40 protein-coding genes and 5 tRNA genes (1 of these 45 cut by a window edge) are annotated in these 57671 nt (G+C 33.7%); 21 read left to right on the top strand and 24 right to left on the bottom strand.

From position 1 onward, the window contains the following. The 5 genes from FLAPXU55_RS13615 to FLAPXU55_RS13595 form a co-directional block, all read left to right on the top strand. On the top strand, positions 1–35 hold the final stretch of the coding sequence (locus FLAPXU55_RS13615; RefSeq protein ID WP_180858329.1) for a DoxX family membrane protein. It extends 358 nt beyond the left edge of the window; 35 of the gene's 393 nt are visible here — the last part of the coding sequence; its start codon lies off the left edge, out of view; the stop codon is at positions 33–35. Positions 36–40: 5 nt separating this feature from the next. Next, on the top strand, positions 41–991 hold the full coding sequence (locus tag FLAPXU55_RS13610) for a polysaccharide deacetylase family protein (protein ID WP_180858327.1): 951 nt from the start codon (positions 41–43) through the stop codon (positions 989–991). 166 nt (positions 992–1157) lie between these two features. Continuing rightward, positions 1158–1625, top strand: coding sequence for an SRPBCC family protein (locus FLAPXU55_RS13605; protein WP_180858325.1), 468 nt, complete (start codon positions 1158–1160; stop codon positions 1623–1625). Between the two features lie 154 nt (positions 1626–1779). Beyond that, positions 1780–2148: an iron chaperone gene (locus FLAPXU55_RS13600; protein ID WP_180858323.1), complete on the top strand. Its 369-nt coding sequence runs from the start codon at positions 1780–1782 to the stop codon at positions 2146–2148. A 5-nt stretch (positions 2149–2153) separates the two neighbouring features. Beyond that, on the top strand, positions 2154–2834 hold the full coding sequence (locus FLAPXU55_RS13595) for a mutarotase (protein WP_180858321.1): 681 nt from the start codon (positions 2154–2156) through the stop codon (positions 2832–2834). Between the two features lie 78 nt (positions 2835–2912). Here FLAPXU55_RS13595 and FLAPXU55_RS13590 read toward each other — a convergent pair whose 3' ends face one another. The 3 genes from FLAPXU55_RS13590 to FLAPXU55_RS13580 form a co-directional block, all read right to left on the bottom strand. Further along, positions 2913–3275 carry a VOC family protein gene (locus FLAPXU55_RS13590; RefSeq protein ID WP_180858319.1) on the bottom strand — a complete coding sequence of 121 codons (363 nt, stop codon included), beginning with the start codon at positions 3273–3275 and terminating at the stop codon, positions 2913–2915. Between the two features lie 18 nt (positions 3276–3293). Next, positions 3294–3971 carry a DUF2625 domain-containing protein gene (locus FLAPXU55_RS13585; RefSeq protein ID WP_053471819.1) on the bottom strand — a complete coding sequence of 226 codons (678 nt, stop codon included), beginning with the start codon at positions 3969–3971 and terminating at the stop codon, positions 3294–3296. 90 nt (positions 3972–4061) lie between these two features. Further along, on the bottom strand, positions 4062–6209 hold the full coding sequence (locus tag FLAPXU55_RS13580; RefSeq protein WP_180858317.1) for a cation:proton antiporter: 2148 nt from the start codon (positions 6207–6209) through the stop codon (positions 4062–4064). Between the two features lie 318 nt (positions 6210–6527). On the opposite strand from FLAPXU55_RS13580, the gene FLAPXU55_RS13575 reads away from it, so the two are divergent. The 8 genes from FLAPXU55_RS13575 (at position 6528) to ypfJ (ending at position 18505) form a co-directional block, all read left to right on the top strand. After that, positions 6528–7955 carry an L-serine ammonia-lyase gene (locus FLAPXU55_RS13575; RefSeq protein WP_180858315.1) on the top strand — a complete coding sequence of 476 codons (1428 nt, stop codon included), beginning with the start codon at positions 6528–6530 and terminating at the stop codon, positions 7953–7955. A 178-nt stretch (positions 7956–8133) separates the two neighbouring features. Further along, a complete protein-coding gene (locus tag FLAPXU55_RS13570; protein WP_180858313.1) occupies positions 8134–9330 on the top strand; it encodes an SH3 domain-containing protein in 1197 nt (398 codons plus the stop codon). Between the two features lie 50 nt (positions 9331–9380). Next, a complete protein-coding gene (gene panB / locus FLAPXU55_RS13565; RefSeq protein ID WP_053471752.1) occupies positions 9381–10199 on the top strand; it encodes a 3-methyl-2-oxobutanoate hydroxymethyltransferase in 819 nt (272 codons plus the stop codon). A 218-nt stretch (positions 10200–10417) separates the two neighbouring features. After that, positions 10418–11107 carry an RluA family pseudouridine synthase gene (locus FLAPXU55_RS13560; protein WP_180858311.1) on the top strand — a complete coding sequence of 230 codons (690 nt, stop codon included), beginning with the start codon at positions 10418–10420 and terminating at the stop codon, positions 11105–11107. A gap of 76 nt (positions 11108–11183) precedes the next feature. Then, on the top strand, positions 11184–12512 hold the full coding sequence (locus FLAPXU55_RS13555; protein WP_180858309.1) for an aldehyde dehydrogenase: 1329 nt from the start codon (positions 11184–11186) through the stop codon (positions 12510–12512). Between the two features lie 116 nt (positions 12513–12628). Next, entirely contained in the window at positions 12629–13423 is a 795-nt protein-coding gene (locus tag FLAPXU55_RS13550) for a DUF2189 domain-containing protein (RefSeq protein ID WP_053471755.1), read from the top strand. Between the two features lie 92 nt (positions 13424–13515). After that, positions 13516–17568, top strand: coding sequence for a PAS domain S-box protein (locus tag FLAPXU55_RS13545; RefSeq protein WP_180858307.1), 4053 nt, complete (start codon positions 13516–13518; stop codon positions 17566–17568). Positions 17569–17659: 91 nt separating this feature from the next. Then, positions 17660–18505 carry a KPN_02809 family neutral zinc metallopeptidase gene (gene ypfJ, locus FLAPXU55_RS13540; RefSeq protein ID WP_180858305.1) on the top strand — a complete coding sequence of 282 codons (846 nt, stop codon included), beginning with the start codon at positions 17660–17662 and terminating at the stop codon, positions 18503–18505. A gap of 603 nt (positions 18506–19108) precedes the next feature. Here the strand turns inward: ypfJ and FLAPXU55_RS13535 are convergent. The 4 genes from FLAPXU55_RS13535 to FLAPXU55_RS13520 form a co-directional block, all read right to left on the bottom strand. Then, a tRNA-His gene (locus tag FLAPXU55_RS13535) sits at positions 19109–19182 on the bottom strand. A 66-nt stretch (positions 19183–19248) separates the two neighbouring features. Continuing rightward, positions 19249–19965 carry a bacillithiol biosynthesis deacetylase BshB1 gene (bshB1, locus tag FLAPXU55_RS13530; RefSeq protein WP_180858303.1) on the bottom strand — a complete coding sequence of 239 codons (717 nt, stop codon included), beginning with the start codon at positions 19963–19965 and terminating at the stop codon, positions 19249–19251. 88 nt (positions 19966–20053) lie between these two features. Beyond that, positions 20054–21118: a chorismate-binding protein gene (locus FLAPXU55_RS13525; RefSeq protein ID WP_180858301.1), complete on the bottom strand. Its 1065-nt coding sequence runs from the start codon at positions 21116–21118 to the stop codon at positions 20054–20056. A 5-nt stretch (positions 21119–21123) separates the two neighbouring features. After that, positions 21124–21555 carry a PaaI family thioesterase gene (locus FLAPXU55_RS13520; protein ID WP_053471822.1) on the bottom strand — a complete coding sequence of 144 codons (432 nt, stop codon included), beginning with the start codon at positions 21553–21555 and terminating at the stop codon, positions 21124–21126. A gap of 258 nt (positions 21556–21813) precedes the next feature. Here FLAPXU55_RS13520 and FLAPXU55_RS13515 point away from each other — a divergent pair, with 258 nt between their 5' ends. From FLAPXU55_RS13515 to purL, 4 genes are all read left to right on the top strand, one after another. Continuing rightward, the gene (locus FLAPXU55_RS13515) at positions 21814–23322 is read left to right on the top strand and encodes a hypothetical protein (RefSeq protein ID WP_180858299.1); all 1509 of its coding nucleotides are present in this window, start codon (positions 21814–21816) and stop codon (positions 23320–23322) included. A gap of 99 nt (positions 23323–23421) precedes the next feature. Continuing rightward, the gene (locus tag FLAPXU55_RS13510; protein WP_180858297.1) at positions 23422–24006 is read left to right on the top strand and encodes an XAC2610-related protein; all 585 of its coding nucleotides are present in this window, start codon (positions 23422–23424) and stop codon (positions 24004–24006) included. A 182-nt stretch (positions 24007–24188) separates the two neighbouring features. Further along, positions 24189–26033: an endonuclease gene (locus FLAPXU55_RS13505; RefSeq protein WP_180858295.1), complete on the top strand. Its 1845-nt coding sequence runs from the start codon at positions 24189–24191 to the stop codon at positions 26031–26033. Positions 26034–26880: 847 nt separating this feature from the next. Continuing rightward, complete coding sequence (purL, locus tag FLAPXU55_RS13500) at positions 26881–30534, top strand: phosphoribosylformylglycinamidine synthase (protein WP_180858293.1); 3654 nt, start codon at positions 26881–26883, stop codon at positions 30532–30534. Positions 30535–30800: 266 nt separating this feature from the next. On the opposite strand, the gene FLAPXU55_RS13495 is transcribed toward purL, so the two are convergent. Further along, positions 30801–31085, bottom strand: a complete 285-nt coding sequence (locus FLAPXU55_RS13495; RefSeq protein ID WP_053471761.1) for a hypothetical protein — start codon at positions 31083–31085, stop codon at positions 30801–30803. A 246-nt stretch (positions 31086–31331) separates the two neighbouring features. Here FLAPXU55_RS13495 and FLAPXU55_RS13490 point away from each other — a divergent pair, with 246 nt between their 5' ends. Then, the gene (locus tag FLAPXU55_RS13490; RefSeq protein WP_053471762.1) at positions 31332–31763 is read left to right on the top strand and encodes a hypothetical protein; all 432 of its coding nucleotides are present in this window, start codon (positions 31332–31334) and stop codon (positions 31761–31763) included. Between the two features lie 178 nt (positions 31764–31941). Continuing rightward, positions 31942–33720 carry an AMP-dependent synthetase/ligase gene (locus FLAPXU55_RS13485; protein ID WP_180858291.1) on the top strand — a complete coding sequence of 593 codons (1779 nt, stop codon included), beginning with the start codon at positions 31942–31944 and terminating at the stop codon, positions 33718–33720. A 152-nt stretch (positions 33721–33872) separates the two neighbouring features. On the opposite strand, the gene FLAPXU55_RS13480 is transcribed toward FLAPXU55_RS13485, so the two are convergent. From FLAPXU55_RS13480 to FLAPXU55_RS13440, 9 genes are all read right to left on the bottom strand, one after another. Continuing rightward, entirely contained in the window at positions 33873–34418 is a 546-nt protein-coding gene (locus tag FLAPXU55_RS13480) for a 3'-5' exonuclease (protein ID WP_180858289.1), read from the bottom strand. Between the two features lie 20 nt (positions 34419–34438). Beyond that, positions 34439–35005 (bottom strand): metallophosphoesterase family protein, encoded by a 567-nt coding sequence (locus tag FLAPXU55_RS13475; protein WP_180858287.1) that lies wholly within the window; start codon positions 35003–35005, stop codon positions 34439–34441. Positions 35006–35059: 54 nt separating this feature from the next. Further along, positions 35060–36157 carry a slipin family protein gene (locus FLAPXU55_RS13470; RefSeq protein WP_180858285.1) on the bottom strand — a complete coding sequence of 366 codons (1098 nt, stop codon included), beginning with the start codon at positions 36155–36157 and terminating at the stop codon, positions 35060–35062. Between the two features lie 815 nt (positions 36158–36972). After that, a complete protein-coding gene (locus FLAPXU55_RS13465; RefSeq protein ID WP_180858283.1) occupies positions 36973–37758 on the bottom strand; it encodes a hypothetical protein in 786 nt (261 codons plus the stop codon). A 13-nt stretch (positions 37759–37771) separates the two neighbouring features. Continuing rightward, positions 37772–38320, bottom strand: coding sequence for a 3'-5' exonuclease (locus FLAPXU55_RS13460; RefSeq protein ID WP_219637264.1), 549 nt, complete (start codon positions 38318–38320; stop codon positions 37772–37774). 185 nt (positions 38321–38505) lie between these two features. Then, positions 38506–38579: transfer RNA gene (locus FLAPXU55_RS13455), tRNA-Leu, on the bottom strand. 163 nt (positions 38580–38742) lie between these two features. Further along, positions 38743–38826 (bottom strand) — tRNA-Tyr (locus tag FLAPXU55_RS13450). Between the two features lie 298 nt (positions 38827–39124). Beyond that, positions 39125–39197 (bottom strand) — tRNA-Asp (locus FLAPXU55_RS13445). A gap of 21 nt (positions 39198–39218) precedes the next feature. Then, positions 39219–39291: transfer RNA gene (locus FLAPXU55_RS13440), tRNA-Asn, on the bottom strand. 937 nt (positions 39292–40228) lie between these two features. Between FLAPXU55_RS13440 and FLAPXU55_RS13435 the strand changes: the two genes are divergently transcribed. After that, positions 40229–40627 (top strand): helix-turn-helix domain-containing protein, encoded by a 399-nt coding sequence (locus FLAPXU55_RS13435; protein WP_180858279.1) that lies wholly within the window; start codon positions 40229–40231, stop codon positions 40625–40627. 115 nt (positions 40628–40742) lie between these two features. Here the strand turns inward: FLAPXU55_RS13435 and FLAPXU55_RS13430 are convergent, their stop codons facing one another. The 7 genes from FLAPXU55_RS13430 to FLAPXU55_RS24225 all read right to left on the bottom strand — a co-directional run bounded on the left by FLAPXU55_RS13430 (position 40743) and on the right by FLAPXU55_RS24225 (position 56341). After that, positions 40743–44552, bottom strand: coding sequence for an ATP-binding protein (locus FLAPXU55_RS13430; RefSeq protein ID WP_180858277.1), 3810 nt, complete (start codon positions 44550–44552; stop codon positions 40743–40745). A gap of 118 nt (positions 44553–44670) precedes the next feature. Beyond that, a complete protein-coding gene (locus FLAPXU55_RS13425) occupies positions 44671–45471 on the bottom strand; it encodes a TatD family hydrolase (protein ID WP_180858275.1) in 801 nt (266 codons plus the stop codon). 79 nt (positions 45472–45550) lie between these two features. Further along, a complete protein-coding gene (locus tag FLAPXU55_RS13420; RefSeq protein WP_180858273.1) occupies positions 45551–45886 on the bottom strand; it encodes a S24 family peptidase in 336 nt (111 codons plus the stop codon). Between the two features lie 297 nt (positions 45887–46183). Then, the gene (locus FLAPXU55_RS13415; protein WP_180858271.1) at positions 46184–47605 is read right to left on the bottom strand and encodes an RtcB family protein; all 1422 of its coding nucleotides are present in this window, start codon (positions 47603–47605) and stop codon (positions 46184–46186) included. Positions 47606–48644: 1039 nt separating this feature from the next. Further along, positions 48645–50171, bottom strand: a complete 1527-nt coding sequence (locus tag FLAPXU55_RS13410) for a TROVE domain-containing protein (protein WP_180858269.1) — start codon at positions 50169–50171, stop codon at positions 48645–48647. A 779-nt stretch (positions 50172–50950) separates the two neighbouring features. Next, positions 50951–51952, bottom strand: coding sequence for a PorP/SprF family type IX secretion system membrane protein (locus FLAPXU55_RS13405; protein ID WP_180858267.1), 1002 nt, complete (start codon positions 51950–51952; stop codon positions 50951–50953). Positions 51953–51967: 15 nt separating this feature from the next. Next, the gene (locus FLAPXU55_RS24225) at positions 51968–56341 is read right to left on the bottom strand and encodes a PKD domain-containing protein (protein ID WP_180858265.1); all 4374 of its coding nucleotides are present in this window, start codon (positions 56339–56341) and stop codon (positions 51968–51970) included. 275 nt (positions 56342–56616) lie between these two features. Between FLAPXU55_RS24225 and FLAPXU55_RS13395 the strand changes: the two genes are divergently transcribed. Then, complete coding sequence (locus FLAPXU55_RS13395; RefSeq protein ID WP_180858263.1) at positions 56617–57654, top strand: helix-turn-helix transcriptional regulator; 1038 nt, start codon at positions 56617–56619, stop codon at positions 57652–57654. Positions 57655–57671 lie beyond the last annotated feature (17 nt).

The following is a 57671-nucleotide window of genomic DNA, read 5'->3' as shown; positions in this document are numbered from 1 at the left end:
ATAGCTGGGCTATTGATACCTTAATTAAAAAATAAATAGTATGAGTTCTAGAAGAAATTTTATTAAACAAACGGGAATAATAGGAATGGTTGGAATGATAAATCCTATAGAAGCTTTTTCAGAAGTTTCAAAAAATGCTCCAATTTTCTCTCCGCAAAAAACAAAATGGGCAGACGGTTCAAGATTAGTGGTTTCGATTTCGATGCAATTTGAAGCCGGAGGACAACCGCAAAATGCCGAAAGTCCATTTCCTCAAAATATACAAAAAGGCTTTATTGATCTTCCTGCCGCAACCTGGTACGAATATGGATATAAAGAAGGCGTTCCTCGTATGCTGGACAATTGGGATAAACTAGGTGTAAAAGTAACGTCGCACATGGTTGGAACTGCGGTTTTAAAAAATCCTGAATTAGCCAAAGAAATTGTACAAAGAGGCCACGAAGCCGCTGCACACGGAATGAGCTGGAGCACACAATACACGATGCCTTATGACGAAGAAAAAAAGTTTATAAAAGATGGTGTCGACGCCATAAAAAAAGTTACCGGTTTTACTCCTGTTGGTTATAATGCAAACTGGTTACGCCGAGGACAAAATACGCTTGAGATTCTGCAGGAATTGGGATTCAAATATCATATTGACGATCTTAGTCGGGATGAACCTTTTATTATTCAGGTAAAAAATAAAGATTTTGCAGTTGTTCCGTATACTATTCGATGCAATGATATTGTTTTGATTGAAGGGAAAAACTTTTCGGCAGATCAATTTTTACAGCAAGCCAAAATGGAATTTGACCAATTATACGCCGAAAGCGAAACACAACGCCGACAAATGTCAATTAGTTTTCATGATCGTATTGGCGGAACTCCGCAAATGGTAAAAGCGACAAGTGACCTTATAAAATATATGCAGCAGCATCAAGGTGTGAGTTTTAAACGTAAAGACGAAATTGCAGAGATTGCGCTTCATGATAAAACTACCATCAGAGAGTAAATTGCAGATTTGGAATTTGGAATTTTTCTTCTCACACATAAAATTATAATCCACATGAGTTAAAAAGCTTGTGTGGATTTTTTTATTCCCTTTTTTGGAATTTCTTTCTTAAATTAGAAGTCCAAAAATCAACTCATTTTCATCTCTCACATTTTACTTATCAATCATGAAACCAGAAAACAACAAATTCGCAAAAGCCGAAATGCTGATTAGAAAACCTGTTTCAGAAGTTTTTCAGGCTTTTATTGATCCGGAAATTACCAGTAAATTTTGGTTTACAAAAGGTTCCGGAAAATTAGAAGAAGGTAACAAAACGGAATGGACTTGGGAAATGTATGGTTTTTCGCTTTCGGTTACGACATTAGTTTTACAGGAAAATAAAAAGATTGTTATTGAATGGGGAAATCCTGATGAAACGACTTTGGTAGAATGGATTTTTACGCCGTTAAACGAAAATGAAACTTTTGTAAGCATAACAAATTCAGGTTTAAAGGGAGATTCAGATAAAATTATCGATCAGGTTCGCAATTCTACCGAAGGTTTTACGTTAGTTTTAGCCGGAGCAAAAGCGTATCTGGAACATCAATTGCAGCTAAATTTAGTTTTAGACAGATTCCCAAAAGGATTAGCATAAAATGCGATTTTTAACGCAAAGAGCGCAAAGATTTTTCGCAAAGTTTTTAAAGTATTAGAGGCTTTGCCTTAAGAACGCCAAGCTAAAAAAACTTTGCGCCTTCGCGACTTTGCGAGATTCAAAAAAATAAACTTAAAAATAAACTTCGCTAAAAATGGAAACTAAGAAACCCGAAAATATCGACGAATACATTGGCGGATTCCCTAATGATGTTCAGGAAATTTTAGAGAAAGTTAGAATGACGATTCAGAAAGCAGCGCCCGATGCCAAAGAAAAAATCAGTTATTCGATGCCAGCTTTTGAGCAAAACGGAATTGTGGTTTATTTCGCGGCTTTTAAAAATCATATCGGATTGTATGCTTTGCCAAGCGGTCACGAAGCTTTTGCCGAAGAACTTTCTAAATATAAATCAGGAAAAGGTTCTGTTCAATTTCCTTTAAAAGAAAAAATGCCGTACGATTTAATTACTAAAATTGTAAAATTTAGAGTAAAGCAAAATCTGGAAAAAGCGAAAAAGAAATAACCAAAATGGATTTAACAGAACATTACAATCAGCTTTATAAAACTTCTTCTGAATCCATTTTAAAGCAAAATTACAGCTTAGATTCTAAAATAAATGATCCTTCAGATTCCCGATTTGGCATTACGCTTCTCCTCCGCCCCAACGAAAAAATAAAAAGCAATATTCAGCTGTTTTTAAATGAATTAAAAGCAATTGAACCTAACCAATATTATTATCCTGATTCTGATATTCATATTACAGTAATGTCGATTATTTCATGTTATGAAGGTTTTAATCTGAATAAAATTCATGTTGAGGATTATATCAAAATCATTGAAAAAAGCTTAGAAGATTTGAGCAAAATCAAAATTGAATTTCGCGGTGTTACGGCTTCAAATTCTGCAATAATGATTCAGGGATTTCCTTCGGATGAAACTTTGAATACTTTAAGAAATAAACTTCGGGAGAATTTTAGAAATTCAACTTTAGAACAAAGTATCGACAGCCGATATTCAATTGCTACAGCGCATTCTACTGTAATGCGTTTTACAGAAAAGCTTCAAAATCCTGAAAAATTAATTGAAGTTGTTGAGCAATTTCGGGATTATAATTTCGGAGAATTCACACCTGATAAACTGGAATTAGTATTTAATGATTGGTATCAGAGAGAAGAAAATACAATACTGTTGAAGGATTTTGAGTTGTGATTTTTTTGCCACTAATTACACGAATTTCCACGAATTAAAAATAAAAATTAGTGCAAATTCGTGTAATTCGTGGCAACCTTATTTTTTAAATGTTCCGAAATGCCACAATACCCCAGACGGATCATGCAGAAAACATTCACTTCCCCATTCTAAATGGCGGGTTGGTGTTAGTTTTACGCCGTATTTTTCAGTTAAGTTTAAGGCTAAAAGTTCCTTATAATAACGATCTGCGTCATCAACTTCAATAAAAATCATTGTGTTTTCAATCCAGTTTTTATCATAATAATCTTGGAGATAAAAGGCAGTTTCACCTGATTTAAAAACCGAAAAATTAGATTCTAAAACTACTTCTTCAAATCCTAAATCGTGATAAAAACTTCTCGAAACTTCAAAATCTTTAGCGCCAATAAATGGTCGGATTGATTTTATATTGTGGTTCATTTTTATTGTTTTTTGAAATTATTTATCAAACCCAAGCTGTTTTCGTAAATCTAAATTCAGACTGTATTGTTCCTGAACCGGAATTATTTTTCGTGAGTTTTTATTAATATCACTTCCTTCGGCAGTCCATAAAAATGGATAAAAATTGAACACTTCGTCGCCTTTTAATTTAGACACTTCTGTTCTCCATCCATTCCATCTGTTGCCTTCATAAAACTTATCCAAATTATTGCTAAAACAAAATCCTAAAAATTCAGAATAGGTAATATCAAGCTGTTCAAACTCCAGATTATCAGGAGAAAAATAATAAATTTTCCCAACATCAGTTCCTAATCCTCCTCCATTTAAAAAATAAAAACCTCCAATTGCATCATCGGCAATTAATAAAAAAGCAGGTGTTTCTCCAAACTCATTAAATGTTTTTCCTTTGTTCCAATCTGGCAGTGAACGATTAAATTTTGAACTTCCGGAACCTAAAATCCTAATCCACCCATCATCAATTAAAATTCCTCCAGTATTAAAAATAACTGCTCCCATTGTCGAGCGGGTTGTCACCTGAGTTTTGTACAAAGCGTCTTTTGCTTTTACAGCATCAACCGGTAAAACCTCCACTTTATTTGTTGCTGTTTTAATCCAGTCTTCTACAAGAGTCCAGCCCGGATCTGCTTTATCTATAAGTTCTTCGGCTTTTTTCATTTTGTTTTGTGCAGTCGCTGCAAAAGTTAAAAATGTCAGTACTAGTAACGGAAACTTTGGTATCATTTAATGGCTTATAATTATTTAAATCTAACCCTTCTTCAAAATACTTCCTAAACCGCGGCCAATCTGTTCAATTGCTTCCAGACTTTTGGTTAACGGCGATGCGGTAAAATCTTCGTAGGCATCCATAGAACTGATTTTACGATCGTCCTGCGGATAAACCAGAATGATATTATTATTGCTGAAGAATTTTTCGAATTTTTGCGGAAGTCTGTCAAAGATAGAATGATATGAAACAGAACCTTTTCGCGATAAGTTGAAAACAATTAAATCAGTTTCACGAATCTCATCTGAAATTGATTCAAAATCATCCCATTCCATTACACTTTTAAAACCTAATTTCGCATTCAATCGAAGATTATTAGTAATCTGCTGAATGGTTTGATGCGTTTTATATTCGGCATGAACTACAATCGGAATACTTAGTTCTTGCGACAACCTGCATATTTTTTGTAATAAAAGCTGAAATCCAATTCCTCTTTCTGAAAATGGCGGGCAAATAAATACCAGTCTCTTATCTTCAATAAATGTTTTTTGAAATCTGCTGATAAACAAACTTTTGTCAACATTGTTTATAATTGAATCTACATTTTCTCCAAAAATTTTATCTAGGAAACCTGTTTTCTTTGGCCAGCCCACAATTACAATATCCGACATTATTTCTTTAGAAGTTCTTGCAATTCCACTCGCCGGATTGTGGTCAATTCTTGCAATCGTATTTATTTTTACTTCTGATGCCGAACCTTGAATTACAAATTTATCAACTGCTTTTCGGTATTTTAAAATGTTCTTTTCAGCCTGATCGTTATTTGGAACAATAGTCAAAAGCGTAATTGGATTCGATGATTTTTTATCTTTTATTAAAAGTGCAAAATCCAGTAAACTGGCTGCTGCCGAAGTTTTTGCTAACGGAATTAAAATATGTTCGTCTAAAATTTGATCTTTATCTGTGTCTGCATGTGAAATTTCTTCTTCGCAGATCGCTATTTTTTTAGCCGCTTTTTCGGTTGCAAAAGAAGCCACAATACAAGTAATCAGAATTAAAATAATAGTTCCGTTTAAGATATTTTCATCCAGGATTTTTGCTTTAAAACCCACTAAAATTACGGCCAGAGTTGCAGCGGCGTGCGCACTGCTCAAACCAAAAATAAGCTGTCTTTCGGTTTTGCTGTATTTAAAAACAACCTGTGTAAAAAAGGCTGCGATCCATTTTCCAAAAATAGCCACAACACTCAAAGTTCCGGCAACAATTAAAGCAGTTGGCCCGCTTAAAATTACGCTGATATCAACCAGCATTCCAACAGAAATTAAGAAAAACGGAATAAATAAAGAGTTCCCTATAAATTCAATTCTGTTCATTAAAGCCGACGATTGCGGAATTAAAGGATTTAAGGCTAAACCGGCAACGAAAGCACCAATAATAGGCTCTACTCCTGCTACTTCTGCCAAAAAGGCCGCAAAGAAAACTACAGAAAGAACAAAAATATAATGGGCGTGTTTTTCACTTTCCAGTTTTTTGAAAAACCATTTGGCAATTCTCGGAATCAATAAAAACATTATGGCAGAGAAAATCGCCAATGAAACACCTAATTTGATCCAAAACGCCTGATTTAAACTTCCCTGACTGCTGCCCATAATTACGGCCAGAATGATCAAAACGGCAGTATCTGTTAAAATAGTTCCTCCAACAGTAATGGCAACTGCCTGATTTTTTGCAATTCCAAGTTTACTCACAATTGGATATGCTACTAAAGTATGTGTAGCAAACATACTAGCCGTTAAAAAACTGGCGTTGAAATCGTATTGCAGTAAATAAAAGCAAACCGGAAAGCCTATAGAAAGCGGCAGGATAAACGTAAAAAATCCGAATAATAAACTCTTATTTCGGTTCGCTTTAAACTCATTCATATCCAATTCCAGACCCGCAATAAACATAATGTACAAAAGCCCGATTGTCGAAAATAAATCGACAGCAGAGTTTTTAGCCAGAATATTAAGCCCGTGAGGCCCAATGATAACGCCCGAAATAATTAAACCGATAATTCCCGGAATATTTATTTTTTTAAGTAAAATAGGTGACAGCAGAATAATGAAAAGTATTAAAGAGAAAATCAATACTGGATTGCTGAGAGGTAATTCAAATTCGTGTAAAAAATGCTTGAAAAATTCTATCATAATATAATTTTATCTTTTTATGGTATTCTAAATTTTCGTAAAAAGACATTGGTAGAATTAAAACGAAATCATCTGACGTTTCGGTTAATTTTCAATTTTGGTAATTAAAAGAAACAGCAGATTTTGATAGTTGCATCTTTACAAAAATACCTAAAAAAGGTGAACTTTTTACGAAAACCACATATTAAGGAATTAAATTTATTTCGTTGCCGAATTAATAAAATTTAATATTTTTTTTAACAAATACGCAAGATTAACATTCAAAATTAATTCTTCATTGCATTATTCAATTATCTTTGTCTTAACAAAAATTGCACAATGGAAGAATGTATCTCTGTTTTTGATATGCTTAAAATTGGCGTTGGCCCTTCTAGCTCACATACTTTAGGTCCGTGGAGAGCCGCCGAACGTTTTTTAGAAGAGCTAAAAAATGAATCAATTTTAGATCAGGTTAAACGTGTAAAAGTCGATTTGTACGGTTCTCTTTCCTTAACTGGAAAAGGCCACGCGACTGATTTATCTGTTATGCTGGGTTTGAGTGGTCAGGATCCTGAATATATTCCAGTCGAGAATATTGCCGGAATTATTAAAACCATTGAAGATACAAACGAGATCAATCTTGCAAATGAATATAAAATTCCGTTTTATTTTCTTCAGGATATTGTTTTCAATAAAGACTTTCTTCCTTTCCATGCAAATGGATTAAAATTTACGGCTTATAAAAATGATGATTCTGAATACGAATCTACTTTTTATTCTATTGGCGGCGGTTTTGTTGTAAAAGAAGAACGTGAAAATGCCAAAATCAAAGAAGTCATAAAATGTGCTTTTCCGTTTCCGATTCAAAATGCGGTTGAGCTTTTAAATTATACCGTTTCTGAAAACAAATCGATTTCTGAGATTGTTTATGAAAATGAAAAATCAATGCGTTCTGAAGAAGTAATTCATTCCGAATTAATGCGCATTTGGAATACAATGCTGGAATGCATGTACATTGGCTGTCATACCGGAGGAATCCTTCCGGGCGGTTTGCATGTTCGCAGAAGAGCTTTTGATATGCACCAAAATTTAATTGGACTTTCCAATTATACTAATCCGCAATCATGGCTGGAAGAAATCAGAAAAACGGAGGTAAAATTTCGTCAGATTTTAAAATGGGTAAGCTGTTTTGCATTGGCCGTAAATGAAGTAAATGCTTCGTTAGGCCGCGTTGTTACAGCTCCAACAAACGGAAGTGCTGGTGTTATTCCGGCTGTTTTAATGTATTATCTGGTTATTGAAAATCATGATGCGGGCGAAAAAGAAATCAAACAATTTTTGATGGTTGCCGGAGAAATTGGAAGTATCTTTAAAAAAGGTTCTACGATTTCTGCTGCAATGGGTGGTTGTCAGGCAGAGATTGGCGTTTCGTCATCGATGGCAGCGGCGGCGCTTTGCGAATTAATGGGCGGAACTGCTGCTCAGGTTTTAATGGCGGCAGAAATTGCAATGGAACATCATCTTGGTTTAACCTGTGATCCAATTGGTGGTTTGGTTCAAATTCCGTGTATCGAAAGAAATACAATGGGCGCTATAAAAGCTATAAATGCTGCTGAATTGGCTCTTGAAACGGATTCCAAAAATGCAAAAGTTCCGTTAGACAAAGTAATTAATACGATGTGGCAAACAGCAAAAGACATGAACTCTAAATACAAAGAAACCTCTGAAGGCGGACTTGCCATTGCGGTAAACATGGCGGATTGTTAAAAATATTTGCTTGCCACAGATTAAAAGGATTAAAATGATTTTTTCACGCAGATCCTGCAGATTTAAGCAGATTTAAGCAGATTTTATTTAAAATTAAATCTTCTTATTTTTTAAAATTTGTATAAATAAAAATCTGTGAAAATCCTTTTAATCTGTGGCAAAAACTCAAAACTACTTCATGAAAAAACTCTACTTTCTAATTGCGATATGCTTTTCTTTTTTATCGCATTCACAGGAACGTTATTTTCTTAATTCAGATACCAGACTTTATATTTCAGCGAGTACTTCGGCTGATTTTTTGGGTTATTTTAAATATGGGGCAGAAGTTCGGTTATTATCAGAAAACCAAAATGGCTGGTATAAAGTTCAGGCGGATAATTTTAACGAAGGATATGTCCCCGAGAAATTTGTTGCTACAAGATTAAATGCAAAAGATATCAAAATAAAAGATCCTGAAAGTCCTATTCTCGAAGGCGGTGATGCATATTACGGCGGAAATCATTTATTTGTTTTAGTCGCAGGTTTAAAAGCCAGAGCGCTGCCGGATAAAAATTCAAAAATTAAAGAAATCCTTTTTACCGGAGATCCGGTTGCTGTAAACTATCTTCCTAAAAATCAAGAAGACTGGGTTAATATTAATGGAAATTTTGACGAAGAATATGCTAAATATACGTTGAGAAAATTCATTGGCGTAAGACCTGATTTTGAAACTTTATTGAAAGATTTTGATAAACTTGATATCAATGCAGTTTCCGAACGAAAAACGGTAAGCGAAAGACTTGTTGAACTAGCATGGAACAGTGAATATTTTAAATTAGAACCAGCTTACAAAAGATACTACGAAGTTGTTAAGCAGATAAATGATCCTAAATTACTTGCTGAAACTGAATTAAATATGGGTATAGCCAAAGGTTTAGCGAAACATAAATTATCGGAACAAATTGTTTCTTTTGTCAAAAAAGCAGAATTTAGTTTAAAAGGAACTAAAACCAAATCGTTGTATTTATCACAAAATGATTTAGTTAAAGTATTTGGCAAACCAACAAAAAAAGCAAATGTTGGTGACGAATGCGGAATTTATCTTAGTGATTTATTCTACTATTATCCAGACTTGGAAGTTTCTGTTGATGAAAAGAAAAATCAGGCAGAAATCGTAAAAGTTTTCATCAACGAAAACAACAAATTTATAATAAACCCAAATGCAGTTTTAGATAATTCAATGTCCGAAAAAGCTTTCATTGAAAAATATGGAACTTATATCGATGCTTCGATAAAATCACCACATAAATATTCTATCATAATGGAAGACAGTCAGTTTAGATTAGAATTTAAAGACGGGAAACTTTTTTCTGTCGAAATATTCTTTTATTGCTGATTCTCAAGTTATAATTATTCAATACTTTTACATCTTCAAAAAAAAATAAAATGTCAGTAGCAAAAAAAGATTATAAAAGAATCACAACAAAGTCATTGATTGAAATGAAAAGCAACGGAGAAAAAATCTCTATGCTTACCGCGTATGATTATACAATGGCTAAAATTGTTGATACCGCAGGAGTCGATGTGATTTTAGTGGGAGATTCGGCATCAAATGTTATGGCGGGTCACGAAACGACGCTGCCAATCACTTTAGACCAAATGATTTATCACGCTTCGTCTGTAGTTCGTGCTGTAGAAAGAGGTTTGGTTGTGGTTGATTTACCTTTCGGAAGTTACCAGTCTGATCCTAAAGAAGCTTTGCGTTCTGCTATCAGAATTATGAAAGAAAGCGGCGGACATGCCGTAAAACTTGAAGGCGGAAAAGAAATTAAAGAATCGATCAAAAAAATATTAAACGCAGGAATTCCGGTTATGGGACATTTGGGTTTAACACCTCAGTCTATCTATAAATTTGGAACATACAGCGTTCGTGCAAAAGAGGAAGAAGAAGCCGAAAAATTAATTGAAGATGCTAAAATGCTGGAAAAAGTTGGATGTTTTGCAGTAGTTCTGGAAAAAATCCCTGCTGATTTGGCCGAAAAAGTAGCTAAAAGTATCTCGATTCCAGTTATTGGAATTGGTGCCGGAGGCGGTGTTGACGGACAAGTTTTAGTTATTCACGATATGTTAGGAATGAACAATGAATTCAGTCCTCGTTTCTTACGTCGTTATTTAAACTTATACGAATTAATGACAAAAGCAATTGGCCAATATGCTGCTGATGTTAAGTCGAGTGATTTCCCTAATGCTGGGGAACAATATTAGTTTTTTAAGATGCTAAGTTGCTAAGGTTCTGAGACGCTAAGCTTTTTTTGGTACAAAGGTTCAAAGTGACAAAGATTCAAAGGTTTTAAAAAACACAAAAATTTAATTGCCTCCAGCTTTAGCTGGAGGTATTTTTTAAGCTTCATTGAAGGCTTTAGCCAAACTTTTCCAATCTACAATCATAAATCTAAAATCTAAAATTCCTCCATAAGTCTAATATGAAAATTCTTTCGGATAAAAATAATCTACAAATCTTGCATGAAGACAATCACATTATTGTGGTTAACAAACGCGTAGGCGATATTGTACAAGGTGATAAAACAGGTGACAAACCTTTATCTGATGTTGTAAAAGAATATATAAAAGACAAATACAATAAACCGGGCGATGTTTTTCTGGGTGTGATTCACCGTTTAGATCGTCCTACAACCGGAATTGTAGTTTTTGCAAGAACAAGTAAAGCATTGACGCGAATGAACGAATTGTTTAGCAATCGCGAAACTAAAAAAACGTATTGGGCTGTTGTCAAAAATAAACCTGTTGAAGCAGCTGCTAAATTGGTTCATTATTTAAAAAGAAACGAAAAAAACAATACTTCAAAAGCGCATTTAAAAGAAGTTCCGGACAGCAAACCAGCAAGTCTGGATTATAAAATAATCAAAGAACTTCAAAATTATACAGCTCTGGAAATCAATCTTCATACGGGGCGTCATCATCAAATTCGTGCACAATTGTCTGCCATTGGATCTCCAATAAAAGGCGATTTAAAATATGGAGCCGACAGAAGTAATCCCGACGGAGGAATTCATCTTCATGCCAGAAAACTGGTTTTTGTTCATCCTGTTTCAAAAGAAAACATTACAATCATTGCGCCAACTCCAGATGAAACGATTTGGAATGCCGTCTGATTTTTATGATTAAATTGTTAATTTTTTAAATTTTATCGATTAACTTGCATATCCTAAAAAACAAGCTGATCATAAAATGGAATTCAAAAACGACATTGGTTACAGAAAAGAAACGCTGAAAAAGTTATTATATAACATTCAAAAAAGCGAAGATTTAATTGTAAAAGCTTTGTACGATGATTTTAAAAAACCAGAATTCGAAGCTGTTGTAACCGAGACAAATTATGTTATTTCGGAATTAAAAGATACTATCAAAAATCTTAATTCCTGGGCAAAACCCAAACGTGTCTTCCCTTCCCTTCTTAATTTTCCTTCTTCAGATTATATTTATAAAGAACCTTACGGAAATGTTCTGGTAATTGCTCCATGGAATTATCCGTTTCAATTGGCTTTGTGCCCGTTGATTTCAGCCGTTGCTGCCGGAAACAGGGTTGTTTTAAAACCATCAGAACTTACGCCGCATACTTCTTCAATTATTACTAAAATTATTGAGAAAACATTTCATATAAGCCATGTAGAAGTTTTTGAAGGCGGTGTCGAAGTTTCAAACAAATTACTGGCGCAGCGCTGGGATTATATCTTTTTTACCGGAAGTGCTCCTGTTGGAAAAATCGTAGCAAAAGCCGCTGCCGAAAACCTAACTCCTGTAACACTCGAATTAGGCGGAAAGAATCCTTGCGTTATTGATGAAACTGCTAATTTAAAACTGGCGGCAAAACGAATTGTGTGGGGAAAATTTATAAATGCCGGACAAACCTGTATTGCTCCGGATTATGTTTTGATTCAAAAAAACATGAAAGTCAATTTCATCACCTTTTTAATGGAAGAAATTGTAAAAGCATACGGTAAAAAAATAGACAAATCACCAGATTTTGCCCGAATCGTAAATACCAAAAACTGGGTTCGTTTAGATCAAATGATTGAAAAAGAAAAGGTGATTTTTGGCGGAGATACAAATGCTGATAAATTGTACATTTCTCCTACTTTAATTGAAGAACCAAGTCTGGATAGTGCTGTAATGAAGGAAGAAATCTTTGGACCAATCTTACCAATTTTAATTTATGAAACCGAAGCTGACATTCATAATGTGATCAGTAAGTACGAAAAACCTCTCGCTTTTTATATTTTTAGTGAAAATAAATCATTTGCTAAAAAATTAATTGCAAATTACTCTTTTGGAGGCGGCTGCATAAACGATACAGTAGTTCATTTTTCTAATAAAAGGCTTCCTTTTGGCGGTGTTGGCCACAGCGGAATTGGAGCTTATCACGGAAAATTGAGTTTCGACATTTTTTCGCATCATAAAGCAATAGTAAAAAAAGCAAACTGGCTTGATCTGCCTATGCGTTACGCGCCATACAAAGACAAACTGGCTTCAATAAAACGAATTTTAGACTGGCTTTAAATTAGGGAAACAATTTTGTAATATTTGTAGATTTTTATTCGGAATTGATTTAAAATATTATATTTACGTCAACTAATTTATTACGACGAAGAATATAAAACAACTTTACTTTTAAAATGAAATCTACACTTGAACAAATTGAGGACATCAAAAAAGATGGCTATTCGATAGACTTTTCTACTGTTTTTACTTATGCTTTTGAAAATTACAAAAAGATAGCTTTGTATTCCGGATTGATAATTCTTGTGTTTTCAATTCTTGCTTTTATAGTAATCATGGGATTAGCCACCGTAGTTTATGGTATACAAGCTCTCTCAGAAGATTTTATTAAAAACTTCGAAAATCAAAAACTTACTTATCTTGAACAATTATTTTCAACAGTTGCTGTTGCAGTTGTAAGCGCAATATTTGCACCGCTTGGAGCCGGGTTTCTTAAAATGGCTGACTGCGCAGATAAAGATGAAGAGTTTAATGTTTCTACAATTTTTACCTATTATAAAGCACCGTACTTTTTTCAATTATTCTCTTTAGCATTTCTGTTAGCTATTGTAAGTACTGGAATTTCGTATGCTTTAGACAGTACCGGAATCATGTTTTTAGGCGGCGGAATATCAATAATGATTTCGTTTTTTACTTATTTTGCAATTCCCTTAGTGATTTTTGGAAATCTTAAAGCAATAGATGCCATTAAATCAAGTATTGTTATTGTAGGTAAAAATCCATTAATAATTTTCGCTCTGTTTGTCATAGGATTTCTTGGGTCATTAGTGGGTCTTGTTGCATGCTGCATCGGAGTAATTTTTACTGTTATTTTCAATACATCAGTAACATATGCTACTTATTATTCAATTTTTACCGAAGAAGAGCAAGCAGATTCTATTGATTCAATTGGAAGATCGGATTTTGAATAAAAACAAAGTTCTAGTAAATTTCAAAGGGCTTAACCAACTCTATTATTAGAATTTAAATTGCTATTTACTAAACCAAACATATCCCAAAATCTATGGTAGAAAACTATAGTTTTTTCAATCTATTGGTTTCAGGTATTACCTGTTCTGGTAATACTCTGAAATCAATTATGACAAACTGGTATGTTTTCAATTCAGATATTATTTTTTATAATAATCCCAAATTTATAGTTCTGGGTTTTTCCTTACTGGGCTTTTTGGGGCTTTTGGTTTATCAATTTTTTCGCATCAAAGCAAAAATTGGAAATTTCATCGAAAAAAAGAAAGAAGCAGAAACCGCAGGAAGGGAATATCAGCTTTATATTTTATTTTTTGGAATTGCAGTTATTGTAATCGAAATCATAAATGAAATTTTTAAAATCAGGCCAAAAAGTTTATTGGTCGTAAACGTTTCAATTGGTTTTTCTGTTCTTCTAGCTTATGTTATAACAGATAAAGTAAAATGGCTGAGAGATAAAATTCAGTTTATTTTTATTTTTTGCTTCTTTATTTACATTAGTTACGTTTGTTACAACATCATTTTTCTGGCAGAAGATGTTGTTCCCATAATCGTTTTTTTAATCTCCTTTTTCTTTTCTTACAACATTTTAAAACCAATTAAAGTTTACTGGTTTTTTGTGGGTCTCGTTTTTATATTTCTCTTTTCAACAGTTACTTTTCAATTAATTCCTTTAAAATCTTCTATTTTATTAATTAATTTCTGCATCCTGATTTTTATTATTAATCAGGTAAAATATGCCGTTTTACAAAATAATCGGGACAACTTCAGGTTTGCAAACGAAATTGTGCACAAAGGAAATTCACTCACAATTGCAACAGATCAAAAAGGTGAAATATTATTTTGCAGCGAAACCGTAACTTCTATTTTAGGTTATCAGCCCGAAGAAGTTATGGGGCTTAATTTCTGGAAGCTTACAAAAGGAGACGAATACAACAAAAATATTTCTATCATACATCATGAAGAAAATAAAATTTATACCCGAAAACTAAAAACTAAAAACGGAGAATACAGATACATACAATGGAAAGATAAAAAATTCTCTGAGGATTTAATTATAAGTATTGGTCAGGATGTTACCGAGCAGATTATTGTTCAGGATCAATATAAAAACTTAATTCAAACGGCGACAGATATTATTTTTGAAGTTGATGCCGACGGTTATTTTACTTTTATAAATGAATTTGCATATTCGCTTTTAGGTTATTCTGAAGATGAAATACTTCAAAAACATTATTCAAATTTCATTCATGAAAAGTACTCGATGAGTGCGGTTGATTTTTATGAGAATTTTGAGAGTAACGGAAATAAATTCCCCATAATTGAACTTCCTATTTTAAAGAAAAACGGACAGGAATTATGGATTTCGCAAAAGATCATTATTCGTAAAAACGATTTAGATCAAACCATTGGTTTTGCAGGAATTGCAAGGGATATTACCGAAATTAAAAATGCAGAAAACGAAAAAAAGAGACGTCTTGAAAAAATCGAAGCCTATAATAATTCAACTAAAAAACTATCAACGACAGACTTTAGCACTTACAATAATTTAAATACGGTTATCGATTATATTATAAAAGAAGCCTCAACTGTAAGTCAGGCAAATCGCGTAAGTTTTTGGAAATATTCCAGAGATTTGATTAGCTGCAAAAATCTATATAGTGTTGACAATCAAAATTTAAACGACAAAAACATTCTAAACAAAGAATCCTATCCAATCTATTTTGAAACCTTAAAAAACAAAGCGATTATAAATGCTCCGGACGTTTTTAATAAATTAGAAACATCTGAATTTGAAAAGCTTTATTTTACTAAAAACAAAATTAAATCAATGCTGGATGTTCCCATTTTTTTAAGCGGACAATTGGCCGGTGTTGTTTGTTTTGAAAGCACAGAGGAACAAAGAGATTGGGATAATGAGGATATCAATTATGCCAGAACTATTTCTGATGTTGTTTCGCTGGCCATTTCGATGCAGATGCGTTTGGAAACAGAACGAAGATTAGAATTTAAAAGTCAGCTTTTATCAGCACTTTCCCTTTGTACAGAGAAATTTTTGATGAGTAAATCAACAGAACAAATGTTTCAGGAAACGTATGATTTGATTGGAAAAGCTTCAAAAGCAGATCATATGTTTTATTATGAAAGAGATTTTACGACCAATACTGTTGTTCAAAAATACAAATGGTCGCGAAAAGGAATTCCGCATCAAATCACGCCTTTGCGGCATATGACCGAGGATAATTTGAAAGAAATCTTTGAAGCCGCAAAAAATAAACGAATCGTAAATACGTATACCAGAAAGCTTGAAGACAGGTTTTTTAAACAATTACTGATCAATAATGAAATAAAATCAATTCTAATCCTGCCGTTGTACATCAACGATATTTTTACCGGATTTATTGGTTTTGATGATTGTACCAAAGAACGAAAATGGTCTGAAGAGGAAATTTATATCTTTCAGGTTTTGGCCAATAACATTTCATCTGCATTAGAAAGAAACCGAAACGAAAGTAAGATTATTGAAAGCGAAGAAAAATTCAAATTAATCGCCAACAATATTCCCGGAACCGTTTATTTATCGAAGTTTGATGCATTTTCGACTAAAATTTTCCTAAACGACGAAATTCAAAACTTAACCGGATATTCTAAAGCTGAGTTTATCGAAAATAACCTTTCGTTTTTATCCCTTATTCATCATGAAGACCGCGATGAAGTTATTAATAATCAAATTGATAATCTTCAAAACGGAATTCCGCTGCATAATGTTTACCGAATTAAAAGAAAAACAGGAGAATATATTTGGGTGGAAGAATTTGGTGACGTTATTAAAAAAGGTGATGAAATTGAATTTGTGGGTGGAATTTACTTTGATATCACCAATAAAAAAGAAACCGAAGACGCGATTAAAGCCAAACAATTGGCAGAAGCCGCCAATAAATCAAAATCTGATTTTCTGGCGAATATGTCGCATGAAATTAGAACGCCTTTAAACGGAATTATAGGTTTTACGCATTTATTGATGAAAACTGAATTAGAAGAAATTCAGGAAAAATACATGACCACCATTAATCAATCGGCACACTCTCTGTTAGAAATTATCAATGACATTCTTGATTTTTCTAAAATTGAAGCCGGAAAACTGGAACTTTTTATTGATTTATATGATATTAAAAAAGTATTGGGTCAGGTTTTCGATTTAATTGTTTTTGAATCCAATCAAAAAAACCTGCAATTGGAACTCAATGTAGATCAGGATGTTCCTAAATATATCTGGACAGATATTGTTCGAATCAAACAAATTCTGATTAATCTGCTTTCTAACGCGGTAAAATTTACCAATGAAGGTTCTATCAAACTGAATGTTTCTGTTTTATCAAAATCAAAAAATAACTTTTCGACCATCCGATTTTCTGTTATTGATACGGGAATTGGAATTATGGAGAAAAATCAGAAGAAAATTTTTAAAGCCTTTTCACAGGCAGACAGCTCTACAACAAGAAAATTTGGCGGAACCGGTTTAGGTTTAACAATCTCTAATCAGCTTTTAGCCTTAATGGAAAGCCGATTACAGCTGGAAAGTAAAATTGGTGAAGGAAGTAATTTCTTTTTCGATTTAAATTTAAAAACCAGCAATCAAAGCATCAACGAAAAATACAATACAGAATTAAAAAACTTACAGGCTCTTCCTGATGAAAATTATAATGAAGCAAACAGCAAAAACATACGTTTTTTAATTGTGGAGGATAACAAAGTAAATATGCTGCTTTTAAAAACGATTGTAAAAAACCTGTATCACAATGCTTTTATTTTTGAATGCGAAAATGGTTATGAAGCTGTAAAACAATTTGAAAGTATTAATCCAACGCTTGTTTTCATGGATATTCAAATGCCAATTATGAACGGCTACGAAACAACAAAAGCCATTAGAAACACTTCTGCAGGCAAAGATATTCCGATTATTGCCGTAACTGCGGGCGCAGAAAAAGAAGAGCGCAACAAATGTATTTCTGCCGGAATGGATGATTATATTTCAAAACCAATTATGAAAGGCACTGTGGAGGAAACTTTGGTAAAATGGCTAAAATAATTAAAACTAAATCATGACAAATCACAAGTTATTCCCAAAAATTATATAAATTCGTACAAGAAAAACATAAAAAGCTTAAAATAAAAATACTATGAAGTGGCTAGGCAGAAGACAAAGTGATAATGTAGAAGACCGCAGATCAATTTCTGGGGGTAAAATCGCTGTTGGAGGCGGAGTTATTGGTATTATTATTTTGTTATTGAATGTTTTTGGCGGTGAAAACGCAAAACTCATTACACCTGTCTTAGAACAAATGCAAGGCGGACAAACCCAAACTGAAGCTGCTACACCATTAAGCAAAGCAGACGAAGAAATGGGTGATTTTGTGAGAGTTGTTTTAGCAGATAACGAAGATATCTGGGGAAAAATATTTGCCGAACACGGAATGACTTATAAAAATCCAAAATTGGTGCTTTTTAGAGGTTCTGTTCAAACTTCTTGCGGAGGCGCTTCATCAGCTTCAGGACCATTTTATTGTCCGGCAGATCAAAAGGTTTACATGGATTTAGATTTCTTTGAAGAACTAAAAACAAAATTTGGTGCTAAAGGCGGAGATTTTGCCATTGCGTATGTTATTGCCCATGAAGTTGGACATCATATTCAGACTTTATTAGGGACTTCTGCAAAAATGCATCAGGATCAGGAAGGCAAAAGCCAGGCAGAAGCCAATAAACTTTCTGTAGCCTTGGAATTACAAGCCGATTTTTATGCGGGAGTCTGGGCGCATTACAATCAGCAAAATTTAGATGAAGGTGATATTGAAGAAGCATTAAGTGCAGCAAATGCCGTTGGTGATGACGCAATACAAAGCAAAATGCAAGGACAAATTGTTCCGGATTCCTTTACCCACGGAACATCAGAACAAAGAATGTACTGGTTTAAAAAAGGTTTTAAAACCGGCGATATTAAACAAGGAACAACTTTCGAGGAAATTTAAAAACACAATAAGCCAAATATAATAACCACCAAAGCATGATTTAACCGTCATGCTTTTTTTTGTTTTTATTTTTAACCATATAAGTTATGTAAGGTCATTTTAGATTGGTTTGTGATTATTTTAATGTTATAATTATTGTAGATCATATAAAGTATCATAGCCAGCGGTTTTAACCGCTGGAACGCAACGTATTTCACATCTCAATACAGCAACGAATATCACAATACGTACCCTGAACGTCCTCGCGGTTGAAACCGCGGGCTATATTTGAAATACAATAACATTTTAGATGAAATTTAGATAAGCTGCATCAAACATAGCCAGCGGTTTTAACCGCTGGAGCGTAATGTATATCACAAACGCAATATCACACAACGCATATTATATATAATACGCATTTCTTAAACGTCCTCGCAGTTGAAACCGCGGGCTATATTTAAAATAAGAAAGATTTTGAGATACAAGAAATACTAAGCTATTCTCTTTAAACTTATTAGTTACAGCATTCAAGCCTAAATCTAAAATGACCTTACATAACTTATATGGTTCAAAACAAATAAGCACAAAAAAAGCCTTGAATTTCTTCAAGGCTTTAAATTTCTGGGTGGCTGACCGGGTTCGAACCGGCGACCCGCGGCACCACAAACCGCTACTCTAACCAGCTGAGCTACAACCACCATTTTTGCTTAGCGAGTGCAAATATATAACAAAGGTTTACTTCTACAAAGAAAAAAATGAAAAATTTACATCAAATTTTCTAAGCTATTGACTGCCAAACACCTTTCAACCGTAAAACCTTCTGCAAAATCTTTCCCAACGAGCCTTCCTAAGTCCTGCGCACGATAATTTAAGCTCTCAAAGAAGTTTTTACTTGTAATTGGCGTAGCAGGTTCTTTTGAATTTGGATCGTAAAATTGAGTTTTATATGCTGAAATTGCTTCCACTTTTTTGGCTTCAAAACCTGTAATATCGACTACAAAGTCTGGAGTAAGGTTTTTCCATTGAATATAATGGTACACCACTTTTGGTCTCCAGGCATCTTGTTTCTCTCCATCTATTGAAGTTTCGATTTTCATCAATCCCGATAAAAAACACGCATCAGAAACTAATTTGCTTCCTTTTCCGTGATCAATATGGCGATCGTCAACTGCGTTGCACAATACGATTTCAGGTTTATATTTTCGGATCATTTTAATGACTTCTAATTGATGTTTTTCATCGTTTACGAAAAATCCGTCGCGTAAACCTAGATTCTCACGAACTAAAACACCCAAAATCTTTGCTGCGGCTTTTGCCTCTTCATCTCTGGTTTCAGCAGTTCCGCGTGTACCTAATTCGCCACGCGTTAAATCTACAATACCTACTTTTTTCCCAAGGGAAACTTCTTTTAAAATTGTTCCGGCACAACCCAATTCTACATCATCCGGATGTGCGCCAAAGGCTAATATGTCTAGTTTCATTATTTTTATTTTTAGTCTCAGTTTACAGTCGCAGTATTCAGTCACAGCAAAACTGAAAACTGTGGCTGTAAACTTATTTTTTTTTAATCTATTTTTTTAAAACTCTTTTCATCGTCATTGATTTATTGACGCTTTCCTCCCATTCTTTTTCGGGAATACTTTCTCTCGTAATGCCGCATCCCATATATAAAATCGCTGTTTTATCCTGAATCTGCATGCTGCGCAAATTTACGAATAAATCAGAACTTGTTTTACTGCCCGCAAAACTGCTGTTTAATTCCCCCAGAAAACCAGTGTAAAAAGTTCTGTCGTAATTTTCATTTTCTATAATAAAAGCTTTTGCTTTTTTCTTTGGCAATCCGCAAACCGCAGGCGTTGGATGAAGCGTATCAATAACTTCTTGCAAAGTTGAATTCTCGTTTAAAACTCCCGAAATATCTGTTTTAATATGCCAGATTGATCCGGCTTTTAAACTATACGGTTCTGTAACTACAACAGAATTGGCAACTTCCCGTAAACGTTTTACAATAAAATCGGTTACATATTGCTGTTCGTCTTTTTCTTTTTGTTCCCAGCGAATTTCGGTTTCTAAATTTGCTTTTTGTGTTCCTGCCAAAGCTGTTGTTTCAAAAACATTTCCGTTTGCTTTTAGCAGTTGTTCCGGTGTTGCCCCCATCCAAAGTCCAATTTTAGGATGAAAAAAACAATAACAAAAAGTCGTAGGATATATTTGAACCAAATGTTGGAAAGTCTGAACAAAATCAAATTCAGATAAATTTACTTTTTCGCTTCGGGATAAAACTACTTTTTTGAATTCTTCGTTTTTAATTGCCTCAATTCCTTTTGAAACTAAATCTTCATATTGAATTTTAGCTTCTGCATCAAAATTCAGATCATCAATTTCAGCTGTTTCAAATCCAGTAACTTCTTTGTCAGCACTAATAATTTCCGATTCATTTTCGGGAATTAAAACAAGCTGTTTTTCATCAAAAGAAGCAAAAACGAATCCTTTTTCACTGTAATCAGTAATTTTATATAAAGTGTCATTTTGCTGTAAAAGCCCAAAAACACTTGAAGTATTAGGTTTAGAATAAATTACAAAAGGTAAATTTTGATTGTAATGTTGTTTTGTTTTTGAGAAAAAATTATTCATATTCATTATTCTGTTTTCTTCTTCTCTAAAACAATATTTGTAAGCTTACAAAGCGAAATTAAATTCCCGGCTTCATCCGTGATTTTAATTTCCCAAAGATGAAGACTTCTGCCTTTGTGAATAATTCTGGCTGTACCAAAAACTACGCCTTCGCGAATGCTTTTTAAATGATTTGCAGAGATTTCTATTCCGCGGACTTCTTGTTCTTTTGGATTAATAAAAAAGTGTGAAGCGGCACTTCCAACGCTTTCTGCCAAAGCTACAGAAGCTCCGCCGTGAAGTAGTCCCATTGGTTGGTGAACGCTTGGATTTACAGGCATTTTTGCAGTTAAAAAATCTTCTCCAGCGTCGATATATTCTATTTTTAGCGTTTCCATCAAAGTGTTTTTAGAAAACTCATTGCAGTATGCTAAAATTTGTTCTTTTGTATAATTCATTAAAATGGACTTTAAAATCGTAAAATTAAAGAAAAGATAAGATACAAATTCGAAAATCATATTCTAAAATTAAAATTCAACTTCAAACATGTAAGTTTTTTGCTATTTTTACAAAAACATTAATATTGATCTGTTGCTGAGAAGTTTTTTTCTTATGCCACAGATTTCACAGATTTTCACAGATTATTTTTTTTATGCATTGTGCAGAAAATCATTTTAATCCTTTTAATCTGTGGCAAAAAAAATAAACATATTCAAATGCGTCAATACTTTGCACTCTTTATTTTCGGAATAATTCTAGCTTTTAGTTCTTGTCGAACTGATTTTGATACCGTTGCCAGTACCGGAGATTTAAAGTTTTCAAAAGACACTGTTTATTTAGATACTGTTTTTAAAAACATTGGTTCAAGCACGTATCAGCTTAAGGTTTATAACCGAAGTAAAAACGATATTTCAATCCCGATTGTACAACTTAAAAAAGGGCTTAATTCAAAATACCGAATGACAGTTGACGGAATGAGCGGCAACAACGGAAAGATTTTTAAAGATGTTACGCTTTTAGCAAAAGACAGTCTTTATATTTTTATAGAAACAACTGCAGATATTACAGACGCTAATCCTACTGATTTTTTATACACAGATGAAATTCAGTTTGACAGCGGTGCGAATCTGCAGGAAGTGGCTTTGGTTACTTTAATTCAGGATGCTGTTTTTTTATTTCCAAAACAAAATGCCGACGGAACTAAAGAAAAAATTCAGATTGAAGGAAAAGATGTCGACGGGTTTTATCTGGACGAAAATGATCCTGAAAACGGAAATGAACTAATTTTTACCAAACAAAAACCATACGTTATTTATGGTTATGCCGGAGTTCCGGAAAATAAAACCGTAACTTTTGAAGCCGGAACAAGAGTTCATTTTCATGCTAATTCTGGTTTGTATGTTGGCGATAAAGCTACACTTCAAATTAACGGAACTGCCTCTACAACCGAAAAACTAGAAAACGAAGTTATTTTTGAAGGCGATCGCTTAGAATCTCTTTATTCTGATATTCCCGGACAATGGAAATCTGTTCTTTTTGCAAACGGAAGCACAAATCATTCGATCAATCATTTGACTTTAAAAAATGCAGTTGTTGGATTAGATTTTAAAAATCCGTTAAATACAATTGAAATTAAAAACACACAGATTTACAATTGTGTTGAGTACGGAATTTTAGCCCAAAATACTCACATCAACGGTGAAAACATCGTAATCAATTATGCCGGAATTGCAGGTTTATCTTGTGTTTACGGCGGAAATTACAGCTTTACACATTGTACCTTTAATAACAACTGGCAAAACAGTTCGCATTTTGCCGTGAACTTAAGTAATAGTTTAGCCGGAGCCTCACCGGAAACAAATCCGTTAACACAGGCGACTTTCAATAATTGTATTATTTATGGTTCCAGCACGAATGAATTCAATTTACAAAAAAATGCAAGTGCTGGTTTTGTTTATCAGTTAAATAATTGCCTGTTGAAATTTGGTACAACATCAAATTCTGATTATCAGTTTAAAACAGATACGGAACATTATAATAATATTATTGTAAACGAAAATCCAAAGTTTTATAATGTTTCTAAAAATCAGTTAAATATTGATAAAACTTCTGCCGCTTTCGCGAAAGGAAATCCGGCGTATATAATTCCATTAGATATTTTAGGAGCTACAAGAACTTCTCCGCCAGATTTGGGTGCTTATCAAAGTAAAGATTTTCCAAAGTAAAATTTTTAAACCATATAAGTGATATAAGAAATTTAAGTTGTGTGTGAATTTTGCTCGCAAAACTGCAAATCTCAAAGTTTAAAAATGCAATACTATCCAATGAAAAAAAGTCTTTTAACCATTATTTTTTTCTTATCCTGTATTTATATATTTGCTCAGAATACACAAACAATCAAGGGTGATTCTATTTATAAAAACAAAGGAATTACAATAAAACTTATAAATTTTGAAACTGAAAAAGAAGGTTATGATGATGAAAAAAATTCAATTTTAATTATCAGTCAAAAACTAAATGGTAAAAATTCAGTTTTAGTAAAAGACTCGATTTTTAGCGGTACTCAACAAGTTGAATTTAGAGACTTCAATAACGATAAAATAAAAGATATCTTAATTCAAAACATTTCTGATGTAAGAAGCAATTGGACATATAATTTATATTTATACAACTCTAAAACAAATAATTTCAAACGTGTAATTGGTTTTGAAGAAATCAAAAATCCCAGCTACAATTCAACTTATAATATTATTGAAAGCCATGTAATTTCTAGTACTAATTGGGCTGCATTTTATAAAATCAAAAACTATAAAGTTTTTGATTACCAAATTGAAATTACTGATGATGGCAGCAAAAAATCCGATAAAGAATACCGACAGGCTTTAAAAAAGATTTCAGAAAAAAAATAAAACTTCGTGCCTTAGTGTCTTCGTGTCAATAAAATCAACACGTAAGAAAATATACCTCAAAATTAAACATCACTTAACGTTTCGTATTCATAAAAGTAATAGATTTGCTACAATACTTATTTAAAATTCTAAAATTCAGAACTTTAAAAAGTATTACAACCAAACTTAAAACCCCTATTTTTATGAAAAAAAATTACTTTTTACTGTTATTGCTGTCTGTTACAATTGGCTTTGCCCAAATTCCTTCTGGTTATTACAATACCGCAACCGGAACAGGTTATACTCTAAAAACGCAATTGTATAACATTATCAAAGGTCATACTGATAATGGATATGCTGGTTTATATACCACGTATCAAACATCAGACGTTGATAATTTTTACGAAAATGACGGAACAGTATTAGACATGTATTCTGAAAATCCATCAGGAACAGATCCATACAATTACAGTACAGGAAGTACGCAGCGTTGTGGAAATTATTCTGCTGAAGGCGATTGCTACAACAGAGAACATATTATTCCACAATCGGTTTTTAATGAGCAGTCTCCAATGGTTGCCGATGCGCATTTTATAACTCCAACAGATGGAAAAGTAAACGGAATGCGTTCCAACTATCCGCACGGAACCGTAAGTTCTGCAACTTATACTTCTCAAAATGGAGGAAAATTAGGATCGAGTTCTGTATCTGGATACTCAGGAACTGTTTTTGAACCTATCAATGCTTTTAAAGGAGATATTGCCAGAATGTATTTTTATTTTGCAACTCGCTATGAAAATACTGTTGCCGGATATTCTTATGCGATGTTTGACGGTTCAAGCAATAAAGTTTTTACAACCGCTTTCTTAAATCTTCTTTTGGCATGGCACGCGCAGGATCCTGTAAGCGCGAGAGAAATTGCAAGAAACAATGCAATTTATACTCGTCAAAATAATAGAAATCCATATATTGATCATCCGGAATATGTGAATCAAATTTGGGGCGGAACTCCTTCTGGAGATACTCAGGCGCCAACTACTCCAACAAGTTTGGCTTCGACTTCAAAAACAGCAACTTCAATTTCACTTTCGTGGACAGCTTCTACAGATAATGTTGCCGTAACAGGTTATGATGTTTATGCAAATAGCGCTTACAAAACCACCGTTTCGAGTACAACTGCAACTATTACAGGTTTAACCGCTTCTACAACTTATTCTATTTATGTAAAAGCAAAAGATGCTGCCGGAAATGCTTCTGCGTCAAGCAATACCATTTCGGTTACAACCAACAGCAGCGGAACAGGAACTGCTACAGATTTGCTTTTCTCTGAATACATTGAAGGTTCTGGAAATAACAAAGCTTTAGAAATTGCAAACAACACAGGAAGTTCTGTTAGTTTGTCTGCTTACACTATAAAAAAACAAACCAATGGTGCTGGTTCATGGAGTACAGGTTTAGCTTTAAGCGGAACTTTAACAACAGGAAGTAAATTTGTAATTGTAAACAGTTCAATTTCTTCAAGCTGTTTTTCTCCAAGTTCAGCTAACATTTCAACAACGGCAACTGAATTAACTTTTAACGGAAATGATGCTGTAGGTTTATTTAAAAATGGAGTTTTAATCGATATCATCGGAACTTTTAATGGCGGAACTGCAAATTTTGCCATCGATGTTACTTTAAGAAGAAAATCAACGGTAACTTCTCCAAGCACAACATTCAATTTAAGTTCACAATGGGATTCATTTTCACAAGATACCTGTAATAATTTAGCAAGCAAAATAGCGAAACCAATTGAAGAAGGAGTGGTAGAACTTTCAGATGAAATTGTGGTTTTTCCAAATCCTTCAGATGGAATTTTCAATATTGTTTTAGACAATTCTGATTCTCCTTATTCGATAGAAATCCTTTCGTTTTCAGGTCAAAAAGTTTTCGAAAAACAAAACGCAACAGATTCTGTAATTTCAGTAAGTCATCTTTCAAGCGGAATTTATATTGCTAAAATTACAAGAGATTCAAAAACTACAATTAAAAAGATTGTAATTAACTAAATATTTTTGTTCACACAGATTTGGCGGATAAAGCAGATTAAAAATTTAATAAATATTGACACAGATTTATTAATAACTCTACCCAAAAAAAATCTGCATAATCTGCTGAATCTGCGTGAAACAAAAAAACTTTGCATACGAGAAGATGCAATGCTGTGCGCCTCTACACTGTAATAAAAAAACTTTTTTTTCACGCAGATTTGGCAGATATAACAGATTTAAAAAATCTAATAAATATTGACACAGATTTATTAATAACTCTACCCAAAAAAAATCTGCTCAATCTGCTGAATCTGCGTGAAACAAAAAAAACTTTGCGTCTTAGCGCCTTTGCGAGATTAAAACACTTCCCTTTTTTCAAGAAAACCTAACATACGAGAAGACGCACTGCTGTGCGCCTCTACTAAAACATTGACACAGATTTATTAATAACTCTACCAAAAAAAATCTACACAATCTGAATCTGCGTGAAACAAAAAAACTTTGCGTCTTAGCGACTTTGCGAGATTAAATACATTTTTTGCGAGAAAACCTCACATACAAGAAGACGCACTGCTGTGCGCCTCTACTAAAACATTGGCACAGATTTATCAATAACTCTGACAAATTAAATCTGCACAATCTGCTGAATCTGCGTGAAACAAAAAAACTTTGCGTCTTAGCGACTTTGCGAGATTAAAACACTCATTTTTGCGAGAAAATCCTACATACCAAAAGACGCACTGCTGTGCGCCTCTACACATGGTAAAAAAATACCCATCTTTTTTAAAAGAGTTTGTTATCAAATTTGTGCTTACTATTTATTTACACTAAATTTGCAGCTCAATACAACAAACTACACATCACAATGATTCATTTCTTTGAAAACCAAAGCAAAACTGTTTTTGCCGTACAAACGCAAAACGAAATTTCAGCTCAAGACATTTCAAAATTAAACTGGCTTTTTGCCGACTCGAACAAGATCGAAAAATCCGCACTGACGGGTTTTTTTGTTGGTCCCCGCGCCACTATGATCACACCTTGGAGTACAAATGCTGTAGAAATCACTCAAAATATGGGTGTTCCGGGCATTATCAGAATTGAAGAATTTCACCCGGCAACGGAAGATTTCGCTGATTTTGATCCGATGCTTTTCCAAAAATTCAATGAATTAGATCAGGAGATTTTCACTATCAACATTCAGCCGGAACCAATTCTGGAAATTGATGATATTGCAACTTACAATAAAGTAGAAGGTTTAGCTTTAAGCGAAGAAGAAGTAGAATATTTAAACAATCTTTCAACAAAACTTGGAAGAAAATTAACTGACTCTGAAATTTTCGCTTTCTCTCAAGCCAACTCAGAACACTGCCGTCACAAAATTTTCAACGGAACATTTGTTATTGACGGTGAAGAAAAAGAAACTTCTCTTTTTAAATTAATCAAAAAAACATCTCAGGAAAATCCTAACGATATTGTGTCTGCTTACAAAGACAACGTTGCTTTTGTAAAAGGACCAAAAGTGCAGCAATTTGCACCAAAATCAGCAGACAAACCTGATTTTTACGAAATAAAAGAATTTGATTCGGTTATCTCTTTAAAAGCCGAAACACACAATTTCCCAACAACAGTTGAGCCTTTTAACGGAGCTGCAACCGGTTCTGGAGGAGAAATTCGTGACCGTTTAGCCGGAGGACAAGGTTCTTTGCCATTGGCAGGAACTGCGGTTTATATGACTTCATACTCTCGTTTGAACAATGACAGAAAATGGGAAAATGCACTTGAAGAAAGAAAATGGTTGTACCAAACGCCAATGGATATTTTGATCAAAGCTTCAAACGGAGCTTCTGATTTCGGCAATAAATTTGGTCAGCCGTTAATTACAGGTTCTGTTTTAACTTTCGAACATTCAGAAAACGACCGTAAAATTGGTTACGATAAAGTAATCATGCAAGCGGGTGGAATTGGTTACGGAAAATTAGATCAATCAATTAAAAAGAAACCACAAGAAGGTGATAAAATCGTAATTCTTGGTGGAGAAAATTATAGAATCGGAATGGGTGGTGCTGCAGTTTCATCAGCAGATACTGGAGCTTTCGGTTCAGGAATTGAGTTAAATGCAATTCAGCGTTCCAATCCTGAAATGCAAAAACGTGCCGCAAACGCGATTCGTGGTTTAGTAGAAAGCGACAATAATCCAATTGTTTCTATTCACGATCATGGAGCTGGAGGACACTTAAACTGTCTTTCAGAATTGGTTGAAGAAACTGGAGGATTAATCGACTTAGACAAATTACCGGTTGGAGACCCTACTCTTTCTGCTAAAGAAATTATCGGTAACGAATCTCAGGAAAGAATGGGATTGGTTATTGGTCAAAAAGATATTGATACTTTACAAAGAATTGCTGACAGAGAGCGTTCGCCAATGTATCAGGTTGGAGATGTAACAGGAGATCACCGCTTTACTTTCCAATCACAATCAAATGGTTCAAAACCGATGGATTATGCTTTAGAAGATTTCTTCGGAAGTTCGCCTAAAACGGTTATGACTGATAAAACTATCGATAGAAAATATGCTGATGTTGCTTATGACGCAGGAGATTTCGAATCATATTTAAAAGACGTTTTACGTTTAGAAGCAGTTGCCTCAAAAGACTGGTTGACTAATAAAGTTGACCGTTGTGTTGGTGGAAAAGTAGCGAAACAGCAAAATGCAGGTCCGTTACAATTGCCTTTAAATAATGTTGGAGTTATGGCTCTGGATTATTTAGGAAAAGAAGGAATTGCAACTTCTATTGGGCACGCTCCTATCGCGGCTTTGATTGATCCGGTTGCGGGAAGTAGAAATGCTATTGCAGAATCATTATCAAACATTATTTGGGCTCCAATTAAAGATCAGTTAAAAGGAATTTCATTATCTGCAAACTGGATGTGGGCTTGTAAAAACGAAGGTGAAGACGCTCGTTTGTATGCTGCTGTTGAAGGCTGCTCAGATTTTGCAATCGAATTGGGAATCAATATTCCGACAGGAAAAGATTCACTTTCGATGAAACAAAAATATCCAAACGACGAAGTAATTGCGCCGGGAACGGTTATTATTTCGGCTGGAGGAAACTGTACAGATATTAGAAAAGTAGTGGAACCAGTTTTACAGAAAAACGGAGATTCTATTTATTATATCAATTTGTCTCAGGATGATTTCAAATTAGGAGGTTCATCTTTTGCACAAATCAGAAATACAATCGGAAACGAAACTTCTACTATAAAAGATGCTTCTTTCTTCAAAAATGCATTTAATACGATTCAGGAATTAATCGGCGAAAGCCAAATTTTAGCCGGACACGATATCGGAAGTGGTGGTTTGATCACTACTTTATTAGAATTATGTTTTGCTGATGTGAACCTTGGAGCTAAAATTGATTTCAGCGCTTTCGCGGAAAAAGATTTATTGAAAATCCTTTTCGCTGAAAACATCGGAATCGTTTTCCAAGCTAAATCTGATGCAGCGGTTGAAGCTAAATTGAAAGCTAATAATATCGAATTCTTCAAATTAGGTACAGTTCAAAGCAAAGCAAGTTTGGAATTTGGAATTTATAATTTGGATATTGCAGAGTACAGAGATGTTTGGTTTGAAACTTCTTATTTATTAGATCAAAAACAATCTAAAAACGGAAGAGCTCAGGCACGTTTTGAAAATTATAAAAATCAGGTTTTACAATATACTTTCCCTGCACACTTTACAGGCAAAAAACCAGAAATCGACAATTCTAAACCAAGACCAAAAGCGGCTATTATTCGTGAAAAAGGAAGTAATTCTGAGCGTGAAATGGCAAATGCAATGTACTTAGCTGGATTTGATGTAAAAGACGTTCACATGACCGATTTGATTTCTGGTCGTGAAACTCTTGAAGATATTCAGTTTATTGGTGCTGTTGGAGGATTCTCTAACTCAGATGTTTTAGGTTCTGCTAAAGGTTGGGCCGGAGCATTTTTATACAACGAAAAAGCAAAAACAGCTTTAGATAAATTCTTTAAAAGAGAAGATACTTTATCTGTTGGAATCTGTAACGGATGTCAGTTGTTTATGGAATTGGAAGTGATTAATCCAGAACATGAAGTTCACGGAAAAATGCTTCATAACGAAAGTAACAAACACGAAAGTATCTTTACTTCTGTAAAAGTTCAGGAAAACAATTCGGTTATGTTATCAACTTTAGCTGGAAGTACTTTAGGAGTTTGGGTTTCTCATGGAGAAGGTAAATTTAAATTACCTTATGCAGAAGACCAATACAATATTGTTTCTAAATATGCTTACGAAGGTTATCCTGCAAACCCTAACGGTTCTGATTATAACACAGCAATGATGTGTGATAAAACGGGAAGACATTTGGTTATGATGCCTCATATTGAGCGTTCGACTTTTCAATGGAACTGGGCGCATTATCCAAAAGACAGAAATGACGAGGTTTCGCCTTGGCATGAAGCTTTTGTTAATGCCAGAAAATGGATTGAGAAAAACTAAAAAATATATTTTTATTAAAGCGCCCGAATTTTATCGGGCGTTTTTTTTGCCACGAATTACACGAATTTTCACTAATTCTTTTTTTTATAGCCACAGATTAAAGGATTAAAATGATTATTTTTTTTCCATTAATGCTGGTATTTAAAAATTAATTCGTGAAAATTCGTGTAATTCGTGGCGATTTTTATATAATCTTAAAATGCTTTTTTTAGTCTTTAAATAAAATAAAAATACCCCGACGCTATCCCTAAATCGAGGCATTTTTTTTAGTCTTTAAATGCTGATGCAATTCCGGTTATGACATTGGCTGTCCCAAATGCAAATAGCCCTGAAGCGACTGCATTTTGGCCTGCAAAAAATTGATTTTCTGCAATTGCATTACTAAAGAATAAGCCGCCGGCTGCTCCCGCAACCAGTCCGATTCCAATTAATGCAATAGTCCACCAGGGTTCCGGATCCGGGGGCGGCGGAGGGCTTCTCCAAAAGCGTTTCCACCAGCCTGGATATTTGGTACCGCACCAGCCCATTGCTAAATAGAAGGCAGTTTCCATAATTATTTTGGTTGATTAGTGCCTACTCTATGTGCTTTTCGGCTTCCGCATTGAACGGGGTAAAAATAGAATAAGCCAAACCTAAATTAACAAGGTAATCTACTGTTTTTAAAAGGGGAAAAACACGGTATTTTTTAGTTAAATCAAATTCTTCTGTTTTAATCAAAATTTAAGTTATATTCGCTACATAAAAATCTGCCGCTGATTTTTATAAACGCCAAAAAACACTTTTAAACCTTCATACAAATGAAAGCCGTACATTTATTACTTATTACGTTATTTTTTGCTGCCTCAAAATCATACTCACAAGCTGAAGTAAATGTAATCACCCATAATTCAAAAGAGCGTTATATTACAACCACTATTGGTTATCCTGTTCAGGGAACTTATGCTCCTATTGGCCTAAAACAGCCAATTACAGTTTTAAATCCTGATGGAACAGGTACTATTCAGGCCGAAGATTTAAGCAAGCAAAAAATCAATTGGGGAATTGAATGTAATGAAGATGGAACTCCAATTTTTAAAGAAGGTTTCAACAGTAAGTCCTACACATTTTGGTACAGACCCGTTGAAGGTAACGAATGGTTCTATTCTCAATTCTCGATTCATTTTGTTAAGAAAAAAATGTTCTTAATGGGTGAAAGAGTAAAAGAATACGAAGATTATAACGTACAATAGTCTTTTAAAACATCCTCGCAAATTAAATTTTTCTTGGTTTTTGGGAATATTCGCTATAAAAAAGAAAACGTTTTCGTAAATTTTTAATAGTGTCTATAAATTTTCCCATAAAATTCCATAAAATAAAAAATCGTACCTTATTTTTATTTAATTTGCAGTAAAATTCAATATATTAAACATGGTTTCAATCACACGACTTTTTGATTTTCCCTATTATCAACAAGAAACTTATAACCTTCCGGTTGCACTTGCAACTAAAAAAAACGGAGTCTGGGAAAAAACATCCAGCGCAGAATATATTGCAAAAGCTAATGCCGTTTCGAGAGCATTATTGCGTATGGGCGTTCAAAAAGACGATAAAATTGCCTTAATTACTTCAAATAACAGAACTGAGTGGAATGTAATGGATATTGGTATTTTGCAGACTGGTGCGCAAAATGTTCCTATTTATCCAACAATTGCTGAGGAAGATTACGAATATATTTTAAACCATAGCGGCAGTATTTATTGCTTTGTTTCTGATGATGAAGTATATCAAAAAGTACAAGCCATTAGAGCTAACGTTCCTACTTTAAAAGAAGTTTATTCTTTTAATGAAATTCCGGGCTGTAAACACTGGTCTGATTTATTATTAGCCGGAGAAGACGACAGCAACCAAAGTGAAGTTGAAGCCAGAAAAGACAGCATCAAAACAGATGATTTAGCTACTATTATTTATACATCCGGAACTACAGGAAGACCAAAAGGCGTTATGCTTTCGCACAACAATATTGTTTCTAACGTTTTAGACAGTGCGCCAAGAATTCCGTTTGATCCGGGAAAAAGTTCGGCTTTGAGCTTCTTGCCAATCTGCCATATTTTTGAGAGAATGATTTTATACATTTATCAATATTATGGTGTTTCGGTTTATTTTGGAGAATCGATTGATAAAATCAGTGATAACTTAAAAGAAGTTCGTCCGACAGTTATTACGGCTGTTCCGAGGCTTTTAGAGAAAGTTTACGATAAAATTTATGCAAAAGGAACTGAATTAACCGGCATCAAGAAAAAATTGTTTTTCTGGGCTATTGATTTAGGTTTAAAATACGAACCATACGGAGCAAACGGCTTTTGGTATGAGTTTCAATTAAAAATTGCCCGTAAACTTATTTTCAGCAAATGGAAAGAAGGTTTGGGCGGAAATTTAGATTTAATGGTTTCCGGAAGTGCTGCTTTACAGCCGCGTTTAACTAGAGTTTTTGCTGCTGCAGAAATTCCGGTTATGGAAGGTTACGGATTATCTGAAACTTCTCCGGTAATTGCCGTTAACGACCAAAGAAACAAAGGTTTTAAAATTGGAACTGTTGGAAAACCAATCCGTAATATTGAAGTAAAAATTGCACAAGACGGAGAAATTCTTTGTAAAGGGCCAAACGTAATGTTAGGTTACTTTAAAGATCCTGAAAAAACAGCCGAAGCTTTACAAGACGGATATTTCCACACGGGAGATATTGGCGAAATTGACAGCGAAGGTTTCTTAAAAATTACCGATCGTAAAAAAGAAATGTTCAAAACATCAGGAGGTAAATATATTGCACCGCAAATGATCGAAAATGCCATGAAACAATCTCGTTTTATTGAGCAGATTATGGTTATTGGTGAAGGCGAAAAAATGCCGGCAGCCTTTATTCAGCCAAACTTTGAGTTTGTAAAAGAATGGGCAAAAATCCATAAAATTACTGTAGGAAGTACAGATAAAGAAATCAGCGAAAATCCAGATGTTATCAAACGTATTGATGAAGAAGTAGAAGGCATCAACAAGAAATTTGGGCACTGGGAACAAATCAAACGTTTTGAGCTTACTCCGGATGTTTGGTCTATTGATGGCGGACAGCTTACTCCTACTCTAAAATTAAAACGTAAAATCATTAAAGAAATCTATAAAGATCTTTACTCTAAAATCTATAATCACAATTAATCAAAATAATTTAACCAAAGAAAAAGGCTGTCTTAATAAAGACAGCCTTTTTTAATATCTAAAAAAACAAAAACTGCAAACAATATATATTTGCAGTTTCTTTGCACAGTTATCTGCTATCCTTTAGATAACTGTTCTTAACAAATTAAATTCTAATTTTTAAGGCACCAATGCAAAATCTTAGCGATGTTTTTGGCATCGTCAATTCCGCGGTGATGTGTTCCTTCAAGCGGAATATTCAGCATCTGTAAAGCTCCATTCATTCCGGTTGACCTTTGCAGACCAAACTTTTCGGCAAAATGTTCTTTTACGTTGATATGCTCGTCTCCCATAGGGTATGAAATACCAAACGATTTACATTGTTTTTTAAGCATATTCAAGTCGTACTGACCGTAACTTGCCCATGTATATAAATCGGGATTATATTCGTCGATTAACTCGTTAATGGCATCTTCAAAACTTACTCCGTTTTTGTCCAGTAAATCCTGAGTTATAGTCGTTAATTCGGTACAAAACGGACTCACATGCGAACGCTGTGGTTTTATCAAAATACCTTTGTTCTTGGTAATTTGTCCGGTTTCTGAATCTAAAACGGCTAATCCGATTTCGATAATTTCATTTTGCTGGCCTTGCGGGACCGCGCCCTGCCAACATGTGGCTTCTAAATCAATGATAATAATTTTATCTGTAGTTTTCATTTCTTTAATTTTTAAATATTTTATAATTCTCTATCTCCAAAAGGAGCTTTCCAATCTTTCTTCATAATGATTGCTTTTACTTCATCATAAGAAAGTGGTGCATAATTGTGGCAGTCTACGCCAACATCAAAAGAGCGTGATGTTTCATCGTCAAACAAATGACCGTGAGAGTGGCCGTATAAATGCCATGTTCCTCTAAATGAACTTCTCCACACTTTCATGGCGTAGTGAAACAAGATTATTTTCTGTCTTCCGTTTGGTGCATCTGCATCTTCAATACTTAATTCATAATAATCTTTAATCCACTCAAATCGCTTTTTATAACTTAAAGCCGATTTATCGTGATTGCCTTGTACCAGAAAAATTGAACCGTTTAACTGGTCTAAAATTTCTTTTGTTTGTTCTGGTCTTGCCAAAGAAATATCACCTAAGTGATAAACAATATCTCTCTGACTCACCTTTTCATTCCATCGTTTAATGAGCTCCGAATCCATTTCTTCTACTGTAGCAAATGGACGCTCGCTAAACTTAATTATGTTTGTATGACCAAAATGATGGTCAGACGTAAAAAATATTTTTTGATTCATTTTAATTTTAATTTTTAAACTAAAACCACCAGCGTTCCCGTTGATGGTTTTTCTTTATTTCACGAAGATTTCCTTCAATTGACCAATTACGTTTCCGCTTCCTGAAATTGTGATTTCTCCAATTTTATCGGCGATTTTTTCAACGTATTCCATCTCTTTCAATTTCCACAACATTTCGTTTTCTTCCATCAGCTTTGCTGTGTTCAATAAACTTCTTGTTGAAGCGGTTTCTTCTCTTCGCATAATACTGTTGGCCTGTGCTTTTTTCTCAGCAACCAAAACCTGATTCATGATCTCTTTCATATCTCCAGGCAGGATTACGTCACGAATTCCGGCATCAGAAATCGTTAAACCTAAATCTTCTATTTTAGTTGTTACTTCTGCTAAAATAGCTTCGGCAATGGTATCTTTTTTAGCCAATAATTCGTCTAAGGTCAATCCGCCCACAAAAGCTCTTAAAGCTAACTGCATGGCAACATACAATTGTTTTTCAAAGTCTTTATTGTCAACTAAAGCTTTCATGATATTCACAACTTGGTATCTCACAAAAAAGTTGATTCTTAATCCTGCTTTATCTTTAGTCAATAATTCTTGCCCTGAAATTTCAACTTGCTGCTGTCTCACATCAATTGTTTTAACTTCGATTGTAATCGAGTTATTCCAAAAGTAATGTGTTCCGGATTTTAATTCTTTAACGAAAGTTCCATTCACAAACAACAAAGCTTTGTCGTTACTTGCTACAATAAATTTTCTAACAAAGTATTTCAATTGATTATGTTCCAATAAGTTTACCGGAATATTCTCTGTGATTTCAATTTTAGAAAGATCTGCTTTTTTGAATTCGTTTTTCACAATTCCTTTCCAGAAAGGATGTCTTCCCGGAGTCAGCGTTCCTTTGAAATTTCCGTTTACGAAATGTAAAACAATCTCATTATCGGCAACCTCAACAACTTCAAGCATTGAAGCCAAAACTTCATTTTGCAATAAAATGTTCAATTCAAAAGGAGCATGAAAAATGGCATTCATATCATAGATCATCACATTTTTGTCTCCAAAAATCCAGTGCAAACCTTCTTCTAATACTTTAATTAATTTTCTGTTTTCAAAAAGCAAACCCACTTGGTATGCTTCGATTTTGATTCTTTTTATCATGTTGTTTTTTGTTTCAAGTTTTTCTTGTTTCAAGTTTCAGGTTATGAAACAGTCGAAAATCTTTGTTTATTTTTTTGCCACAGATTTCTCAGATTAGAATGATTCTCTTTATTCTATTCTTTATCTTCTATTATCACTTTCTAAATAAAAAAACCTCTTTGCCTTTCTCCTCCGAAAAAAACGGATGAAGAGTTTGTTATTTGTTTACCCGAATTGTTTTCGATTGTATTTTGCAGCGACGATCCCCAAATCATCTTAACAATCAAATCGAGAAGAAAACAAGTATTTCAAAAAACATTGCTTTTCGCACTGGCTTTATCATGAGTGTGAAATTTCAGGTTCAAAAACCTTAGTTTCACTGACAAAGACAAATCAGTTTTTTTTCTGGTCATCTTTTTAAGAGTGATGGTCTCTGTAAAGACAGATTTTCAGTCTGTTGTTGACTTACCGCTCGTCCAACTACCCCATCGGGAGTAGTGCAGGATTCGAACCTGCGTTGACTTCTATTGCTCTACCGAACTGAGCTATCGCATTGCTGCGAATGGGAGTCGAACCCATGACACATAGATCTTGGTGGGATAGTTTTTTGGAAAACCATCCAAAACCTCCAAACCAAGCTGCATAGAAAAACATAATTCGCTTTCGCGGAAAGTTCCCTACAATGGTGCTATACAGAAACACGCAACTGGGCTTGTTTGATATTTTTAATCAAAGCCAAAACTTTGATGTATTTCATTTTATAAAAGAACTTGTTTTAATTCCTGAACAAATATTCAAATTGCACTGCGCAGTAATTTTGCGCAGTGCAAAAATCTTTAGTTAATCCATTCTATTACAGTCGATAAATAGACTTGTCTTACCTCTTCAAATCGGGTTATATTGGGAATATGATTGACTTCTAATAAATATTTAGTACCGTCTTTTGCAACGATGTAATCATTTCCTATCATGTCCATTTGCAAAACATTCTTGATGTAAAGCGTATCTTCTAACAAATCCTGATCGACAGGCATAAAATTGGCATTATCAGGATGAATAGATTTTAACCAATCGTCACCTTCTAGTTTTATTTGCCAATACGTTTCACCAATCATCATAATACGAACAGCATCGCCTTCAAAATAAGGTTCAATGGTTGCGGTAAATTCGCTTTCCCATTCTCCTGTAAAACGATATTTGTTTTCACCGCAATGCCAGTTTCCCCATTTTGCAATGGTATCTCCGGTTGTGTTAACAGAAGCGCCTGCACTTATAAATCCGCGTGGGGCACTGAATCTTGAAAGAGACAGTGCTTTTACCAGACAAGGAATTTTAAAACGACAGTCGAGCATTGCTGAAGCCTTTGGATAACAATCTCCATTCCAGATCGCAAGACCCGTAATGAAATCAAAATCATTGTCGTAAATTCCGTAATAGACGACTTTATCTACAGGTAACATTCCAACTCCAATCGATTTTTCCATATACAAAACCTCATCCTTAACCACAATTTTTGGTATAGACTGATGCCAGATAATATGTCCTGAATACTGGGCTTTTATAATATCATATTCTTCCTGTTCAATTCCAACAAGAGCTATTCGGTTGTATTTTTGTTTCATCGTTTTTAATTTTTTATTTCTTTAAAACTTTATACAGCAATTTGGCTGCATTGTAAGCATCATCCGCTCCATTATGATTCTCTCCTTCAAAAGATTCTCCTATTAACTCTAGCTCTTTCAATAATCCTTTAGGTTTCTCCTGAAGGTAAACTAAATTAAAAAGTGTCTTTATATTCAAATAGTCATTTCTAAATGGGTTTTCAATTGCTTTTGATTTACATTCTTGTTCTAATATTTCTTTATCAAAATCGCCATAACCGGCAAATGTTCTATACTTTGCCGAATATTTGGAATTAATTTTCTTCAATGCTTTCTCAAGTGAAGTTCCTTCTATCTGTAGTTTTTCATTTGTAATTCCAGTTAATTGGTGACAAAAAGAAGAAACTTGAGAAACTTCTGGTTTGATATAAAAACTTTGTTTATCTTCAATTTTTCCCGACGATAATATTAACTTGCATACTCCTATCTCGATAATTTCTCTCTGATTTAAGAGTGTTTCCTCCTTAGATTCCCAGCAAGTTGCTTCAATATCAATCACTATAATTTTATCATATAACACCATGATTTCTAAATTCTTAATTATTACTTTTAAATAAATACACAATTTCCCGATTACTCGCCAGCTCTTTTTACAATACTTTATCATCTTTCGCAAAGTCGCAGAGTCGCAAAGTTTTTACTTTAAGTAAATCTGCTCAATCTGCGTGAAACAAAAAACTTTGCGTCTTTGCGCCTTTGTGGCTATAGTACAGGAAGAGAGACTCGAACTCTCAAAAAACTGATTCTAAGTCAGCCGCGTCTACCAATTGCGCCATTCCTGCATTTTTTTCTGCCGCTAAGGCACGAAGACACAAAGGTTATTTCTTTGCGACTTTGCGACTTTGCGAGATAATTGCTCGCCAGTTCTTTTTACAATACTTTGTCAATCTCTCGCAAAGTCGCAGAGTCGCAAAGTTTTTACTTTAAGTACATCTGCTCAATTTGTGGAAATAGTAAGATTCGAACCTACTCAGTCAAAAGACAACGGTTTTACAGACCGACCTAACTCTCCAACTTTAGCGTATTTCCATTTGTCTGGTCCCGATAGCTATCGGGAGAACCTGCGAACTCCCGCGTCCAAAGCGGGTAAACAACCACCGTTATCTTCCCAGATTTTTTTTATTTTGCCACGAAGACACTAAGACACAAAGCTTATTTTTCTTAGCGTCTTGGCGACTTTGCGAGAAAATTGCTCGCCAGCTCTTTTTACAATACTTTGTCAATCTCTCGCAAAGTCGCAGAGTCACAAATTTTTTACTTTAAGTAAATCTGCTTAATCTGCGTCAAACAAAAACCTTTGCGCCTTAGTGCCTTTGCGGCAAACTCGCGGCTCATACGGGAGTCGAACCCGTTTCTCCCGAGAGACAGTCGGGAAGGTTAGCCAGTAACCCCAATGAGCCAGTTCCTTCTAGAGAACAATGCGATTTCGGAAGGAATCGAACCTTCAACCTATTGATTAACAGTCAAGCGCTCTGCCAATTGAGCTACGAAATCATAATTTTTGGGCATAAAAAAAGCACCCGGTTAAAGGTGCTTTATAAATTCAATATGATATAACTATCCTATTGCCTGTATTGATGCACCTGTGTTGTTAAACATCCAAGATCGAATCTCGGGTCTAGCAGTTGTGTGTTATATATGTTGTTATGTAAAGCCATTTTATATGTTGTATTATATTTTGAAATTGTTGTTGCTATTTGAATTTCTGCTTTCAGATTTTCTTCGGCAAAGATAAAGTCGAAAAAATCAATTATCCAAATCATTTTTAAAATTATTTTATTGATTATCAAATAGTTATACCTAAAATTAAAACATAGAAATCCTTGTCCGCATACTGGTGCAGATTCCTTTTTGTATCAAATGACTGTCTCTCATCAGATTACTTTTCAAGATTATATTTCAATATTTAGATTATGCATTAAACATTTGGTCAATTATTTTTTTAATTATTTTTAGTTATGGTTTCTTTTTTATCATTTTTCTTGTCATTCTCGCCAATTTTTTTGTCACACTGAGCGAAGTCGAAGTGCTTTTTAACCGAAATCGAAATGCTTAAAAACAAAAAAAGCGTCCCGAAATAAGGACGCTTTTATATTTTATGTTGAGTTGAACTCTAAAATTTACATTTCAATTTCATAAAAATACATGATACATCCTGATATTTTAGCCGGAAGATTTCCTGCTAAGTGATCAAAATATTGTCTTACTGAAAGTATCATCTGTATTTTTTGTTTTTTTATTACGGGTGCAAATGTAGACGTTTTTTCTATTTATATAATTCTCTTGTTAATTTTAAAAATGTTTTTTTAACTAAAGTAAGAAAAAGAGTATTTTTACTCTTTCAAAAAAGCAACAAAATTGTATTTTATCAAATCGATCTTGTATTTTACGGACAGTTATTTTTGTCAAAAATTTTAAATATCTTTGAATTATGAGCACAGAAACCAGACCCAGAAATATTGGCCGAAATATCAGCCGAATAAGAGAGCTTCGCGGAATGAAACAAGGAGCACTTGCGGATGCTATTGGCACAAGCCAGCAGACTATTTCCAGCATTGAAACCAGCGAAACTGTTGATTTCGAAAAATTGGTGCAAATTGCAAAAGCACTTGGCGTGACGGTAGAAGCTATTGAAAATTTTACAGAAGAATCTGTTTTTAATTTCTTTAATAACTTTTATGATAATAGTGCTAATAATGGTAATCTAAATAATTCTAATAATCATTGTACTTTCAATCCTCTTGATAAAGTTGTGGAACTTTATGAGCGTTTGGTTCAGGCTGAAAAAGATAAAGTTGAGTATTTAGAAAAATTAATGAAATTGAAATAATATTCTTGACCAACGAATTTCTTATATATATAAAATGCGTAAAGAGATTTACACATTTTATATATAATAAATTTTATTGTCACTTTAATGAGAAAGACTTTTTTATTGAATTTAATTAATTTATCCAATTAGTTATTTTTTCTTCTTTAAAATATTTAGATTTTAAAATCTTTTGTTTCTTCTCTCCTACTTTCTCAATGTTATTTGGAATCGAAAGCAGTCTGTTTTTAATATCTTCTTCTATTTTATCACTTTTTGCTACTAAATTTTTAATTATCAAATATGAAGCAAAAAATCTAAAACTTTTGACATCATCTATTATTTCGTGCAAATATTCAATTCCTCTATTCTCAATTACTAACATTGCATCTATATCAGGTTTCAACAGCTTATACAAATCTTGAAAAAGAAAATTTTTGTCAAAAATTTCAAAAATATCATGCTTATCAGAAGTTTTCTGTAAAACTTCAATTTCATCTGAAATAATTTTCGTGAAAATTTCAAACTCATTTCTTTGTTTATATGCAAAAACTAAAGTTTTCATCATTTCAATAGTTCCACTCACATAAATTGCGCTTTTTGAAATATTATAAATTACTAAATAAGTTAAATAATTAATATTCTTGGAATTCAAACATATTTTGCGCCATAATAAAAAATTTTCAGATCTATTAGCCCAGATGTTATGACCTATAAAATCTTTTATGCACAAAGCAAAATATGGTTCAACTTCAAAATACATGATATAATTAATCATTTTCTTCCAAAAATCTGAAAGATAACTTGGCCTTAAAAATTCAAGCTCATAAGGCTGTGCATAAATAATTTTCAAACAATCTTGAACTAATTCTTCAGGCAATAATTCAAGTACTTTTTTTGGTTTTAATGAATAAAGATTAATATCACCTACTATTTTAACTTCAATTTCTTTTGGTATTTCATACTTCGCAAGTAACATTGCCTTAATCCATCTTAAATCAATTCTATTTGAATCTACTATAGATAAAACTATTTTTTTTTCGCTAATATCTAAATCGTTCCAAAAAGTTATAATTAATTTTAAATTGTATAAACTGAAAATTGAATTAGTATTTGATAAAATTCTTTCTATTAGATTTTTTCTTATCTTAAAATTACCTTTAGTGAATTTAATTAATTCATCACTAATTCCCATTTCATAATCAGATAGCTCTACATTATTTTTAATTCTAACTTCTATTCTATCTAACCAAGTTTCAAATACTTTTATTCCGTTATTAAGAGTTAAATATTTCATTGCTGTTTCCATAGTCACACCATATCTTCCATAATTTAGAAAAATATTTGGTGGCAAACTATTTGAAAAAACAGGGAAAATTTCTGCCCAAACATTCCATAACTCAATAGTTTCTGCCTTAGAGAAAAGTTTCCAATCAATACACTCTCCTGCATAATCAATTGAAAAAGTAGTCATTAAATTATTTGCTCTTATTGCAATTTCTTGTCTGCAAAATAGTTTTTTAAGATGTTCAAAAATTATTGTTTTTATTTGATCTGATTGTTTATTCCAACTTAAAAAACTTCCCCATATACCATAAAAAGAAACAGTGGCATGATTGTCATTAAAAATTTTTTTGATTAGATAAATTTCCTCTTCGCTTATTTTTGACAAAAAGAATAGTTTCGCAACTTGTTTTCTTATAAAAACCTCCTCATGTGTTAGAAGTGAGTTTATTATATTATGATTAAACTTAGTATAAACTTTACTAATACTTACAATCTTATGATAATTAATATAGCGCCAAATATCAAATAAATTTACATGGTGATTATTTAATATTTTATTCTCAATTTCTTCTATTTCACTTGGCGATATATTATCTATAAACAAATTTCTTAAATCATCATCTCCTTTACTTAGGAAAGGTATCTCATTATTAAGCCATTTTATTGAACTTGAATCAGTGTTTCCTCTATTAACAATATTGATAATTTTATCCTTCTGATCTTCATTATCAATATCTTCAATTATGTTAATAAGATTAATTGAAGAATAGTCTTCAACCGCAGGAAAAATTGATCTATTTGATAAAAACATTAAATCCTTAATATCGTCTTTAAAATTTGAATGTACTGTACGATAAATCCATGTTAATAATTTACAAGCAATTAACGTAGTTACTGGACTTATACAAATTATCGTTTTTTTTAAATATCCAATATTTTCTTTTTGCTCTTGACTACTTTTTCTAAAGAACAATTTTTTTCCAGCTTCAAAATAATTAGGATGAGAAAAAAAATATTGATTATTTTCCAACTTTATGAATCCTCTTTCTTCAAAATAAGAAATACTTGACTTAAAACCTTTTTTTAACTTATTTGTTTCTAAATATTTTGGAAATTTACTTTTACTTTTTTTAAATTGGAAAACTTTAGATTCTTTAAAAACAGAATATCCATTTTCATCATCAGATAAAATATATTTAAAGTCTTCGACATTTATTCCAATACTATTACTACAGCATATCGACATAACTGCAAGAATTTTTGATTCTTTGTTATTTTCTTTTAATACATCATTTGCAATATCTGTAGAATTATGTCGAGCTATACTGATTAATTCAGATATGCTTTTTGATTTTAATTTATTTAAATCATATCGCGAAAGATAATCTAATTGTCCAACTTGAATTTTATGTTCAGTTTCTCTTAAAATATATTCACCAACAATATTTTTTATTTCATTATTGACATTTTGCGCATTTGAAAATTTTTCCCAAAAATCTAATATTAGTTTATTATCATCTTCGGTTAAGTCTAACACATTTTCAATAATATTGCAACTATTAAATGCTTCCTCCAAAATTTCTATTCTACTAGTAAGGATTATTTTATGGTTTAATGGTAAACATTTGACAAGATTAATGATTTTGTTTTTAATATCATTGGATTCTTTCTTGGGCTTTATATGTCCGAATGGATCTTCAAAAATCAAAATCTTATCTTCTATTTTATTTTGATTGAAAAAATTTTCAACTTGAAAAAAATCAGTTGAAATTGGTGCTGAAGTATATCCTTGATCTATTAACTCATTGGCAACTTTTTTCGCTAATTCTGTTTTGCCACATTGTGAAATTCCTGTTAATAATAATAAATTTGATTTTTTTAAAATATCTATCGCCTGCGCTTCTTCTTTTCTAATAATATTATTTTCAGATAGAGAATATCTATTTGTCTTTAATTTTAAAATTAAATTTTTAAAAAGTGGAATAATATCTTCTTTTAAATCCCTACCTTGTTTTACAACTTCCAATAGTTTCAGATACAAATTTTCTGAAAGTGATTGTGGTATCGAGAATTTTTTATTTAAACATTTTAAAACCTCATTATCAATCTTTTCTTCTTCTATTTGTTCCCAAATCAAAGTATTGTTTATCAATATTTCAATATCTGATTTGTTTAAATTATTTGAAATATCACTACAGAGTGATTTTCTTTTTATGTCTAATTGAGTTTGTTTAAATTTTACAGCTTTTAATTCCTTTTGAAATTTTAAAATAACTTCTTTTGAAATGCTATTCTCATTGGAATCAATTAATGGAAACAGTTTCAAAAATATTATTGCCTCATCACTGCACCGAGAACGGGTAATGAATAAACATTTTGACTTTTTATCTTTAACTCTCAATAATAAATTATTAGTACTACTTCTTTCTTGGAAATGTGATAGCCATTCAATAATTTTTGGAAAACCAATACTATTTCTTTCTCTTTTAATCTGTATCTCTAAATAATTTTTATTTTCATCTAAAAAAGTAATATCCTCACTTCCTATTTTCTCAACATAAAGCTGTGATTTAAAATCATTAGAATGTAAAAGTGCAAATAATACAGTTACTTTATACTGATATTCATAACCTTTAACACCTTCAGTAGCTACACTCATTTTATTAATTTAAAAAAGATTTGTTGTAAATAATTACTCAGACTAATTAACAAATAAAAAACCACAAATTCACAAAAAAATTTGTAAATCTGTGGTCTATAAATAATTTGTTTTTTTGTTAAATCCCAAAAAAACTTTTAGCATTCCTAGTCGTTTCATCCGCCACTTTATCTAAAGTAATTCCTTTAAACTGAGCAATTGTTCCGGCAACAAAAGGCAGAAAAGCAGGTTCACATCTTCGTTCGTGGTATTTCTTTAAAAGACTGTTCGGAACATTTTTTGGAAGCATAAACGGCGCATCGGTTTCGATCATCATTCGATCAAGCGGAACATATTGAATGACTTCTTTTAAATGACTGAAACGTTTGGTATCAGAAATCGCTCCGGTAAAACCAAGATAAAATCCGTTATCGAGATAGATTTTGGCTTCGGGCAGCGTTCCCGTAAAACAATGCACAACGGCTTTTGGCAATTGCGGTAAATAGTCTTTGGTGATATTGATAAAACTATTAAAAGCCGCTCTTTCATGCAAAAACAAAGGTTTCTGAACTTCGATTGCCAATTCTAATTGGGCTTTATAACATTGTTCCTGTTTGTTTCTGGGCGAAAAATCACGGTCAAAGTCGAGTCCGCATTCACCAACAGAAACTACTTGTTTCTGCTTTAATAAATTCCGCAGTTTCGAAATGCTTTTTTCGTCAAAACTCTTCGCATCATGCGGGTGAATTCCGGCCGTCGAATATAATATTCCCGGATATTGTTTTGCGATTTCTAATGAAGCTTCGCTGTTTCGTATGCTTGTTCCGGTCAGGATCATTTGCGAAACGTCGACGTCGAGCGCGTCTTGTACAACATCGTCTATGTCGTTTTGGAATTGTTTATTGGTTAGGTTGATTCCTATGTCTATGTATGTTTTCATTTTTTTTATTTTTTTGCCACTAAGGCACTAAGACACAAAGTTTTTTATTTTTAAGGTGATTAAAATTGGAATTTGGAATTTAATCTTTGTCCATTTTCATATAAATCACCTCATTCTTAAACTCGCCCTGAATTACTTTTCCGTAAATGATTTTTGTCCAGCCATTTTCGAATCCGTGATTGTTGGCGATTAGAAAACCTTTGTTTGTGTCGGTTTTAATGATTTTATGGGCGTCGATGTATCTGCCTTTTACTTTGCAGAATACGATATCGCCTATTTGGTAATTTTCGCTTTTTATAAATGTTAAGAGACTTCCGCTTTTTAATATGGGCCGCATTGAGTCTCCAAATGCTTTCATTTTTCCATTGCCGACTGTTTCTAATTCTGTTTTCAGTCGTTCGTATTTGTTATTCATATTTTTATTTTTGCCACGAAGGCTCTAAGACGCAAAGTTTCTTTTTGATCTTTGGTTTGTTTTTAATCTCGCAAAGTCGCAGAGTCGCAAAGTTTTTTACACAAAGTTTGTCATTTCGACGTAAGGAGAAATCTCCGCAAGAAACTCTACAAAGATTAGACTCAAGTTGCGGAGCTACTCGTGGAGATTTCTCCTTACGTCGAAATAACATAAAATGAGGATACGTTGTGTTAGACGCACTGCTGTGCGCCTCTACACTGAAAACTGCCACTGAGACTGATCACTAAAAACTGAACACTAGTCTTCTCTACTTCCATCATCGGCCATTCTCACTAATTTTGGGGTAAATTTGGCGACAACGTCGACTAAATCTTGCTGCGCTTCCATTACCTGATTGATATCTTTATAGGCCATTGGTGCTTCGTCAAGTCCTGCACCAATAAGCGTAACGCCATGATCTTTCAGGATGGATTTCATCTCGGTTGGTGTGATGTTTTTTATGGCCTGAGTTCTGCTCATTTGTCTTCCTGCTCCGTGTGAAGCAGAATTTATGGCGTTCTCCTCGCCTTTTCCTCTTACCAAAAATCCTGGTGCGGTCATACTCCCCGGAATGATTCCCATAACGCCTTTTCCGGCTGGGGTTGCTCCTTTTCTATGTACGATTACTTCTTCGCCGTTCCAGATTTCTTTCCAGGCAAAATTATGGTGGTTTTCGACTTTGGCTAAAATTGCAGCGCCTAAAGCTTTTTCCATTTTATTATGGATAATTTCATGACAAGCCGAAGCGTAATCTCCTGCAAGATTCATCGCAAGCCAATATTCTTGTCCTAATTGTGAGTTCATATCTAAATAAGCTAAGTTCCTGGCTATTTCTGGAAGTTTGCATTCGTCTTTCGCAATTTTAGTATAATGTCCAGCAATTGTTGCACCCATTCCGCGTGAACCTGAATGCGTTAACAAAGCGACGTATTTTCCTTTTGGAATATTCAAAACGGCATCGTCTTTTGCAAATTCCATGATTCCGAATTCGACAAAGTGATTTCCTCCACCTGAAGATCCTAATTGTGACCAGGCTTTATCTTTTAAATTCTTCACAAACGGATTCATATTAAATGTATCGTTCTCCAAAACCGCATGATCTGATTTGTATTGTCCGTGAAATCCGTGACCTGCTCCAAAAATAGAATTCGCAATTAATTCTTTTTTGAATTTGGCTTCATTTTCAAAGTAAAAATCTTCCGGAATATCGTAAACTGACAATGCCATTCTACATCCAATATCAACGCCAACACCATACGGAATAATGGCATTTTTGGTGGCTAAAACTCCGCCAATTGGTAATCCGTAACCTTGATGCGCGTCTGGCATTAATGCTCCGGCAACTGTAACGGGAAGTTTCATTGCTACTTCCATTTGTTTTCTGGCTCCGTCTTCGATATGATCTAATCCGTACGCAGAATAAGCATTTGGATTTTCATTTAAAGCAATGAAATCTTCCGGTTTTTCATTTGCTTTTTCGATTAAAGCAACGGCTAGTTTGCTGAAGATTTTATCGTCTATATAGTTTTCCGGAGTTTCTAATACGTTTTTAAAATTTGTGATCATTTCGTCACGCGTAAAACCGTTTCTTTTGCTGTTTATTTTTAATGCGATTCCGATTATTTTTCCTTCTGGGAATCCTAATTCTAATATATCTGTACCGTTTATTTGTGTATTCATTTGTTTTGTTTTTTTGATAGTACAAAGGTTGTTTTGTACTGCGCAGTTATTTTGCGTAGCTATTTTAATTCTAAATTTTTTGCTCAGCGAAGACATATTTCTCGCAAAGTCGCAAGGGCGCAAAGTTTTATTTTAAGTGATTAACACACAGTTTGTCATTTCGAGGAACGAGAAATCTCCACGAGAAGCTCTACAAAGATTGGACTCTCGTTACGGAGTTACTTGCGCAGATTTCTCGTTCCTCGAAATGACAAACCTTGTGTTTAATTTTATTTAGTTGATGTTTTTTTCTACATCCATTTTAATTAATAATTTTAAAAGAGGCAACATTTAGGAATGGTTTAATTTTCTTTTTGGACGAAGGAACCATTTCCTGACGACACTCTTTTTTTAAGAGCAATATTGTATAAGTGATAATTTAGGACTCGAACCTAATAAATCAACCAACGAAGTAGCACTTTATACACGGCATCTTATTTTTTGAAAAAGTAATAATTGATGAGAGTATTTTGAACCCTATACGAAGTAACTCTCACACACGACATTTTTCATTTTTTAAAAGAAGTAAAAAGCAATAAGAGAATTGGGCGGGGCTTTGTCTGTGCCAGAGTCGAACTGGATAGCCTTGCTGATTTTACAACTTCGCTATTCCTCCCCTAAATTGGAGACGAAGTAACTCTTATTTACGACATTCTTTTTATTTTATCGGGTTATGAGCGACAAGAGACTATTTATGCGTGTTTCCACTTACACCATCAGATTACCTGAACAGGATTCGAACCTGTAACACAATTCCCTCGAAGTAACTCTTGTCTACGACACCAATGTTTTTTTCAAAACAAGACAACATTCAAAAAGAAATTTCTGCTCTAACCAGCTGAGCTACATCTCTAATTTTTAAAATAGAGTTGATGGGAATTGAACCCACGACACGAAGTAATTCTTTTTTACGGTACTTGTTTTTATTTTCAATGAACTTATTTCTTTTACAAATATTCAAATCATACTGCGCAATTATTTTGCGCAGCAGATTCTTTTTTTACAATTCTATTCGATTGATGTAATTCAACGCACTATTTTTATCTTCTAAAGCATTCAAAACATCAAATACTTTATCTGACCAGCCGGCTATTAAATATACATCGTTTTTTTCGATGTTTATTGGTGACTGACCGTAACCAGCCAAATCAAACAAATATAATTTTGCGTTTGGTGCGATAGTTTTGTATCGGTTCCAGGAATTTGCAAATGAGTCTTTTGTGTATGTATTATTCCACATTTGAACATCTGTAAACAACATTACTTTATCTACAATTTCTTTTCGGCTGATTAAATCTTCTACAACCAAATGACCGTTTGTAGCATAACCTACTTCACCTTCGCGTTTGTAATATTCGTTAACGTTGGCCAATATGCTTCGTTTTGGCATGTTGATTATTTTCCAACGGTCACCAAACATACCGCTTACTACATTTTGGCAGCGACTTTGCATCAACATACCTAACATCAAACCGATATCGTAAAGCATTACTTTACTTTTTGGTGAGATTGCTTTTTGCATTGAACCCGAAACGTCGCAGGCAATTACAACCGATGTATTAACATCAAAACCTTTTATGTTTTGTGAACTCGCCATAACAGCATCTTCTAAAGCATCTAAAACCATTGAAGTGTATTTGAAATTCAAATCTTTCACTTCACGATACGCTGCTAAAAATCGGAATGGCAATTGTTTTGAGTTGGCGACTGCTTTTTCGTTAGAAAGGTAATCGCATACTTTCAACATATGAGAACCTGAAACATTTGCTTCTAAGATATTTCGTAAGTTACGTAACAAAGCCATGTAACCTATTTTACCGCTATCGATTAATTCCTCCCATTTTTGTTTGAATGCTTTTTGTTTTTCAATGTGGTTGTAAAATTTTACTTGACCTAATTGCGACAATTCTGTTTCCCATGTATATGGCGTTTGCAATGTGTTGTTTACCAATTTATCAAAGATTGCTTGCTGTGCTTTATCTTTTGCTTTTGGATGTACCAAAAACAAGGCATCTTTTAATTTAACAACGCCATCACGATTGTATTTTGCGAATTGGTATTCGTCAAATTTGTTGAACGAAACGGCTAAACCTTTTTGTATTTGTTTTGATAAACGGTTTAATTTCTTAACACCATTTCGTTCGTTTGCCATTTGGTAATAAGCCAATAATTCTGTTATTTCGTCTGCACGTTGTATAACGTGTGTGATCATTTTACTGATTAATGAATCGCCAGAATATATTTTGGCTAATTCTACTACCAAAACTAATGGTACAGAACGCATATGCATTTCGTTACGGGCATAAACAGCCAATTTTGCTACAAATACCGGATTGCTTTTTTTGATTAGGCTTTGTATTCTTTGTAAACGAGTTGTATCTTTTTCATAAAATGAAGCGTTTAAACTTGTTGTTACAACTGCTGCGTACAATTCGTATTCTGATGTTAAAGAAAAAGCTGGTGCATTTTCATGATTAACTATATTGCTTTTATTGTTTTTCTCTTTTGCTAAAAAATTGAATTTCATAATTTCTGGTTTTTAAAATTAGACAATGGTTATTGTTTTATTTCCTGAGCAAAGATTTCAGAACTACTGCGCAATTATTTTGCGCAGTAAAAAAGAAATTTTAAATCTTAATAAAAAGATTATGATTTTAGAGGAATTGTATACGTTAAAATACTGTACATAAAGGTGTTCTGTAGAGACGCACAGCAGTGCGTCTACGCAAAGTAATTCGACATCAATATGACGTAATAATTAAACCCGACAGGTTTTAAAAACCTGTCGGGTTTGCTGTATGTGTTTAACGTTGTGGATCATCGTTGCGGAGACGCACTGCTGTGCGCCTCTACGATATGTTTGTGTGGAATATTAGAACGGAATAAAATTATTGTTTAATATTTAGAAAAGTATAGAAACGTACGCAGTCGGATTCGAGGTACGGAAAAAATAATTCACAAAGATATTCCGTAGAGACGCACAGCAGTGCGTCTACACAGAGTAATTCGACATCAATATGACGTAATGATTAAACCCGACAGGTTTTAAAAACCTGTCGGGTTTGTTTTATTTTTAACGTTGTGGATCATCGTTGCGGAGACGCACTGCTGTGCGTCTCTACAGTATATTTGTGCGGAATATCTAGATAGAAAATTGAAATCATTTTATAATTATTAAAAACGATTTTTTTTGTTATCTCAGATGCGTGAGGGATTGAGGCGGTATCCTTTTGTGAAGAGAAACGGAACAAAAGATATAGCCGAAAGCCCGACCCGAAGGGACACGCCCAAATTATTATTCTTATATTATTTCCCTGAATAGTTAGGACAACCGAAACATTTTCTGCTTAAATCAAACTGATAGGTTAACGAAAGTTCGTAGATTCCGCCTGTTTTCCCAATTTTGGTTGTGTTTAAATCGTATGAAAGTCCAAATCTTAAATGCTCATATTGCAAGCCTGTGAAAAGGTTTACAGACGTTAACAAATCTCCGTTGATTCCGTTTTTTGCGGGATTTGTTACGGCTGTTGCGCCAAAGAATATTTTTTCGAATAATATCGAAGCTCCTAAATCAAGTCGGTTGTATCGGCCTTGCTGCATGTAGTTTGAGGTTACAAAAAACTTGGTTTCATACGGAAGCAATAATACATCGATATAATCTATTACAAGGAATTCGTAACCTGCGCTTAAGGAGAAAAAGGTGTTTAATGGCACATTTCCTTCTGAACTAAAGGCAATATTCGGTTTATTAAGATGTTTCATCGAAAGGCCAACCCAAGCATTGTCGTTATTGAAAACCATTCCGGCAGAAACATCAAAAAATGTCATTTTTCTGTTTAACAATGTCGGATCCATTGTGCTTGAATTGATAACACCTGTTCGGATATTAATTTGATCTTCGAGCAATAAATTTTGAAATCCAAATGATTTAAGTCCGAAACCAGCTTCGACAGCAGGTCTAAAATACCAGTCGTCGTTTAGTCTTACTTTATAGGCATAATTTGCATTTATCTGCGAATAGTTATAGCTGGTCAGGTTTTCTCTTTGGTTTAAAAAACTGATTCCTAAACCGCTGTTTAATTTATCACTCCAGGTATTTACAAATGCATAATCAGTATCAATCCTTAAATCTAAATCCGGCCATTGTTCACGGTGAATTATACCTGCATAAGTGGTTTCCATAAATCCTGTAAATCCCGGGTTTAGGGTTTCCGGAATTAGAAAATATTGTGTAAAAACAGGATCTTGCGCTTTTGCCTGAGAATAGAAGCAACATGTAATAATTATAATAAATAGTTTTAATCTCATTGGTTATTCTGTTGCTTATTTAATTAGTGTAAATGCTCCTTTTTCTACTACAGTATGGTGATAAAAGGTATTTAAGGTTATTTTATAATAGTAGTTTCCGTTTTCGGCATCTATGTCTTTTACTTTTCCATTCCAGCCTCTGATATTTGTTCCGGTTTCTGAATAAATAACAGCGCCCCAAGTGTCATAAACGTCTAAGGTAATGTCTGATAAACCAAGGAATACCGGCGCAAACGTATCGTTCATTCCGTCATTATTTGGTGTAAAGGCATTTGGCATAATTAAGCTGTATCCTTTTTCTACTTTTAAAGTTGTAGTATATGTATATTGACAGCCAAACGGATAGGTTACGGTTTGCTTTATAGTATACGTTCCTTCTTTAGTATAGATATGTTTTGGATTTTCTTCGTCTGAGAAATTTCCATCTCCGAAATCCCAGGAAATTAAAGTGAAAGTTCCAGTCGCTAAATTGGTAAATGTGATAGGATCGTAAATTGAATACAAATCGTACATGTCTTTTCCGTAAGAACCTGTCGAGAAGTTCGCAATACCTAAAACTGGCGTATCTACATTATATGAAACATCAGCAGAACAGCCAAAACTGTCTTTTACTGTAAAGATTACCAAACCGTTATTGTCGGTATTCATAATTTCACCATTGGCTCCAGAAACTACTCCATCTGACCAGCTCAATGTATAAGGCGGAATTCCTCCTTTTACATGACCTACAAATGTTTGTTTTACATGTTTGGTATCGCAATTAAAGTCTGTTAAGACTTCGATTGATGGTGTAAGCTGTTCGAAACGGGTAATTTTAAACGATGCCGATTTATTACAGCCATTTGCATCGGTTACTTTTACGGTATAGTTATTTGGTATTAAATTTTCTAAATCTTCAGTAGTTGCACCATTTGACCATTCGTATGTAAATGGCGGCGTTCCGCCTGTTACTACCAGATTGATTGAACCTGTATTGGCATTAAGGCAGTCTAGTGGATTTTTAACATCGGCATTTAATTCTAAAAGCAAAGGATTATCAATGATCCATGAACCTTTAATGATACAGTTTTTACCATCTGTAATGGTTACCGAATATGTTCCTGGTCCTAAATTATTTCTTTCGATTCCGGCTGTTGCATCATCATCCCAAACTAATTTTACCGGCGCTTTTCCGCCTACAAGATTTAAACGGATATGAGCGTCTTTTTCGCCATAACAAGATATTTTTTTAATATCTGGATCAATTTTAAAAATTGGCGCGTTGTCAATTACTATTGTAAAATCTTTAGGACAGCCAACAGCATCTGTGATAGAAATAATATAGGTTCCTGCTGATAAATTATTCTGTACAAGTCCGGTTCCTAAATTGCTCCATTTAATAATGTACGGATCTCCGGTTGCAAATGGAACTCCGCCAGTTATCTTGTTAATCGTTATCGAAGCATCGGCATAATCATAACAAGCAATTTCGGTTTTGGTATATTCTAATTTTATTTCATCGTTTTGAAGTAAAATGACATCAAGATCATCTGTACAACCCGAATTATCTGAAACGGTTAGATGGTAATTTCCGGCTGGAACATTTCTTAGGTTTTGAGAATAACTCGTATATCCGTTTGGACCTGTCCAAAAATAGCTGTAGCTGTAAACACCCGGAGAAGTTTCTGTTACTCTTCCTCCTACAGTTTTCACATCAATTTCTCCTGTTGAATAGCCATAGCATAAAACATCTACTTTGCTTACAAAACTAAGTTCTAATAATGGCGGTTCTTCGATCTTGTAATTTCCATGTAGAATACCACAGTTATTTTTTTCTGTAATGGTTACATCATAAACTCCCGGCTCCAGATTACTCAGGTTTCCGGAATTTGCAGTAAAAGGATTTCCATCTTTTGTCCATACATAGGTATAAGGTAAATTTCCGCCAGATACATTTACATTAATTCTTCCGTCATTAAGACCAAAACAGGTTATATCTTGTTTGTATTCTCCTAAAATTTGGAATTTACCAGGTTCACCCACATAATACGATCGTGAAAACGGACAATTTCCATTATCTCCTACCGTTAAATTATAATAACCCGGTTTTAAGTTCGAAATATTTTGGTTTGAACTCGTGTATCCGTCAGGTCCTGTCCATGTATACGTATAAGGTGCGCCTGTTGTAAACGGAATTCCTCCCGCAACGGTTATGTTTATTGCACCATCGTTAGCTCCAAAACAAGTTCCCTGTTTTATAATTTCTGTTACATTTATCAATGGATCGACTGTTACTGTAATCGTAAAATCTGGTCCCGGACAAAGTTTAGAAATTGGAGAAACGGTATAAACAACTGTTGCACGATTATTAGTAAGATTAGTTAAAGTCTGACTAATACTTGTTCTTGGTGTTGTTTCTGCAAATGCACCGCTTATTGCTCCCGCAGGAGTAACTACCGGATTCGACCAAACAAAAGTTGTTCCGGCTGGTACATTATCTGTAGTTCCGTTGCTGACTGGTGTGATCTGAAATGAATTGCCACTGCAAATTACTGCCGTTTTAGGTGTTATTACAGGCGAAAGAACCATATCTACAGAAAAATTTCTTGATACACTTGTTGTTCCACAGCTATTTGTAACACTAAAAGTAGCGGTATAATTTCCAGTTTTGGTATAATTAATAGAACCCGGATTTAATGATGTAGATGTTGAAGGTGTTCCTCCCGGAAAACTCCATAAATAAGTAATCTCTGAACTTGGTGAACAAGTTTCTACCACAGTACCTACTGGTTTGATAGTGGCTGATTTACAGAAATCAGAAATAGGATCTAACTTGATTACTGGTTTCTTTTTTACATCAATATATCTTGTAGTATATTGATAAACACCACAAGAGTTTAGTGTTCTTAACCTTAGTTCATATGTTCCCGGAATACTGAAATTAATAACTGGATTTCTAACATACTGACCATTTACAAAATAAGATTGTCCCTGCCCTTTTCCACAAAATCCTTCATAATAACTCAAAACTTCCCAATAGTAACTTTCTGCACCACAGCCTAAACTTGTATCTGTTGTATTCGTTATCTGAACATTTTCTGAAGCACAAGCTGTTGCATAAGTAAAACTTGGTACTAATACAGGCTCTACACAAATAGTCTGTGTGGTTGATCTTCCAATTCCGCAGGGAGTTTGAGCAGATAATTTTATGGTATAAGTACCCGGCTGAGTATAGACGTGAGAAGGACTTACTTCTCTGGAAACAGGTGTTCCGTCTCCAAAATCCCAAGTGTATACATTATAAGTGCTGCAATCATTTGTATAACCTGCCTGAGTTGTATTATGAAATTGAGTATATGTATTGGCACATGCTATACTTTGTACGTTGAAACTTATTACAGGAACATCTAAAATAATAATTGGTCCGGCTGTTAAATAAGTGCTTCCGCAAGAAGTTGTTATGGTTAATGTAACAGTATTTCCTGACGGACAATTAAATCGTGTGAACGTATGGGGAATAGGGAAATTTTGTGACGCCTGCGGATTTAAACTGTTATAATATGGAGAACTTTCTAATTGTGCCTGTGTATAACTTTGGAACGTTCCATCGCCATAATTTACCTGATAATTAGTATCGGATGGGTTAAGTCCCCAAGATCCAATCGCAAAATCCATTGGCGATACAGGCGTACACAAGTTTGTAGTGTTACCCGGTGCGATAAGTGCCCCAATTGGGTTATTAGAATTTTTTACAACATAGGTAATCGAATTATTGCAACTACTAGTTCCCATTCCAGTAATTACCATGTTGAACGAACCTAATTTTTTATATTCATGTTTTTTAGGAAAAACAACATTAGTTTCTGTACTGCCGTCTCCCCAATCTACATTGTAAGATGTGACACAAGAAGCAGAAGCTGAGCTGTTTCCAACATTTATAGTATATTTTGGATTCGAGTTATTATCACCACATCTTTCAAAAGGTTTTGCAGATGTTGGAGCACTTAAATCAACGAATTTTAAATCTGGTTTTTGCTTTACCGAAACAGTTTTGGTAACCGAATTTATTTCGCCATTAGCATCTGTAACAGTAAGTTTTACAGTAAAATTTTGAGACCCGCAGCCAAGTGCTGTAAAAGCATGGTTCGGGTTATTTATTGCTGCTGAAGTACCGTCTCCAAAATCCCATTTATAAGTAAAAGGTGCCGCGCCGGTAACTACTGCATTGAATGTCACAGGAGTACCTGAACAGGCATTGTTATTGGTAAAATTAAAATCAACAGTTGGAGGAACAGTAAGATTATAACAATCCTTAAGGGCTAAATTACTTCTGTCATTTGTATTAAAGGCAAATAATGAAGTAGTAATAAAAAAAACACAATATATGTGCAGCGAGTAAAGTTTCCCCATGTGGTATTGTTAAAATTTGAGCGGTAAAAGTAGACGATTTTATTTAACAAAAAAATAGTAGAAATACTCATTTTGAATAAGTTTTAAAACTACTACGCAAAGCTGTTGCGTATTACAATAAAATCAGTATTTTTATCTGTAAATAAATATAAACTATGTTTTATTTATGCCACCGATTTAAGAGATTTCAGCAGATTTTTTTAATCCTTTTAATCCTTTTAATCTGTGGCATAAAATAAAAATTAACGCTTTTGCGACCAAAACCCATATAATATATGTCACAAAATAAAAACGCCTTAATTCGGTACAAAACGATTGACAAATGTTTGCAGAATAAATACCGGCAATGGACTTTAGAAGATTTAATCGAATGCTGCTCTGAAGCTTTATTTGAATATGAAGGTCGGGAAAATCCTATAAGCAAACGAACTATTCAAATGGACATTCAATTGATGCGAAGTGAAAAGCTGGGTTACAATGCGCCAATTGTTGTTTACGATAAAAAGTATTATAAATATGAAGACGAAGATTTCACGATAACTGATATTCCATTGACGGAAACAGATATGAATGTTTTGACTGAAACGGTTTCGATGTTAAAACAATTTAAAGATTTCTCTTTATTTAATGATGTATCTGATATTTTACAGCGTTTGGAAGATAAAATCTACGCCGAAAAATCACATACAAAACCCGTAATTTATTTGGATAAAAATGAGAATCTAAAAGGTTTACATTATTTAGATGAAATTTATCAGGCGATTATAAAGAAAATGGTTCTTATAATTACTTACAAATCTTTTAAATCGAGAGAAGAAACTAAATTTCATTTTCATCCTTTTATATTAAAGGAATTCAACAACCGCTGGTTTTTAATCGGAAAGAAAAAAGCATCACAGCCAATTACAAATTTAGCTTTGGACAGAATTATTTCTATTGATTACGATTTTAATCTTCCTTATTTAGAAGAAGATTTTGATGCAGATAATTATTATAGGGATGTAATTGGAGTTACAGTCAATTCAGGATTAAAAGCAAGGAGAATTGAATTGTGGGTCGATGCTTCGAATGCCCCGTACGTCATCACAAAACCTTTGCATACTTCTCAGCGTGTTATTAAAGAAAATGAAGATGGAAGTATTATCGTGCATTTGTTTGTAATACCAAATTATGAAATGGAAAGGCTTTTTCTGGGTTTTGGAAGCTGTGTTGAAATTTTAAGACCCGAAGGACTCAGAAATCGTATAAAAAAGATTTTTCAGGATTCAATTTCAAGATACGAGCCTGAAAATTCTATTGAATTAAATTCATAATTTTTTGAAGAATGAAG

It is taken from the genome of Flavobacterium panici, assembly GCF_903819335.1.
GTDB classification, from domain to species: Bacteria; Bacteroidota; Bacteroidia; order Flavobacteriales; family Flavobacteriaceae; genus Flavobacterium; species Flavobacterium panici.
This window is presented reverse-complemented; position numbering and strand designations above follow the sequence as displayed.

Excerpts from the sequence above, each read along its gene's own strand:
- FLAPXU55_RS13610 (WP_180858327.1), top strand. The coding sequence starts at position 41 with ATGAGTTCTAGAAGAAATTTTATTAAACAAACGGGAATAATAGGAATG.
- FLAPXU55_RS13605 (WP_180858325.1), top strand. The coding sequence starts at position 1,158 with ATGAAACCAGAAAACAACAAATTCGCAAAAGCCGAAATGCTGATTAGA.
- FLAPXU55_RS13600 (WP_180858323.1), top strand. The coding sequence starts at position 1,780 with ATGGAAACTAAGAAACCCGAAAATATCGACGAATACATTGGCGGATTC.
- FLAPXU55_RS13595 (WP_180858321.1), top strand. The coding sequence starts at position 2,154 with ATGGATTTAACAGAACATTACAATCAGCTTTATAAAACTTCTTCTGAA.
- FLAPXU55_RS13590 (WP_180858319.1), bottom strand. The coding sequence starts at position 3,275 with ATGAACCACAATATAAAATCAATCCGACCATTTATTGGCGCTAAAGAT.
- FLAPXU55_RS13585 (WP_053471819.1), bottom strand. The coding sequence starts at position 3,971 with ATGAAAAAAGCCGAAGAACTTATAGATAAAGCAGATCCGGGCTGGACT.
- FLAPXU55_RS13580 (WP_180858317.1), bottom strand. The coding sequence starts at position 6,209 with ATGATAGAATTTTTCAAGCATTTTTTACACGAATTTGAATTACCTCTC.
- FLAPXU55_RS13575 (WP_180858315.1), top strand. The coding sequence starts at position 6,528 with ATGGAAGAATGTATCTCTGTTTTTGATATGCTTAAAATTGGCGTTGGC.
- FLAPXU55_RS13570 (WP_180858313.1), top strand. The coding sequence starts at position 8,134 with ATGAAAAAACTCTACTTTCTAATTGCGATATGCTTTTCTTTTTTATCG.
- panB (WP_053471752.1), top strand. The coding sequence starts at position 9,381 with ATGTCAGTAGCAAAAAAAGATTATAAAAGAATCACAACAAAGTCATTG.
- FLAPXU55_RS13560 (WP_180858311.1), top strand. The coding sequence starts at position 10,418 with ATGAAAATTCTTTCGGATAAAAATAATCTACAAATCTTGCATGAAGAC.
- FLAPXU55_RS13555 (WP_180858309.1), top strand. The coding sequence starts at position 11,184 with ATGGAATTCAAAAACGACATTGGTTACAGAAAAGAAACGCTGAAAAAG.
- FLAPXU55_RS13550 (WP_053471755.1), top strand. The coding sequence starts at position 12,629 with ATGAAATCTACACTTGAACAAATTGAGGACATCAAAAAAGATGGCTAT.
- FLAPXU55_RS13545 (WP_180858307.1), top strand. The coding sequence starts at position 13,516 with ATGGTAGAAAACTATAGTTTTTTCAATCTATTGGTTTCAGGTATTACC.
- ypfJ (WP_180858305.1), top strand. The coding sequence starts at position 17,660 with ATGAAGTGGCTAGGCAGAAGACAAAGTGATAATGTAGAAGACCGCAGA.
- bshB1 (WP_180858303.1), bottom strand. The coding sequence starts at position 19,965 with ATGAAACTAGACATATTAGCCTTTGGCGCACATCCGGATGATGTAGAA.
- FLAPXU55_RS13525 (WP_180858301.1), bottom strand. The coding sequence starts at position 21,118 with ATGAATAATTTTTTCTCAAAAACAAAACAACATTACAATCAAAATTTA.
- FLAPXU55_RS13520 (WP_053471822.1), bottom strand. The coding sequence starts at position 21,555 with ATGAATTATACAAAAGAACAAATTTTAGCATACTGCAATGAGTTTTCT.
- FLAPXU55_RS13515 (WP_180858299.1), top strand. The coding sequence starts at position 21,814 with ATGCGTCAATACTTTGCACTCTTTATTTTCGGAATAATTCTAGCTTTT.
- FLAPXU55_RS13510 (WP_180858297.1), top strand. The coding sequence starts at position 23,422 with ATGAAAAAAAGTCTTTTAACCATTATTTTTTTCTTATCCTGTATTTAT.
- FLAPXU55_RS13505 (WP_180858295.1), top strand. The coding sequence starts at position 24,189 with ATGAAAAAAAATTACTTTTTACTGTTATTGCTGTCTGTTACAATTGGC.
- purL (WP_180858293.1), top strand. The coding sequence starts at position 26,881 with ATGATTCATTTCTTTGAAAACCAAAGCAAAACTGTTTTTGCCGTACAA.
- FLAPXU55_RS13495 (WP_053471761.1), bottom strand. The coding sequence starts at position 31,085 with ATGGAAACTGCCTTCTATTTAGCAATGGGCTGGTGCGGTACCAAATAT.
- FLAPXU55_RS13490 (WP_053471762.1), top strand. The coding sequence starts at position 31,332 with ATGAAAGCCGTACATTTATTACTTATTACGTTATTTTTTGCTGCCTCA.
- FLAPXU55_RS13485 (WP_180858291.1), top strand. The coding sequence starts at position 31,942 with ATGGTTTCAATCACACGACTTTTTGATTTTCCCTATTATCAACAAGAA.
- FLAPXU55_RS13480 (WP_180858289.1), bottom strand. The coding sequence starts at position 34,418 with ATGAAAACTACAGATAAAATTATTATCATTGATTTAGAAGCCACATGT.
- FLAPXU55_RS13475 (WP_180858287.1), bottom strand. The coding sequence starts at position 35,005 with ATGAATCAAAAAATATTTTTTACGTCTGACCATCATTTTGGTCATACA.
- FLAPXU55_RS13470 (WP_180858285.1), bottom strand. The coding sequence starts at position 36,157 with ATGATAAAAAGAATCAAAATCGAAGCATACCAAGTGGGTTTGCTTTTT.
- FLAPXU55_RS13465 (WP_180858283.1), bottom strand. The coding sequence starts at position 37,758 with ATGAAACAAAAATACAACCGAATAGCTCTTGTTGGAATTGAACAGGAA.
- FLAPXU55_RS13460 (WP_219637264.1), bottom strand. The coding sequence starts at position 38,320 with ATGGTGTTATATGATAAAATTATAGTGATTGATATTGAAGCAACTTGC.
- FLAPXU55_RS13435 (WP_180858279.1), top strand. The coding sequence starts at position 40,229 with ATGAGCACAGAAACCAGACCCAGAAATATTGGCCGAAATATCAGCCGA.
- FLAPXU55_RS13430 (WP_180858277.1), bottom strand. The coding sequence starts at position 44,552 with ATGAGTGTAGCTACTGAAGGTGTTAAAGGTTATGAATATCAGTATAAA.
- FLAPXU55_RS13425 (WP_180858275.1), bottom strand. The coding sequence starts at position 45,471 with ATGAAAACATACATAGACATAGGAATCAACCTAACCAATAAACAATTC.
- FLAPXU55_RS13420 (WP_180858273.1), bottom strand. The coding sequence starts at position 45,886 with ATGAATAACAAATACGAACGACTGAAAACAGAATTAGAAACAGTCGGC.
- FLAPXU55_RS13415 (WP_180858271.1), bottom strand. The coding sequence starts at position 47,605 with ATGAATACACAAATAAACGGTACAGATATATTAGAATTAGGATTCCCA.
- FLAPXU55_RS13410 (WP_180858269.1), bottom strand. The coding sequence starts at position 50,171 with ATGAAATTCAATTTTTTAGCAAAAGAGAAAAACAATAAAAGCAATATA.
- FLAPXU55_RS13405 (WP_180858267.1), bottom strand. The coding sequence starts at position 51,952 with ATGAGATTAAAACTATTTATTATAATTATTACATGTTGCTTCTATTCT.
- FLAPXU55_RS24225 (WP_180858265.1), bottom strand. The coding sequence starts at position 56,341 with ATGGGGAAACTTTACTCGCTGCACATATATTGTGTTTTTTTTATTACT.
- FLAPXU55_RS13395 (WP_180858263.1), top strand. The coding sequence starts at position 56,617 with ATGTCACAAAATAAAAACGCCTTAATTCGGTACAAAACGATTGACAAA.